Origin of the sequence: Proteus sp. G2673 (genome assembly GCF_009915125.1) — a bacterium.
GTDB lineage: Bacteria > Pseudomonadota > Gammaproteobacteria > Enterobacterales > Enterobacteriaceae > Proteus > Proteus penneri.
In genome coordinates, this window is sequence record NZ_JAABLT010000024.1 from 56,981 (window position 1) to 114,651 (window position 57,671).

Annotated in this window: 51 protein-coding genes and 1 other RNA gene (2 of these 52 running past the window's edge); 26 read left to right on the plus strand and 26 right to left on the minus strand. The window is 39.8% G+C overall.

All coding sequences use genetic code 11. The annotated features are described in order from the left end of the window. Positions 1-5: the 3' end of a DUF2157 domain-containing protein gene (locus GWI59_RS15370; RefSeq protein WP_161669215.1), read on the plus strand. Its footprint begins 1,057 nt before the window's first position; only the last 5 of its 1,062 coding nucleotides appear in the window; its start codon lies off the left edge, out of view; the stop codon is at positions 3-5. A gap of 37 nt (positions 6-42) precedes the next feature. Continuing rightward, positions 43-291, plus strand: a complete 249-nt coding sequence (locus tag GWI59_RS15375) for a CPCC family cysteine-rich protein (protein WP_072063767.1) — start codon at positions 43-45, stop codon at positions 289-291. Positions 292-321: 30 nt separating this feature from the next. Here GWI59_RS15375 and degS read toward each other — a convergent pair whose 3' ends face one another. From degS to zapG, 3 genes are all read right to left on the minus strand, one after another. Continuing rightward, the gene (degS, locus tag GWI59_RS15380; protein WP_109399357.1) at positions 322-1,389 is read right to left on the minus strand and encodes an outer membrane-stress sensor serine endopeptidase DegS; all 1,068 of its coding nucleotides are present in this window, start codon (positions 1,387-1,389) and stop codon (positions 322-324) included. Between the two features lie 207 nt (positions 1,390-1,596). After that, complete coding sequence (gene degQ / locus GWI59_RS15385) at positions 1,597-2,988, minus strand: serine endoprotease DegQ (protein WP_109399356.1); 1,392 nt, start codon at positions 2,986-2,988, stop codon at positions 1,597-1,599. A 229-nt stretch (positions 2,989-3,217) separates the two neighbouring features. Next, complete coding sequence (zapG, locus tag GWI59_RS15390) at positions 3,218-3,622, minus strand: Z-ring associated protein ZapG (RefSeq protein WP_072063764.1); 405 nt, start codon at positions 3,620-3,622, stop codon at positions 3,218-3,220. Positions 3,623-3,825: 203 nt separating this feature from the next. Here zapG and zapE point away from each other — a divergent pair, with 203 nt between their 5' ends. From zapE to sspB, 5 genes are all read left to right on the plus strand, one after another. Then, positions 3,826-4,941, plus strand: a complete 1,116-nt coding sequence (gene zapE / locus GWI59_RS15395; RefSeq protein WP_072063763.1) for a cell division protein ZapE — start codon at positions 3,826-3,828, stop codon at positions 4,939-4,941. Between the two features lie 434 nt (positions 4,942-5,375). Then, entirely contained in the window at positions 5,376-5,804 is a 429-nt protein-coding gene (gene rplM / locus GWI59_RS15400; RefSeq protein WP_006535327.1) for a 50S ribosomal protein L13, read from the plus strand. 15 nt (positions 5,805-5,819) lie between these two features. Continuing rightward, positions 5,820-6,212, plus strand: a complete 393-nt coding sequence (rpsI, locus tag GWI59_RS15405) for a 30S ribosomal protein S9 (RefSeq protein WP_004245284.1) — start codon at positions 5,820-5,822, stop codon at positions 6,210-6,212. 653 nt (positions 6,213-6,865) lie between these two features. After that, positions 6,866-7,507: a stringent starvation protein SspA gene (sspA, locus tag GWI59_RS15410; RefSeq protein WP_072063762.1), complete on the plus strand. Its 642-nt coding sequence runs from the start codon at positions 6,866-6,868 to the stop codon at positions 7,505-7,507. Between the two features lie 6 nt (positions 7,508-7,513). Beyond that, positions 7,514-8,023 (plus strand): ClpXP protease specificity-enhancing factor, encoded by a 510-nt coding sequence (sspB, locus tag GWI59_RS15415; RefSeq protein WP_006535323.1) that lies wholly within the window; start codon positions 7,514-7,516, stop codon positions 8,021-8,023. 117 nt (positions 8,024-8,140) lie between these two features. Here sspB and GWI59_RS15420 read toward each other — a convergent pair whose 3' ends face one another. From GWI59_RS15420 to gltB, 4 genes are all read right to left on the minus strand, one after another. Further along, positions 8,141-9,409, minus strand: a complete 1,269-nt coding sequence (locus GWI59_RS15420) for an amidohydrolase (protein ID WP_072063760.1) — start codon at positions 9,407-9,409, stop codon at positions 8,141-8,143. Between the two features lie 14 nt (positions 9,410-9,423). Next, entirely contained in the window at positions 9,424-10,698 is a 1,275-nt protein-coding gene (gene dcuC, locus GWI59_RS15425; protein WP_006535321.1) for a C4-dicarboxylate transporter DcuC, read from the minus strand. Positions 10,699-11,198: 500 nt separating this feature from the next. After that, complete coding sequence (locus tag GWI59_RS15430; protein WP_006535320.1) at positions 11,199-12,596, minus strand: FAD-dependent oxidoreductase; 1,398 nt, start codon at positions 12,594-12,596, stop codon at positions 11,199-11,201. Between the two features lie 9 nt (positions 12,597-12,605). Continuing rightward, positions 12,606-17,066, minus strand: a complete 4,461-nt coding sequence (gene gltB / locus GWI59_RS15435) for a glutamate synthase large subunit (RefSeq protein ID WP_161725061.1) — start codon at positions 17,064-17,066, stop codon at positions 12,606-12,608. 673 nt (positions 17,067-17,739) lie between these two features. Here gltB and arcB point away from each other — a divergent pair. The 3 genes from arcB (at position 17,740) to mtgA (ending at position 21,686) form a co-directional block, all read left to right on the plus strand. Continuing rightward, the gene (arcB, locus tag GWI59_RS15440; RefSeq protein ID WP_072063756.1) at positions 17,740-20,076 is read left to right on the plus strand and encodes an aerobic respiration two-component sensor histidine kinase ArcB; all 2,337 of its coding nucleotides are present in this window, start codon (positions 17,740-17,742) and stop codon (positions 20,074-20,076) included. A 237-nt stretch (positions 20,077-20,313) separates the two neighbouring features. Further along, the gene (gene elbB / locus GWI59_RS15445) at positions 20,314-20,964 is read left to right on the plus strand and encodes an isoprenoid biosynthesis glyoxalase ElbB (RefSeq protein WP_109399352.1); all 651 of its coding nucleotides are present in this window, start codon (positions 20,314-20,316) and stop codon (positions 20,962-20,964) included. A 20-nt stretch (positions 20,965-20,984) separates the two neighbouring features. Continuing rightward, entirely contained in the window at positions 20,985-21,686 is a 702-nt protein-coding gene (mtgA, locus tag GWI59_RS15450) for a monofunctional biosynthetic peptidoglycan transglycosylase (protein WP_072063754.1), read from the plus strand. Between the two features lie 2 nt (positions 21,687-21,688). Here mtgA and GWI59_RS15455 read toward each other — a convergent pair whose 3' ends face one another. Then, positions 21,689-22,579 carry an AraC family transcriptional regulator gene (locus GWI59_RS15455; protein WP_072063753.1) on the minus strand — a complete coding sequence of 297 codons (891 nt, stop codon included), beginning with the start codon at positions 22,577-22,579 and terminating at the stop codon, positions 21,689-21,691. A 493-nt stretch (positions 22,580-23,072) separates the two neighbouring features. On the opposite strand from GWI59_RS15455, the gene GWI59_RS15460 reads away from it, so the two are divergent. Genes GWI59_RS15460 through ureG form a run of 7 tightly spaced genes read left to right on the plus strand, consistent with a single transcriptional unit; the run spans position 23,073 to position 28,108 of the window. Then, the gene (locus GWI59_RS15460) at positions 23,073-23,909 is read left to right on the plus strand and encodes an urease accessory protein UreD (RefSeq protein WP_006535309.1); all 837 of its coding nucleotides are present in this window, start codon (positions 23,073-23,075) and stop codon (positions 23,907-23,909) included. Positions 23,910-23,930: 21 nt separating this feature from the next. Beyond that, positions 23,931-24,233: an urease subunit gamma gene (locus tag GWI59_RS15465; RefSeq protein WP_006535308.1), complete on the plus strand. Its 303-nt coding sequence runs from the start codon at positions 23,931-23,933 to the stop codon at positions 24,231-24,233. 8 nt (positions 24,234-24,241) lie between these two features. Next, entirely contained in the window at positions 24,242-24,568 is a 327-nt protein-coding gene (locus GWI59_RS15470; protein WP_006535307.1) for an urease subunit beta, read from the plus strand. Next, positions 24,565-26,268: an urease subunit alpha gene (gene ureC, locus GWI59_RS15475; protein ID WP_161725063.1), complete on the plus strand. Its 1,704-nt coding sequence runs from the start codon at positions 24,565-24,567 to the stop codon at positions 26,266-26,268. The genes GWI59_RS15470 and ureC overlap by 4 nt, the downstream gene beginning before the upstream one ends. A gap of 25 nt (positions 26,269-26,293) precedes the next feature. Further along, positions 26,294-26,791 carry an urease accessory protein UreE gene (gene ureE, locus GWI59_RS15480; RefSeq protein WP_006535305.1) on the plus strand — a complete coding sequence of 166 codons (498 nt, stop codon included), beginning with the start codon at positions 26,294-26,296 and terminating at the stop codon, positions 26,789-26,791. A gap of 24 nt (positions 26,792-26,815) precedes the next feature. Next, entirely contained in the window at positions 26,816-27,481 is a 666-nt protein-coding gene (locus GWI59_RS15485) for an urease accessory protein UreF (protein WP_006535304.1), read from the plus strand. A gap of 9 nt (positions 27,482-27,490) precedes the next feature. Continuing rightward, positions 27,491-28,108, plus strand: coding sequence for an urease accessory protein UreG (gene ureG, locus GWI59_RS15490; RefSeq protein ID WP_006535303.1), 618 nt, complete (start codon positions 27,491-27,493; stop codon positions 28,106-28,108). A gap of 112 nt (positions 28,109-28,220) precedes the next feature. On the opposite strand, the gene dolP is transcribed toward ureG, so the two are convergent. The 4 genes from dolP to GWI59_RS15510 all read right to left on the minus strand — a co-directional run bounded on the left by dolP (position 28,221) and on the right by GWI59_RS15510 (position 31,643). Next, positions 28,221-28,799, minus strand: a complete 579-nt coding sequence (gene dolP / locus GWI59_RS15495; RefSeq protein ID WP_036933029.1) for a division/outer membrane stress-associated lipid-binding lipoprotein — start codon at positions 28,797-28,799, stop codon at positions 28,221-28,223. A 9-nt stretch (positions 28,800-28,808) separates the two neighbouring features. Then, the gene (gene diaA / locus GWI59_RS15500; RefSeq protein ID WP_004245257.1) at positions 28,809-29,399 is read right to left on the minus strand and encodes a DnaA initiator-associating protein DiaA; all 591 of its coding nucleotides are present in this window, start codon (positions 29,397-29,399) and stop codon (positions 28,809-28,811) included. Positions 29,400-29,421: 22 nt separating this feature from the next. Next, a complete protein-coding gene (locus tag GWI59_RS15505; protein WP_109848412.1) occupies positions 29,422-29,799 on the minus strand; it encodes a YraN family protein in 378 nt (125 codons plus the stop codon). Positions 29,800-29,879: 80 nt separating this feature from the next. Then, the gene (locus GWI59_RS15510; protein WP_109848413.1) at positions 29,880-31,643 is read right to left on the minus strand and encodes a penicillin-binding protein activator; all 1,764 of its coding nucleotides are present in this window, start codon (positions 31,641-31,643) and stop codon (positions 29,880-29,882) included. A gap of 61 nt (positions 31,644-31,704) precedes the next feature. Between GWI59_RS15510 and rsmI the strand changes: the two genes are divergently transcribed. Further along, a complete protein-coding gene (gene rsmI / locus GWI59_RS15515; RefSeq protein ID WP_006535297.1) occupies positions 31,705-32,583 on the plus strand; it encodes a 16S rRNA (cytidine(1402)-2'-O)-methyltransferase in 879 nt (292 codons plus the stop codon). Between the two features lie 60 nt (positions 32,584-32,643). After that, an RNA gene (gene rnpB, locus GWI59_RS15520) (RNase P RNA component class A) lies at positions 32,644-33,019 on the plus strand. Between the two features lie 67 nt (positions 33,020-33,086). Here rnpB and GWI59_RS15525 read toward each other — a convergent pair. Next, positions 33,087-33,791 (minus strand): pirin family protein, encoded by a 705-nt coding sequence (locus GWI59_RS15525; RefSeq protein ID WP_115065074.1) that lies wholly within the window; start codon positions 33,789-33,791, stop codon positions 33,087-33,089. Between the two features lie 113 nt (positions 33,792-33,904). Between GWI59_RS15525 and GWI59_RS15530 the strand changes: the two genes are divergently transcribed. Then, positions 33,905-34,807: a LysR family transcriptional regulator gene (locus tag GWI59_RS15530; protein WP_006535295.1), complete on the plus strand. Its 903-nt coding sequence runs from the start codon at positions 33,905-33,907 to the stop codon at positions 34,805-34,807. Between the two features lie 185 nt (positions 34,808-34,992). Here GWI59_RS15530 and GWI59_RS15535 read toward each other — a convergent pair whose 3' ends face one another. The 5 genes from GWI59_RS15535 to GWI59_RS15555 all read right to left on the minus strand — a co-directional run bounded on the left by GWI59_RS15535 (position 34,993) and on the right by GWI59_RS15555 (position 37,500). Beyond that, on the minus strand, positions 34,993-35,385 hold the full coding sequence (locus tag GWI59_RS15535) for a DoxX family protein (protein ID WP_072063747.1): 393 nt from the start codon (positions 35,383-35,385) through the stop codon (positions 34,993-34,995). 184 nt (positions 35,386-35,569) lie between these two features. Further along, positions 35,570-35,875 carry a YqjK-like family protein gene (locus GWI59_RS15540; protein ID WP_229096478.1) on the minus strand — a complete coding sequence of 102 codons (306 nt, stop codon included), beginning with the start codon at positions 35,873-35,875 and terminating at the stop codon, positions 35,570-35,572. Next, complete coding sequence (locus tag GWI59_RS15545; RefSeq protein ID WP_006535291.1) at positions 35,856-36,266, minus strand: phage holin family protein; 411 nt, start codon at positions 36,264-36,266, stop codon at positions 35,856-35,858. The genes GWI59_RS15540 and GWI59_RS15545 overlap by 20 nt, the downstream gene beginning before the upstream one ends. A gap of 6 nt (positions 36,267-36,272) precedes the next feature. Continuing rightward, positions 36,273-36,578 carry a DUF883 family protein gene (locus GWI59_RS15550; RefSeq protein WP_006535290.1) on the minus strand — a complete coding sequence of 102 codons (306 nt, stop codon included), beginning with the start codon at positions 36,576-36,578 and terminating at the stop codon, positions 36,273-36,275. 262 nt (positions 36,579-36,840) lie between these two features. Further along, on the minus strand, positions 36,841-37,500 hold the full coding sequence (locus GWI59_RS15555; protein WP_006535289.1) for a DedA family protein: 660 nt from the start codon (positions 37,498-37,500) through the stop codon (positions 36,841-36,843). Between the two features lie 725 nt (positions 37,501-38,225). Between GWI59_RS15555 and sstT the strand changes: the two genes are divergently transcribed. Next, positions 38,226-39,479: a serine/threonine transporter SstT gene (gene sstT / locus GWI59_RS15560; protein WP_109399345.1), complete on the plus strand. Its 1,254-nt coding sequence runs from the start codon at positions 38,226-38,228 to the stop codon at positions 39,477-39,479. Positions 39,480-39,586: 107 nt separating this feature from the next. Here sstT and GWI59_RS15565 read toward each other — a convergent pair whose 3' ends face one another. Then, entirely contained in the window at positions 39,587-41,605 is a 2,019-nt protein-coding gene (locus tag GWI59_RS15565) for an NADPH-dependent 2,4-dienoyl-CoA reductase (RefSeq protein ID WP_161725065.1), read from the minus strand. A 270-nt stretch (positions 41,606-41,875) separates the two neighbouring features. Here GWI59_RS15565 and GWI59_RS15570 point away from each other — a divergent pair, with 270 nt between their 5' ends. After that, positions 41,876-42,292, plus strand: coding sequence for a DoxX family protein (locus GWI59_RS15570; RefSeq protein WP_109399343.1), 417 nt, complete (start codon positions 41,876-41,878; stop codon positions 42,290-42,292). A 113-nt stretch (positions 42,293-42,405) separates the two neighbouring features. On the opposite strand, the gene GWI59_RS15575 is transcribed toward GWI59_RS15570, so the two are convergent. The 5 genes from GWI59_RS15575 to GWI59_RS15595 all read right to left on the minus strand — a co-directional run bounded on the left by GWI59_RS15575 (position 42,406) and on the right by GWI59_RS15595 (position 51,399). Next, the gene (locus tag GWI59_RS15575) at positions 42,406-45,204 is read right to left on the minus strand and encodes a M16 family metallopeptidase (protein WP_161725067.1); all 2,799 of its coding nucleotides are present in this window, start codon (positions 45,202-45,204) and stop codon (positions 42,406-42,408) included. Beyond that, positions 45,194-46,903: an ABC transporter ATP-binding protein/permease gene (locus GWI59_RS15580; RefSeq protein WP_115065077.1), complete on the minus strand. Its 1,710-nt coding sequence runs from the start codon at positions 46,901-46,903 to the stop codon at positions 45,194-45,196. Before GWI59_RS15580 ends, GWI59_RS15575 begins: the two co-directional genes overlap by 11 nt. A 63-nt stretch (positions 46,904-46,966) precedes the next feature. Next, complete coding sequence (locus GWI59_RS15585) at positions 46,967-49,729, minus strand: TonB-dependent receptor (protein WP_161725069.1); 2,763 nt, start codon at positions 49,727-49,729, stop codon at positions 46,967-46,969. Positions 49,730-49,832: 103 nt separating this feature from the next. Then, positions 49,833-50,861, minus strand: a complete 1,029-nt coding sequence (locus GWI59_RS15590) for a FecR family protein (protein ID WP_229096476.1) — start codon at positions 50,859-50,861, stop codon at positions 49,833-49,835. Further along, positions 50,851-51,399: an RNA polymerase sigma factor gene (locus GWI59_RS15595; RefSeq protein ID WP_006535272.1), complete on the minus strand. Its 549-nt coding sequence runs from the start codon at positions 51,397-51,399 to the stop codon at positions 50,851-50,853. Before GWI59_RS15595 ends, GWI59_RS15590 begins: the two co-directional genes overlap by 11 nt. 171 nt (positions 51,400-51,570) lie before the next feature. Here GWI59_RS15595 and GWI59_RS15600 point away from each other — a divergent pair, with 171 nt between their 5' ends. Continuing rightward, complete coding sequence (locus tag GWI59_RS15600) at positions 51,571-52,368, plus strand: energy transducer TonB (RefSeq protein ID WP_006535271.1); 798 nt, start codon at positions 51,571-51,573, stop codon at positions 52,366-52,368. Positions 52,369-52,473: 105 nt separating this feature from the next. On the opposite strand, the gene ettA is transcribed toward GWI59_RS15600, so the two are convergent. Next, on the minus strand, positions 52,474-54,141 hold the full coding sequence (gene ettA, locus GWI59_RS15605; RefSeq protein WP_036932999.1) for an energy-dependent translational throttle protein EttA: 1,668 nt from the start codon (positions 54,139-54,141) through the stop codon (positions 52,474-52,476). Positions 54,142-54,483: 342 nt separating this feature from the next. Here ettA and sltY point away from each other — a divergent pair, with 342 nt between their 5' ends. Together sltY and trpR are read left to right on the plus strand one after the other, a co-directional pair. After that, entirely contained in the window at positions 54,484-56,403 is a 1,920-nt protein-coding gene (gene sltY, locus GWI59_RS15610) for a murein transglycosylase (protein ID WP_161725071.1), read from the plus strand. Between the two features lie 72 nt (positions 56,404-56,475). After that, entirely contained in the window at positions 56,476-56,814 is a 339-nt protein-coding gene (trpR, locus tag GWI59_RS15615) for a trp operon repressor (protein WP_229096474.1), read from the plus strand. Positions 56,815-56,920: 106 nt separating this feature from the next. Here trpR and yjjX read toward each other — a convergent pair whose 3' ends face one another. Then, the gene (gene yjjX / locus GWI59_RS15620; protein ID WP_023580954.1) at positions 56,921-57,457 is read right to left on the minus strand and encodes an inosine/xanthosine triphosphatase; all 537 of its coding nucleotides are present in this window, start codon (positions 57,455-57,457) and stop codon (positions 56,921-56,923) included. Positions 57,458-57,508: 51 nt separating this feature from the next. Between yjjX and gpmB the strand changes: the two genes are divergently transcribed. Then, a protein-coding gene (gpmB, locus tag GWI59_RS15625; RefSeq protein ID WP_006535266.1) for a 2,3-diphosphoglycerate-dependent phosphoglycerate mutase GpmB crosses the window boundary here: on the plus strand, positions 57,509-57,671 show its 5' portion. The gene runs 485 nt beyond the window's last position; the window shows 163 of its 648 coding nt (coding positions 1-163); the start codon lies at positions 57,509-57,511; the stop codon falls past the right edge of the window.

A 57,671-nucleotide genomic window follows, 5' to 3' on the forward strand; every position in this document is an offset into this window, starting at 1 on the left:
AATAAAATCTCGCTTTATTCGTTATTGTTGTAGGAGATTACTTTGATAGAGAAACGCAGTTGTCACCTTCCACTCGAAGTGAGTTGTGTCGCTTGTCATTATTTTGTCTTTAAAGACAAAGATGAGGCATTTTTTGAGATCTGTCCGGTTTGTGGCTGGCAAAATGATGGTACTAAAGAAGGACAATATAGTGGTTGTAATCACAGTACATTAGAGGACTATCGCAATACCGAAACCTTTAAAGAAAGTTGCTTACAAAGTGCGACGTTTTATATGAAATCTCCTTATTAACCAATAATTAAGAAGATTTTTTGTTAGTTATTATTCTGGCTGGTATTCAGAAATAGTCACATCAACATTGAGTTCATTACCCTCACGTAATAACGTAACGGGTAATACAGTGCCGGGGCGAGTCTCTGCAATGTAATCCATCATTTCCATTGCGGAAGTTGCTGGTGCATGATTAATGCTAAGGATGATATCACCAGTTTTTATTCCTGCTTTATCCGCTGGACCATTTGGTGTGATCCTAAAAATTCGCAATCCTTGAATTTGCTTAATATCTGTATTTGATGAGCGAATTCTTGGTAATTCTTTTGCTGTGATACCAATAAAACCACGGATAACACGACCATCACGAATTAGTTTATTCATAATTTTAACTGCAAGTTCTGTCGGGATAGCGAAGCCTAATCCTTCTGCTGTAGGGCGGTATCCGTTATAGGTCCCTGAATCAAATGTCATAGTATTAATACCGACTAGTTCACCTTCGGTATTAATTAGTGCGCCGCCAGAGTTACCTTCATTGATTGAGGCATCCGTTTGCAGGAAATTTTGGTAACGGGTTGGACTTAATCCAACACGTCCTGTAGCACTGATGATCCCTTGTGTAATAGTTTGCCCAATATTAAATGGATTACCGATAGCGAGTACGACATCACCAACATGAGAAATTCGTTTAGTATTAATCGGGATTGTAGGGAGTTTATCGGCATCAATTTTTAATACCGCAAGATCGGTTAAAGGATCCGATCCAACAAGTAAACCTTCATAAAGATCACCATTTTGGAGGGCGATAAGGATCTGATCAGCATTATTAATAACATGCTGATTCGTCAGAATATAACCACGACCATCCATAATGACGCCAGCACCTAAAGATGTTAGCTCACGCCCTTCTTGAGAAAAGCTCCCCATGGTACTGCTATAAACATTAACAACAGCAGGGGCTGCTCGTCGCACCGCAGTATTATAGCTAAAAGGCGCATTGAGAAAATCGCCATTAAGTAGGCGTTCAATAAAAATAGGGCGAATTGAAGGAACTGCAATCAAAAGAATTGCTGCTGTGAGAAGACCGATTAGAGTTGATCGCAGTAACTTAGTTAACATAAAAATCCTATATTTATGTCTGACTGTGAAATTATTCGCGTAGGAGCAGTGAGAATAACATAGTTTCACTTATGAAAGCATCGCTCAGCGCATAAAATCCCCTTTTAAGCCAATGACTCTTATCAAAAATAGCTATAAAAAAAGCCCTATAATGGAAATTATAGGGCTAAGGAAATCAATAAATTAGATAGTTTTAAAGCTTACTTCTTAGCGCGGTGCATTACGTAATAGCAGATAAATTTCTTCATTACCACGTTGAATATTCAGTGCAAGAACAGGCGGTTTAGCATCAATGGCTTTGCGTAAGTCGCCTAGTGATGTAATTGGTGTATTATTGATGCCAATAATAAGATCGCCTTTCTGTAAACCAAATGCGGCTGCTGCAGAATCTTTTTCTACCGAATCGACAGCAACAGCTTTCACTTGTTTATTCACATAGTTACTTAATGTGGCACCTTGTAGTGCAGGAGAGAAGTTATCTGCTCGTGTTGCATCAGCGGATTGTTTCTCTAATGTCACTTTAACATCCATTGGTTTACCTTGACGGATTAAGCCAATCAGAATTTCTTTACCCGGAGGTGTTGTACCCACTTTAGCTCTTAACTCAGCAAAGCTATTGATTCGTTTACCATCAACTGAAATTAAAACGTCACCCGGTTTAATGCCTGCTTTTGAGGCGGATGAATCAGGTAAAACTTCGCTGACAAAAGCACCGCGTTGTGCATCAATATTAAAGGATTTCGCCAGATCAGAATTCATTTCTGTGCCACGAATACCTAAGATGCCACGTTTAACTTCACCATGAGAAATCAGTTGTTGGCTAAGATCACGCGCCATATTACTTGGGATGGCGAAGCCGATACCGATGTTGCCACCACCCGGAGCTAAAATAGCGGTGTTAATTCCGATTAACTCACCATTTAAGTTCACGAGCGCACCACCAGAGTTACCACGGTTAATAGATGCATCGGTTTGGATAAAGTTCTCTAAACCTTCCAGATTTAAACCGCTACGGCCTAATGCGGAGATAATGCCAGACGTTGCTGTTTGGCCTAAACCAAATGGGTTACCCACTGCAACTGCAAAGTCACCAACACGTAGCTGGTCCGAGTCTGCCATTTTAATTGCAGTTAAATTAGTTGGTTTTTCAATTTGCAGTAATGCGATATCTGTTTGTGGATCGCTACCAATTAATTTTGCATTAAATTCACGCCCATCATTAATTTGTAGTTGGATTTTATCTGCACCATCAACAACGTGGTTGTTTGTTAATACGTAGCCTTTTTGTGCATCAATAATGACACCAGAACCTAAGCCTTCAAAAGGGCGAATACTTTGTTGTTGTGATGGAAAATTTGGACCAAAGAAGAATTTGAACTCTTCAGGGACTTGCTGGCTTTGCACTCGTGTTCCTGAAACGTGCACACTGACAACAGCAGGTAACACTTTTTCTAACATTGGTGCAAGGCTTGGTAGCTGTTCACCTGATGGCATAACTGCAGGCAACGCGGCCATACTGGTTGCTGGAATAGTAGAGAGTGAAAGTCCGATACTCATTGCTAATGCACTAAGTAATAATTTTCTTTTTTTAGTCAACATGAATTAGAGTCTCTTGATACAGTTATCAAAATAAAAGTTGTTGCTCAAAATGAGCACGATGTCACTAAGACCTGTACTGACAGAGGAAAGTTCATTAAGACATGATGTGCTTTTCTTCCTTTTACACGGATTTACAAGACAAAAGCTATCTTTAAAACCATAGCAAATAATTGTCATTTTGTGATGTTTATTAGAAAGAAAAAACGCCACAAAATGTGGCGTTTTAAGATTAACTGTCTTTTTTCTCTGTAGGTCTGAACAATCCAGATGCCCCTTCGGAGTAATCACGAGGTGGCATTTTTATTGGGGATTGATCATTTGCAGCTTCAGATTCACTTAATCGGTAGTTAAATGGATTTTCTTGCTCAGGCATATCAGGCATGAGCTCATTAGAGCTTTTTGCCATATGTTGATAAAGCTGACGGTAATCTTTCGCCATGTTATCTAATAGTTCAGCGCTTCTAGCAAAGTGGCTGACAAGCTCATTGCGATAAGTATCAAGTTCTTCTTTTTTTGTATCTAACTCTGCTTTTATAGCATCTTGTTGGCGAAGGGTGCTGTTACCGTAACGCATTGCGAGTGCGCCGATAATAAGACCTACAACTAATCCAATCAGTGCATAAACCCAAACCATGGCAACTCCTTTTCATCTAATAGTGAGGACGATGGATTTTTATAACATCATAACCGCTAAAAGGCATGGGTGGAATAATATCCTTAAGCTTAATATGAAATTCCTGTGTTACGTTGATGTTAAAACAATTCTTAATGCTTATAATAGAGCCATTCGACAGACACAAATCAGTATGTCAGAAAATTAAGGATAAGAGGGCATTCATGACTGTTAGTACGCCGTTATCACTTTATGAAGCCGCATTGAAGCAAGGTGATTATCAACCTGATGATGTTCAGCGAAAAACTGTTCTCCATCTTCAACAGATATACCATGCATTATTAAAAGAGACTCCACCAGAAAAAAATTCGCTAACACAACGATTATTCGGGCGAATTCGCAAAAAAAAACAGATTGTTGCACCAGAACGTGGGTTATATATGTGGGGCGGTGTAGGTCGAGGTAAAACATGGTTGATGGATATGTTTTATCAAAGTCTGCCGACAGAACGAAAGCTTCGCTTACACTTCCATCGCTTTATGTTACGTGTTCAAGAAGAGCTGAAAAACTTACAAGGTCATGAAAATCCGCTAGAAATTATTGCCGATGGATTTAAAGCGCAAACCGATGTGCTCTGTTTTGATGAGTTTTTCGTTTCTGATATTACTGATGCAATGATTTTAGGTACTTTGCTTGAAGCGTTATTTGCCAGAGGCATCACGTTAGTAGCAACATCAAATATTCCACCTGACGAGCTTTATCGTAATGGATTGCAACGTTCTCGTTTTTTACCTGCAATAGAACAGATCAAACACCATTGTGACATTTTAAATGTTGATGCAGGTATTGATTATCGTTTAAGAACGTTAACACAAGCGCATCTTTTTTTATCTCCACTTAACGATAAAAATCGTCAGGAAATGGAGAGGGTTTTTTCTCACCTCGTCACCAGTGAACCACAAACCGATGTGACTTTAACCATTAATCATCGGCCGATGAAAGTCAGAAAAGTCGCTAATGGTGTGCTGGCAGTTAATTTTGCAACCTTATGTGTGGAAGCGCGTAGTCAGCTCGATTACATCGAACTTTCTAAGCATTATCATACAGTTTTATTACATGAAATGACGCAAATGAACGCGTTAAATGAAGATGTTGCGCGCCGATTTTTAGCATTAGTTGATGAATTTTATGAACGTAGAGTGAAACTGATTATTAATGCCGATGTTGAAATGAATGTGATTTACCAAGGTGATTTTTTACAGTTTGAATATCAACGTTGCTTATCACGTTTACAAGAGATGCAAAGTGAAGAATATTTAGTACAACCTCATCTCGCTTAATTTTTAATTCTTGAAGAAAGTCATCTTTCGTTATGGTAGGATGACGCAGGTTAAGTTGCTTGATGTTTTTTTCTATGAAAATAGAAAGCATTAGGTAACTTACAAGCGCTCTGGAAAGGAACAATTCTTCTCTTCAGGTAGCAAGAATTTATCAGTCAAATCAGAAAAAAGTGCTAAATTCGTTTTTTTCGCTGAAATATTGAAAAAGAATTCAATTGTTTTTCAATTATGACTCGATTTTTTTTTCTGACTTCTCTATAATCTTGCGACCCCACGTTGCAGCAAGTTTTTTATTTCCCAAAAAACTCGCATTTTAGAGTCAGCAGTGCTACTCGAAGGGGTAGGTTTGCTGGACACAAGAGTCGTGTGAACCTCAATAGTATTTGAACCGAGCGTTCACCAACGTGTAACTAAACATTGGGTAATTTTCAATAATGAAAACTTTTACAGCTAAACCAGAAACCGTAAAACGCGACTGGTACGTTGTTGATGCAGACGGCAAAACTTTAGGCCGTTTAGCAACTGAAATTGCTAGCCGTTTACGCGGTAAGCACAAAGCGGAATACACTCCGCACGTTGATACTGGTGATTACATCATCGTTTTAAACGCTGAGAAAGTGGCGGTAACTGGTCATAAACGTACTGACAAAGTTTACTACCGTCATACTGGTCACGTAGGTGGTATCAAACAAGCGACTTTCGAAGAGATGATCGCCCGTAGTCCTGAGCGTGTAATCGAAATCGCGGTAAAAGGCATGCTGCCAAAAGGGCCTCTGGGTCGTGCGATGTACCGTAAACTGAAAGTTTACGCAGGATCTGAGCACAACCACGCGGCACAACAACCGCAAGTTCTGGACATTTAATCGGGATAATAGGCAATGGCTGATAATCAATACTACGGCACAGGTCGCCGCAAAAGTTCTTCCGCACGTGTCTTCATTAAGCCAGGTAGCGGTAATATCGTAATCAACAAACGTAGCCTAGAAGTTTACTTCGGCCGCGAAACAGCACGTATGGTTGTTCGTCAACCGCTGGAATTAGTTGATATGCTGGGTAAATTAGATTTATACATCACTGTTAAAGGTGGTGGTATTTCTGGTCAAGCTGGCGCGATCCGTCACGGTATCACTCGTGCACTGATGGAATATGATGAGACTCTACGTTCTGATCTGCGTAAAGCTGGTTTCGTAACCCGTGATGCGCGTTCTGTTGAACGTAAGAAAGTGGGTCTGCGTAAAGCACGTCGTCGTCCACAGTTCTCTAAACGTTAATTTGTTATCTTTAGATATCAATTTGATGTTGAAAACCCGTCTTCACAGGCGGGTTTTTTATTTTTGACTTATTTGTACTTATTAATAATAAAAACATCATGTTGCTAATACATGGTACTGTTTTTCATAAAACAAGCTTTATGTAAGATAACAATGGTATCAAAAAACCCATTTTTTAGATTTTGCCTCTAAATAATTTTATTTTTTGATATTATAATCTTACTTTTAGGGTAGTATAGCATATTGTATTGAATTATTTGTATTAGTCCCCCTAAGTAACATGAATTCTGGTAGAATAGTGGGCTTTGGTGTCTTTCTTTCCATAACTTCATCATGTTGCTAATGGGCATGTTGATTGTAATATCTGTGATGAGTTTGAAAGTCATACCAAAATTATTATGACAATAATGATTGTTGAATGATTATTTTGGTATTACTTGATAATGATATGTGCCGCAAAGACAGGTAAGTTTTTAACCCTGTAAAATATGATTATCCCACGATAACACTGTTACAGGTAGTTACCCAATGCAGTTAATCACTTAAATGTTTATTTAGGTCTACTGCGTTTGTGTGCTTGTCTTTTAGGAATGGGGAAATGGAAAAGGCATCGTGCTAATTCATTTCTTTAATTGATTAACTTGGAGGTTTTCATGGCTGTCGCTGCCAACAAACGTTCGGTAATGACTTTGTTTTCCGGTCCGACTGATATTTTCAGCCATCAGGTCAGAATTGTCCTAGCGGAGAAAGGTGTCAGTGTTGAAATTGAACAGGTTGAAGCTGGTAATCTTCCACAGGATCTTATCGATCTAAACCCTTACCAAAGTGTACCGACTTTGGTGGATCGTGAGCTGACTCTGTATGATTCACGTATCATCATGGAATATCTTGATGAGCGCTTCCCTCATCCTCCTTTAATGCCCGTCTATCCTGTTGCTCGTGGTAGCAGCCGTTTAATGATGCATCGTATTGAGCATGATTGGTATTCTTTAATGAATACCATTGAAAAAGGAACTGAACAGCAAGCAAATGCTGCTCGTAAACAGTTAGCTGAAGAGCTATTGGCTGTATCTCCTGTGTTTAAAGAATATCCTTACTTTATGAGTGAAGAGTTCAGTTTAGTAGATTGCTATCTTTCTCCTCTGTTATGGCGTTTACCAGTGCTCGGTGTGGATTTAAGCGGTGCTGGTGCTAAAGATGTACAAATTTATATGCAACGTGTTTTTGAGCGCGATTCATTCCTTGCCTCATTAACTGAAGCAGAGCGTGAGATGCGCTTACCTTCAAGAGGGTAATAGAATATGGAGATTATGGATATGTCTCCGCGTCGTCCGCATTTATTACGTGCGCATTATGATTGGATCATTGAAAACGATTTAACACCTCATCTTGTTGTTGATGTGAATGTTGTTGGTGTTCAAGTTCCGATGGAATATGCGCACGATGGTCAAATTGTACTAAATATTTCATCTCGTGCAGTAGATGACTTAGAGTTAACGCCGTATCAGGTTTTATTTAGTGCAAGCTTTGGTGGCATACCTCGTAAAGTACGAGTGCCTATAGCTGCTGTTATGGCTATTTATGCGAGAGAAAACGGTGCGGGAATGATGTTTGAGCCAGAGCCTGCTTATGAATCTGGTGCATCATTAGAGTTTGCTGAAGAGGAACATCAAGAGTCTTCAGAAGCACCTGTTGGTGAAGTTTTATCATTGGTGACTGAGAAATCTGTTTCTGATGATGCCACGTCACCTGATGATGATCCTGAGCCACCTCGCCCAACGGGTCGACCATCATTGCGTGTTGTGAAATAAGAAATTAACTTATTTGCATTAATGAAAAACCCAGTTCAAGTGAGCTGGGTTTTTTGTGCACAAAAAAAGCGCCCTATATTGCTATTGAGCGCTTTATTGGATTGTATTACTGAAAAACTATTTCAGCAGTTCTTCTAAACAGCCAGTATAAAGGTTAACAGCTGTCATCAATTGTTTTTCATCGAAATCAAAGCCTGCTTGATGGTGACCTGCGGTTCTATCGGCACCAACAACGAAGTACAGTGATTTACCACCACAACGTTGTACACGTTTTGCTAATACTGTTGCATCTTCACTGCCACCAAATGGGCGCGTTGCAACGGCTGTTAGTTCTGAGTGTTTACCCACAACTTTGGTCATTACATCAATCAATTCTTGGTCATTCGTTAAGTCAACGGCTTCACCCATAATTTCACTTTCCATTTCTAACTGGAAGCTATGTGCTGCACCTTCAGCCATACGTACAGCATTTGCTGCCATAAAGCTGTTGATCTCTTCGTTTTCACCACGAACTTCGATTTGCATTTCAGCATTAGCTGGGGTGACGTTACGACCTTCACCGGCTTTTAATACACCGATGTTGATACGTGACATTCCTTTACCGTGGCGAGAAATACCCAGCATTTGTGTTGCTGCATGGCAAGCGCCTGCTAATGCATTACGGCCTAATTCTGGTTCTGCACCTGCGTGAGATGGCGCACCTTTAAAACGGAAGTCATATTTAGTGGTACATAAGAAATGTGTTGGGTTAATAACAATTTCACCACTGTTTGCGATAAAGCCTAAGTGTGCACCTAAGAAGTAATCTGCATCATCTGCGATACCACTTTCAGCCATTGCTCGCGCGCCACGAACACCTTCTTCTGCTGGTTGGAATAAAATTTTAACTTTACCAACCACTTTATCTTTATTCTCAACTAACCAGTGAGCAACACCTAAACCGATAGAGATATGTCCATCGTGACCACAAGCGTGCATCTCACCCGCGTGACAAGAAGCAAAGTTTTCGGCATGAGGACGGTGTTCAGTTTCAGTTGCTTCGTTAACACCTACACAGTCGATATCAAAACGCAGTGCTACTGTTGGACCTGCTTTACCACTGTCAAAGATAGCCACACAGCCTGTGAGTTCTTTCATCTCATCAAGCAGTGCTTCATCAACATTGTGTTTTCTTGCGATAGCCAGCCCTTTCTCAACGACTTGGCGACGACGACCAAAAGCGAACTCTTGGTTGATAACTTCAGGGCCAACTTTAACTTCTAAACCTAAGCTACGTAATTCTTTAACGATCTTTGCTGTTGTAAGAAATTCAGACCAACCAATTTCTGGATATTGGTGAAATTCGCGACGCCATTTAATTAATTTTTCGAGATTAAGAGCTGACATATTCATTTCTCCACTTATAACATGAATAACGCAACAGCGATGACGCCAATAATCATACCTGGTGCAGTACGTTTTGCGATTTCCATAGGGTTAATATTTGCAAGGCCAGCACAAACAATCGCGGCGCCGGCTAGTGGTGACATAGTACGACCTAATGCGCCAGATAATGCAGCAGCCATACCCATATCAGGAATTTCATAACCAAATTGTGCAGCATGTGGTGTGACTGTTTCGTTGAATGCGAATGCTGCCGCGTCACCAGAACCAGTAATAATACCCATTAAGAATGGCCCTAAAGTACCACCCCAGCGAGCAAATTCAGGAGAATGCGTTAAGAAGTTGATGAACGCGTCGATTAAACCAGATGCTTTCAGACCTGCTGCGAATACGGCAGCTGCAATGATGATACCCAATACATCACCATAAGCATTACCCATACCTTTAAAGAACTCTTTCGTAATTTGAGCTGGGTTAGTTAACGTGATGAACAGCGCATAGATAGAACCGATTAACATTGCCGCGGGTACAGACAGTTTAAATGTACTGAAAGACTCGAAGAATGGCAGAATTAACAGGATTAATGGGACAAAAGGTGCTGTTGCATATAAGTAGTTAGGGCGAACAGCTTCTGGTGTTGCTTGTGCCGATGAAGATGATGCATCACCAGCAACAGAAGCCATTTTGAACTCTTTTTTCACTAGAGCAACAACAGCGAGCGAAACGGCAGCAATACCACCCGCCATTAAGCTGTATGGGCTATGGCGAGCGATTAAATCAACCACTTCCATATTTGCCATGTTTGCAACGAAGGCGTTATGTGACATACCTGGGCTTAGCATTGAGCCGATAGTACCACATAATACTGCACCACCAGCGATAGCTGGGTGAATACGAGCTGCGATTAATAATGGAATGAGTGTCGCACCAACCGCTGCTGCGCAACCTGCTGCTGATGGGATCGCGATATTAATAAAATACGTTACGACAACGGTAGCTGGAATAAGGAAGAAGCCAAGACGAGTCATTACTTTTGATAATACGTGCACCAGATGCATATCACATTTGGTGTATTTCATAACATAAGCAAAACCCATACTCGAACAGATTGCTTGAATTAATGATGAAGAAACCATGCGCTCGCTAAATGCGGTAAACGCATCTAATGGGCTCAGACTTAAAATACAGAGTAATAAGCCGGCACCAATTAGCACCATTCGGGTTTCATATTTTTTTATTAGCAAATAGACAGTTACGATAATAACGGCTACTGCGATAAGTTGCATCACCATAGTGATCCCCTAGTTAATTATGACAATTTTATGAAAACGAACCTAACATCAATAAATTATATTTTTCTGTAAAGTTATTAGGTGACTCCATTATGAAGTTGGTTGGTTGACAATATTTGATTGTTATCAAATTTAATAGCTGAAATAAAATCTATTTTTTTAGACTGTGATGTTATTAACAAATGCTGTAAAGCAATGACTATTAAAAGATGACGGAAAGGTTAAGCAAAAAGAGATAAAGTAAAAAATACGAAAATAAATTATATTTAATATAGATCCGGAGTGTTATTTTGATACAAAAAAGAATATCGATTTTTATCAAAATATTATTCTATACATTATATTAAATGCTAATGAGAATGATTTTTGTCTGATATTTGTATTATCCTTAAATACTATTTATTAATTTTACCGATAGTATTGAAAAATTATCCCACTTAAATTAAATGGGATAATAAACAGGAGAGATTGTTATTTTAAATAGCGAAAACAAAAAATGTTTAACATGATAAATATCGCAATATGCCTTCGGCAGCCTCTCTTCCTTCTGCTATTGCGGTTACCACAAGATCAGAGCCTCGTACAATATCACCTCCAGCAAACACTTTAGGGTTTGTTGTTTGATTTGGTATTTCTTTATTATCTAAAATAATAATTCTGCCTGAAGATGCATATTCAATATTATTTTCATCTAACCATGGATAATGTGCAGGTTTAAAGCCAAATGCCAGAATAACCGCATCGGCAGATAACAGGTGCTCACTTCCTTCAATCGGTGTTAATGTTTTATCGCTTTGAGTTTTAATAACACGAATACCGACCACTTTATTTTGATTATCGACTTCAATATCTATAGGTTGAAGATTAAATAAAAATTCTCCACCTTCTTCTTTAGCATTTTTTACTTCGCGTTTTGAACCCGGCATATTGCTTTCATCACGACGATAAACACAAGTCACTTTATTTGCACCTTGCCGAATTGCTGTACGCACACAGTCCATTGCCGTATCACCACCTCCTAATATCACAACATTTTTATCTTTAAGGTCAATATAAGGTGTTTGAGGATCTTCGTTATATCCCATTAAATAACGAGTATTACCAATTAAATAAGGTAGTGCGCTATAAACACCATGAGCATTTTCATTAGGAAAATGCCCGCTCAAACTGTGATAAGTGCCCAATCCTAGAAATACAGCGTCATATTGTGCGATTAGGGTATTAAGGGCGATATCTTTGCCTATTTCCGTATTAAGGCAGAACTCAATACCCATTTCACTGAATAATTCGCGACGTCGGATCATCAGTGATTTTTCGAGTTTAAAAGAGGGGATCCCAAACGTAAGTAATCCTCCAATTTCTGGATGCTTATCATAAACAACGGGTTTTACACCTTGTCGAATAAGAACATCTGCACAGGCAAGGCCCGCAGGGCCTGCGCCGATAATCGCGACCTTTTTATCGGTCATTGTGACGTGAGAAAGATCAGGGCGCCATCCTTGTGCTAAAGCGGTGTCATTGATGTAACGTTCAAGATTGCCAATTGTGACGGCACCAAAATCATCATTAAGTGTACAGGCTCCTTCACAAAGTCTATCTTGAGGGCAAACACGACCACAAATTTCAGGCAAACTGTTGGTTTGATGAGAAAGCTCAGCAGCTTCAATAATGCGCCCTTCATTTGCAAGCTTTAGCCAGTTAGGGATGTAATTATGAACAGGGCATTTCCATTCACAATATGGATTACCACAGCCTAAACAGCGATCAGCTTGCGCAGAGGCTTGCTGTGGTGAAAAAGCCTCATAGATTTCAACAAACTCAATCTTACGAATTGCTAATGGTTTTTTGGTCGGCTCAATACGATTTAAGTCGATAAACTGATACACATTCTGACTCATAATATTCTCCTATTGTGCCTGAACGCGTAATTCAGCGGATGAACGACGAGGGTGACCGAGTAACGCATTGACATCACTGGATTTGGGCTTAACTAATTTAAAGTGTTGTGACCAATATTCCCACTGTGAAAGTAACATTTCACCTTGCTGTGAGCTTGTTAATCTTACATGCTCTGCAATCATGCCACGTAGATGTTCAGCGAGAATGGCAAAGGATGCAACAGGAAGCAACTCAATAGATGAGGCATTGATCCGTTGTGATAATGTTGAATCTTCATCTAACAGATAGGCAAATCCACCCGTCATTCCCGCACCAAAGTTAATACCTGTTTTACCCAGAACGCAGACAATACCGCCAGTCATATATTCACAGCCGTTATCGCCAACACCTTCAACTACAGCTATCGCGCCGGAGTTTCTCACAGCAAAACGCTCTCCAGCCAAGCCAGAGGCATAGAGTTTTCCGCCAGTTGCACCATAAAGGCAGGTATTACCCATAATCGTGGCGTGGTGATTTTTAAAGGCGGAGCCAATAGGCGGGGAAATAACAATACGACCTCCTGCCATGCCTTTACCAACATAATCATTAGCATCACCCACTAAGGTTAATTCAACGCCCTGAGCATTCCAGACACCAAAACTTTGGCCGGCTGTTCCTGTAAAATGAAGTTTAATCGGGGTGGCAGATAAACCACTTTCGCCATATTTTTTAGCAATAATGCCAGATAACGTTGCGCCAACAGAACGGTCAGTATTACGAATATCAAAATAATAGGTTTGGCTTTTTTGCTGCTCAACGGCTTGAAGGGTTTGAGTAACAATGCGTTGGTTTAATTCGCCCTTATCATAAGTATTATTGTTTTCCTGACAATAAAGTGCATAACCTGATGGTGACGTTGCGGTTTCTAACAATCCACCTAAAGAGAGTTTTTGTTGTTTACTGCTAACGCCTTCTAGGCATGAAAGCAGGTCGGTTCGACCGATTAAATCGGTAATTTTTCTCACGCCAAGTAATGCCATTAACTCACGAGTTTCTTGCGCAATAAAACGGAAGTAGTTAATAACGCGTTCTGGTAATCCGTGATAATGGTTACGGCGGAGCGTTTCATCTTGGGTTGCTACACCCATTGCACAATTATTTAAATGACAAATACGCAAATATTTACAGCCTAGTGCCACCATTGGCCCAGTACCAAATCCAAAACTCTCTGCACCTAAAATAGCCGCTTTAATAATATCTAGACCTGTTTTTAATCCACCATCGACTTGTAAACGAATTTTATGGCGTAGGTCGTTTGCCACTAACGCTTGTTGAGTTTCAACTAAGCCAAGTTCCCACGGGCTACCTGCATATTTTACGGAAGTTAAAGGGCTTGCACCTGTACCTCCGTCATAACCTGCGATGGTGATCAAATCTGCATAAGCTTTGGCAACACCAGTCGCAATGGTGCCTACACCGGGCTCTGAAACCAATTTCACAGAAATCAGAGCAGTTGGATTGATCTGTTTTAAGTCGAAAATAAGTTGTGCTAAATCTTCAATGGAGTAGATGTCGTGATGAGGTGGCGGCGATATTAAGGTCACACCGGGTACGGCATAACGTAGTTGTGCAATATAAGGTGTCACTTTATCTCCGGGAAGTTGTCCGCCTTCACCGGGTTTTGCGCCTTGTGCGACTTTGATTTGTAAAACATCAGCACTCATTAAATAAGAGGGGGTCACGCCAAATCGACCAGAGGCGATCTGTTTAATACGTGAAACTTTATTAGTACTGTAACGAGCTGGATCTTCGCCTCCTTCACCTGAATTTGAAAATCCTCCTAAAGTATTCATTGCTTGCGCCAGCGCTTCATGAGCTTCTCGGCTTAATGCGCCAATTGATATCGCCGCAGTATCAAAGCGTTTAAATAATTCGGTTTCAGGTTCGACTTCTTCAATTGAGATGGCTGTTGTCTTGTTATTAAGCACTAACATATCGCGCAATGTTGTAATTGGGCGTTGTTGCACAAGGTTTGCATAGTGCTGATAGTCGGTATATTCCCCACTATTTACAGCTTTCTGTAATGCTTGAACGACATCAGGATTATAGGCATGGTATTCACCTTTATGTGCATATTTTAATAATCCACCTGCTTCTAAAGGATAACGAGTTAACCAGGCTCGTTTTGATAGATTAAATAAATCCTGTTCAAAATCACTAAAGTCAGCGCCATTAATCCGATTATCAACACCAGCAAAACAGAGGTTAACAACGTTATCGTTTAATCCGACCGCCTCAAAAAGCTGAGAGCAACGGTAAGAGGCAACGGTTGAAATGCCCATTTTGGACATGATCTTATACAATCCTTTATTTATGCCGTTGCGGTAATTCAGCATCACTTGAGCATAGCTTGCTTGCAGGATTTTTTTATCAACACGTTGCGCTAAAGATTCATAGGCAAGATAAGGATAAATAGCCGTAGCACCAAATCCGAGTAATACGGCGAAATGGTGGGGATCACGAGCGCTGGCCGTTTCAACAATAATATTAGCATCACAGCGTAAGTTATTATCGACCAACGCTTTTTGTACAGCGCCCACGGCCATAGGCGCAGGAATAGGTAGTCGCTCTTTAGTGATATTTCTATCTGATAAAACGAGTAATACTGCACCACGATGAACTTCCTGTTGTGCTGTTACGCATAATTGGCGTAATGCTGTTTCTAGGTTGTCTTCTGTGGGTTGATACGTGATATCAAGATGAACGGATTGGTAATAAGGATTTTCTTGATTAATAAGCTGTTGGAAATCGCTATAAAGCAAAATAGGTGATTTAAAACTCAGCCGATGTGCTTGACCTTCCGCTTCGCAAAACACATTCATCTCGCGTCCAATGCAGGTCGCTAAAGACATGACATGGGCTTCTCTTAATGAATCTATCGGAGGATTTGTGACTTGCGCAAATTTCTGTCTGAAATAGTCATAAATCAGGCGAGGGCGTTGAGAAAGTACAGCAAATGGGGTGTCATCGCCCATTGAACCTGTGGCTTCTTGCCCGTTCTCTGCAAGCACATGCAAAATGCTTTCAAGCTCTTCTTGGCTATAGGCAAATTGTTTTTGATAAGTGGCTAATAAAGTGTCATCAAAGGCGCGTTGCCCTGTGGCTTGTTGTTCTGGTAACTCTTCAAATGGCGTTAAGCGTTTGACATTGCGTTCTAGCCACAATTTATAAGGATGGCGTCTTTTTAAATCCTCATCAGTTTCGGCTGAGTGCAAAATGCGTCCTTGATGAGTATCAATGACCATCAGTTCACCGGGACCGACTCGTCCTTTTTCTCGCACTTCATCAGGCTGATAATCCCAAATACCAATTTCAGAAGCACAAGTGATGATGTTATCTGTGGTAATAACGTAACGAGCAGGACGTAAACCGTTTCTATCTAGCGTACATGCAGCATAACGACCATCTGATAATACAATGCCCGCAGGGCCATCCCAAGGCTCCATATGCATTGAGTTAAAATCAAAAAATGCCCGTAAATCATCATCCATTTGTGGATTATTTTGCCATGCAGGAGGAACGAGTAAACGCATAGCACGAACAATATCCATACCACCATTGAGAAAAAGCTCTAGCATATTGTCGAGTGAACTTGAATCTGAGCCACTCTCATTCACAAAAGGGGATGCACTTTGTAGATCAGGAATAAGTGGCGTATGGAATTTATAGGCACGCGCTCTCGCCCATTGGCGATTGCCTGTGATGGTATTAATTTCACCGTTATGCGCTAAATAACGAAAAGGTTGAGCAAGTGGCCATTTGGGAGTGGTATTCGTTGAGAAACGCTGGTGGAATAAACAAATTGAAGATTCCATGCGTAGATCAGCAAGATCGGTAAAAAAACGAGGTAGATCGATGGCCATACAGAGGCCTTTATAAACCGTCACCAAATTAGAAAGACTGCAAATATAAAAATCGCTGTCAGTAATGCGTTTTTCAATGCGTCTACGAGCAACAAAAAGTCGTCTCTCAATATCACTTATCCGCCAGCCTGCAGGTGCGTTAATAAAAACTTGTTCAATTAAAGGAAGAGAAGAAAGAGCAATACTGCCTAAAATCTCAGTGTTAATAGGAACTTTGCGCCAGCCAACAATGGAAAGCGTTTCACGTTGTAGCTCTTCTTCGACGATGAGACGGCACTGTTTGGCAATATTAGGATCTTGGCTTAAAAATAGCATGCCTACGGCGTAATTTTTTGCTAAACGCCAGCCTTTTTCTTGTGCAACTAATTGGAAAAAACGCTCTGGTTTTTGTAAGAGTAATCCGCAACCATCACCGGTTTTGCCATCAGAAAGAATAGCGCCACGATGTTGCATTCTGGCGAGACCATGTATGGCATTTCTGACAATCTTATGGCTGGCTTGTCCTTCAATATGCGCGATCAACCCAAATCCACAATTGTCTTTTTCCTGTGTCTTTTGATAGAGCATTTTTGCTTCCTACTTGGTTTACTGGGCACCTCAAAAAAAGAGCGCAAAAGGAACGTTTTGGCTCAAAGTATGTAGGTAAATTTATGGGTGTTCAGTTGGGTGATATTGTGTTTGCCTAGCTTGGTGTGTTTTTTATATTGCTCTGCTATGCCTTTTAAACTTATCGATAAATAAAAATCAGGTCAATGTGTAGAAAGATTTGACTGAGATAAAATAGGTAAGGAGTGTTTTATTCTAACATATTGATTAATAGGTAAATTATTCTATTTTAAAATGGTGTGGGAACGATTTTTTAATGTGAGCTATATCACTTTATTTGAGCTATTTAGCTTTATCTCATCCTTTAATGATAAAAACGAGTAGTGAGTTATTCTGACGAATGTATTAAATTTGGAATTTTATTGTTTTTATACATTTTGTATAAAAAAAGACAAATTGCATTTTTTATAATAAGGTCTACTTATCGAGGGTATAGCTATCGATTATGTTACTTGGTTTTGTATTATCCTTATGAATGTACATGTCCTAGATAGGCTTGTTGAGAGAAAATAGAGGATTAAATCAAACAAAGTAATGAGAAATAACGGTTCGTAGCAAGATTTCTGAATGTTCGCCACTGCGCCAATTCATTTTTGGGTTATCATTCCATAGATTCAATATATTGGAGTTTTCAATGAAATTGCTCAAAGGGCTTGCCCAATACTACGTTGACTTAATGATGAGGCTGGGGCTAATTCGCTTCTCATTGTTGTTAGCTTCTGCATTAGTTGTTTTAGCGATGGTTGTTCAAATGGCGGTGACATTCTTGCTTGCCGGTGATGTTACCAGTATTGACCTTGTTCGCTCTATTTTCTTTGGACTGATTATTACGCCTTGGGCTGTCTATTTTCTTTCGGTTGTCGTTGAACAACTGGAAGAATCACGACGTCGTTTATCTCGTATGGTGGATAAACTAGGCGTAATGCGCCAGCGAGACTTAGAGCTTAACTCTCAATTAAAAGAGAATATTGAGCAATTAAACTTGGAAATTCAAGAGCGTGAAAAAGTTGAAAAAGCGCACCTTGAACTACTAGAAAAACTAAAAAGTGAAATGAAGCGTCGTGAATTGACGCAAATCGAGCTTGAACAACAATCCTCACTTTTACGCTCATTTCTAGATGCTTCTCCTGATTTAGTTTATTACCGTAATGAAGATAATGAATTTTCAGGATGTAACCGCGCAACAGAATTACTGACAGGTAAAAGTGAGAAGCAGCTTATTGGTTTAACACCGCTTGATGTGTATGACGAAGATATTGCGATAAAAGTGATGGAAACCGATGAGAAAGTTTTTCGTCACAATGTCTCACTTACCTATGAGCAGTGGCTGGTTTACCCTGATGGGCGAAAAGCCTGTTTTGAATTACGTAAAGTGCCGTTTTATGACCGTATTGGTAAGCGTCATGGCTTAATGGGTTTTGGACGTGACATTACAGAGCGTAAGCGCTATCAAGACGCGTTAGAGAATGCGAGTCGTGATAAAACCACCTTTATCTCAACCATCAGCCATGAATTGCGTACACCGCTAAATGGTATTGTTGGATTAAGCCGTATCTTATTGGATACCGAACTTTCACCAGAACAACTCAATTACTTAAAAACTATCCATGTGAGTGCGATTACGTTGGGTAATATTTTTAATGACGTGATTGAGATGGATAAAATTGAGCGTAGAAAAATTCAGTTAGATAACCAGCCAATTGACTTCACTGAATTTATTTCTGATTTAGAAAATCTGTCTGGACTGTTAGTACAGCCAAAAGGATTGAAATTTACGCTTGAAGCAGAAGAAACGCTACCGCATAAGATAACTTCTGATGGGACTCGATTACGTCAGATTTTATGGAATCTCATTGGTAACGCGGTGAAGTTTACTCAAGAAGGTGAAATCAAAGTGCGTATTTGGCAAGAAGCGCCAGATAAGTTGTTCTTTGAAGTGAAAGATAGCGGGATTGGTATTCCTAAAAGTGAGCTTGAGAAGATCTTTGCCATGTACTATCAAGTCAATGATAGTCAAGGTGGTCGTTCTGCAACGGGAACGGGTATCGGACTTGCTGTCTCAAAACGCCTAGCACAGCATATGGGCGGTGATATTCGTGTTGAGAGTGAGTTAGGTGAGGGGTCTACCTTTACCCTCTCTATCGTCGCTCCTGCTATTGAAGAACATCACAATATCGATAGTGATGATGAGCTCTTATTACCTGCTTTAAATATTCTGCTTGTTGAAGATATTGAACTTAACGTGATCGTGGCCTGTTCTGTTTTAGAAAAACTGGGTAATACCGTTGATGTAGCAATGACAGGGCAAGAAGCGTTATCGATGTTTAAGCCTGATGAATATGACTTAGTGCTATTAGACATTCAATTACCTGATATGACAGGGTTCGATATTTCAAGAAAATTACGTCAAGAATTCGACAGCAATGAACTTCCTCCTCTTATCGCTTTAACAGCAAATGTTTTGAAAGACAAAAAAGAGTATTTGGATGCGGGAATGAATGATGTGCTAAGCAAACCACTTTCTGTGGATGCACTTACCGCGATTATCAATAAATTCTGGGGAGATGGTGCGGTTTCTATGCCATGTAATGAGTCATCGGAATTGTTGAATAAAAATGAAGAATTATTAGATATAGACATGCTGAATCAGTACATCGAACTCGTAGGACCTCAATTAATCACTGATGGTCTAGATGTTTTTGAAAAGATGATGCCAAGTTATATGTCAGTTCTTGAATCTAATCTGACCGCGCGCGATCAGAAAGGCATCACTGAGGAAGGACATAAAATCAAAGGTGCAGCAGGTTCTATTGGTTTAAAACATTTACAGCAACTCGCTAAACAGATCCAATCACCGGAATTACCTGCTTGGTGGGACAATGTGCAAGAGTGGGTAGATGAGCTAGGAAAGGATTGGAGAAAGGATGTGGAAAGTTTAAGAAACTGGTTAGCAGGGGCTAGAAAAAAATAACCCCAACCGAAGGTTGGGGTGCGCGAATACTGCGCCAACACCAGGGAAACTTTTCTATCCGCTTTTTTTGATTCTCATTACATAGGCGAATAGGATGAAACTATTCCATACATCATACATGCAACAAAATAGCAAAGATAAGTTTTTTTGTTACAAGAAACATTTAAATATGTGATGCCGATTGGTGTTTACACCTATAAATGGGTAACTAGTAATCTACTACAAACGGAGAAAGATATGAAATCAATTGCGGTAATTTTAAGTGGTTGTGGTGTATTCGATGGGAGTGAAATCCATGAATCAGTGCTCACAATGCTTGCTTTGAGCCAAAATAATGCTGAAGTTCATTATTTTTCACCTAATGAATTACAACCAACTGTAATTAATCATATTACAGGTGAAGAAAAATCAGAAAAAAGGAATATGATGGAAGAATCTTCTCGTATTTCTCGTGGTAAAATATCCCCTTTATCAGAGGCAAAGGCTGAAAACTTTGATGCTGTTATTATTCCTGGTGGTTTTGGTGCTGCTAAGAATTTGTGTAATTTCGCAACAAAAGGAAGTGACTGTGAAATTAACAAAGATCTCTTAAGATTTGTACAAGCGATACATCAGCAAAATAAACCATTAGGGCTAATGTGTATTGCGCCTGTAATGTTACCAAAAATGTTAAATTCTCCAGTGAAATTAACAATTGGAAATGACGTGGAGACTGCTCGTACAATTGAAAAGATGGGGGGTGTCCATATAGATTGTCCTGTTGATGATATCGTTGTTGATGAAAAATATCGTGTTGTCACTACGCCTGCGTATATGCTTGCACAATCTATAGCACAAGCACAGGTGGGGATTGAGAAACTGGTTAAGAAAGTCCTTGAGATGGCATAAAGAGTAGGTAAAAACAGCAGATGGTACTGGTGAGAAAGTTAAAGAAACTATTAATTATTTTAATTGCTTTATGGTTGTTAACAGTTGTGCTGTTTTCTTTTTTACCTGTGCCTTTTTCTGCTGTTATGGCTCAAAGACAAATTTCTGCTTGGAGTGAGTTTGATTTTTCTTATGTATCACATTCCACTTGGGTCAGTGAGAAAGAGATAGCTCCTGTGATGTATTTAGCCGTTATTGCATCTGAAGATCAAAATTTCCCCAAACATTGGGGATTTGATTTTGATGCTATTGAGAAAGTTTTCAAAAAAAATTATAACAATGGTAAAACATTACGTGGAGCATCGACTATTTCTCAGCAAACGGTCAAAAATCTTTTTTTATGGGATGGTCGTAGTTGGATTAGAAAAGGTCTCGAGACCGGAATGACGCCAGTTGTCGAGCTTATTTGGTCAAAAAAACGTATTTTAACGGTATATCTAAATATTGTTGAGTTTGGTGATGGGATCTTTGGCGTAGAGCAGGCTTCTCAACACTATTTTAGAAAGCCCGCAAAACAACTTACAAGTTATGAAGCTGCATTATTAGCCGCAGTATTACCTAATCCGCATATTTATCATGTAAATAAACCTTCTGCTTACACCCTAAAACGACAACAGTGGATCTTAAATCAGATGCGACTAATGGGTGGAATTAGTTTTTTAAAGAAAAATAATTTGTCATAACTCTATAAGGTTTGAAATATTTTTCTATTAGGTTCAGCAATCTTTTCTGATAGTTTCGTTATTGCAGAAGGATCGTTAGATTGGCGAGACTGCACGCGAAATTGTGAAGGTGTCATGCCGTATTTGCGCTTAAAAGCATCGCAAAAATAGGCATTACTGCCAAAACCACAGCGATGACTTATTTGAAAAACAGTGTAATTAGAAAACGTGAGGTAATTTAATGCAATCCCCATTCTGACATCGAGTAATAACTGGCAGAATGAAACGCCTTCTTTACTTAAATGTCGGCGTAACGTTGATGGCGTTGTGAAAAGCGTTTTAGCGACATCTTCTAAATGCCATTTTTTTTGCGGATCTTGCGTAATTAAATGCGTAATTGCCTGATTTTTAGGCTCATCATAGTTAAATCGGAAGATATTTAAAATATCGATACCTTCTTGATATACCGCCATCAAAATAAAAAATAAACATTGCTGCATAAACATGGTTTCTTGAGATGGAGAGCCATGTGGTAGTGGTAAGCATTGTTTTAAAATTCCAAAATTACTTTTTATCACTTCAGGCGTCGATAAATGGTAAGCAGGAAGATGGCTTGTCAGTGGTGAGCTAGATTTTATTAAAGGTTTTAGTAAAGAGAAAACAGATTGAAGTTCTGTTTCACATAATACAAGAGTGTGTAGTTCAATCGATTTATGCGTAAATTGATTCACTATATCGCAAGACACTTGACTGTATTTCGGAATAATAAGCGTTAAATGACTAGATACATCAATAGATTGCCCATTGATGCAAATCGTACCTTTTGCGCCACTAACCATCGCTATCATCGGGTTTTCGATGTAAAACGTTTTTAAAGACATTTGGTTAGAGGACAGGATGTGTTTGTATTCCATGATCTTCGATATACCGTAGGCAAGTTAAGCATTCATCTTGCTTAAATGAACAATACTCAAAATTAGCTCATTAGTTGTATAAACTGATAAGCCACGTCTAGAATAATAAATAGAAAGATTATTCTAGTTTAAATTAGTGTTGTCATGCAAAGCAGAATAAGAGTGAAACAGAATATAATCTTGTTGATAAAACAAGACAATATAGATATTTGTTCATTTTTTACATTTATTTTAAACAGTGTTATTTTTTCTAAATAAATTGTTATTTATTCAAAACGCATTTTTCTTAATAAGGTGTAGAATCGCGCGTCACAGACAAAGGCGATTATTCTGTTCTTAGGATATCACTGTTTGTCTTTTATCCACACCCTATCCAACATTCATTAGCTTATTTTCTATTTGTTTTTGAATGACTCAATCTTATGGATAGCGCTGTATTATTCACACATTTTCCTGATTTATTGATAATTTTGCCGAGTTGGCAGGAGTGAGTATGTCTGACTTTTCAGGGAAGGGTTGGCTTGCTGAAATCGCTTTACGCTATGAAGTGAAACGCGGAGTCACGCGTCTTACAGAAAAGCGTCATATCGGCCCATTAATGGTTCAGCGTCCTTTTTATCCTGAGCAAGGTATTGCACACACTTATTTACTTCATCCCCCAGGCGGTGTGGTTGGTGGCGATAACCTATTGATTAATATTGATGTGCAATCCCAAGCGCACGCATTGCTCACAACACCTGGGGCGACTAAGTTTTACCGTAGTGCTGGTGGGGTGGCTCATCAGATTCAAACATTAAAGGTCGCACCGAATGGTTTTTTAGAGTGGCTTCCTCAGGAGAATATCTTTTTTCCTGAAGCCCAAGTTCGCCTAGAAACGCATATTCATATTGCAACTACGTCGAGATTTATTGGCTGGGAAATCCAATGCTTTGGCCGCCCTGTTTTAAATGAATGGTTCGAAAATGGCAGTGTTAAAGGACGTTTTAATTTCTATATTGATGAAAAGCTGACATTAACAGAATCGCTTTTTGTTGATGGTTTACAAAAAAGATCGGCCGCAATGCGTGAATTTCCCATGTTGGGGTCGCTTTATATTTATCCCGCAACGGACGAATTAAAAAACAGTATTCAACAAAGTATCGAGGCTTTCTCAGCTTCTTACGATCATGCCATTGAATATGGCTTAACAGATATAGACGGTATTTTAGTTTTACGGTTATTAGGCTCTCAAACAGAGCCGATGATGGCGTGTTTTGTTCAAGTTTGGCAAACCGTCAGACAACACTGGTTAGGGTATTGCCCTGAGCCGCCTCGTATATGGGCGACATAATCGTTAATTTTAGGAGCAGAAATGGAATTAACACCAAGAGAAAAAGATAAATTACTGCTTTTTACAGCGGGCCTTGTTGCTGAAAGACGTTTAGCGAAAGGGCTCAAGCTTAATTATCCTGAAGCGGTTGCACTTATCAGTTGCGCCATTATGGAAGGGGCGAGAGAAGGTAAAACGGTTGCCCAATTAATGAGTGAAGGACGCTCAGTTTTGGCAGCAGAACAAGTCATGGAAGGTGTACCAGAAATGATAAAAGACATTCAAGTGGAATGTACATTCCCTGATGGTACAAAACTTGTTTCTATCCATGATCCTATTGTGTAGGTAACAACATGATACCCGGTGAAATTAGAGTTAACCAAACGTTAGGCGATATTGAGCTTAATGCTGGCCGAGAGACAAAAACAATACAAGTTGCTAATCACGGTGATAGACCCGTGCAGGTGGGTTCTCATTATCATTTCTATGAAGTAAATGATGCGCTGAGATTTGAGCGAGAAGGTACATTGGGTTTTCGTTTAAATATTCCAGCAGGTATGGCGGTTCGTTTTGAACCCGGTCAAAGCCGTACCGTTGAATTAGTGGCTTTTGCAGGAAAACGTGAAATTTATGGTTTTCACGGCAAAGTGATGGGTAAATTGGAGAGTGAGAAAAAATGAAAACTATCTCACGTCAAGCTTATGCAGATATGTTCGGGCCAACAACAGGTGATCGTCTGCGATTAGCTGATACTGAGCTCTTTCTTGAAATTGAAAAAGACTTCACCACTTATGGCGAAGAGGTCAAGTTTGGTGGTGGTAAAGTTATTCGCGATGGTATGGGGCAGAGCCAAGTCGTTAATGCTGAATGTGTCGATGTACTTATCACTAACGCCATTATTTTAGACCATTGGGGGATCGTAAAAGCCGATATCGGTATTAAAGATGGTCGTATTGTGGGGATTGGTAAAGCGGGTAATCCGGATGTACAACCTAATGTGGATATTGTTGTAGGGCCGGCCACAGAAGTGGTTGCGGGCGAAGGTAAAATAGTTACCGCTGGTGGCGTTGATACACATATTCACTTTATCTGCCCTCAACAAGCACAAGAAGGTTTAGTCTCTGGTGTCACCACATTTATTGGTGGTGGTACAGGGCCTGTGGCTGGAACGAATGCAACGACAGTAACGCCAGGTATTTGGAACATGCACCGCATGTTAGAAGCCGTTGATGAATTGCCTATTAATGTGGGGTTATTCGGCAAAGGTTGTGTCAGTCAACCAGAAGCGGTTCGCGAGCAAATTGAGGCGGGTGCTATTGGTCTAAAAATTCATGAAGATTGGGGTGCAACGCCGATGGCAATTCATAACTGCCTTAATGTTGCCGATGAAATGGATGTGCAAGTTGCTATTCATTCTGACACCTTAAATGAAGGTGGTTTTTATGAAGAAACTGTAAAAGCGATAGCGGGCCGTGTGATCCACGTTTTCCACACAGAAGGGGCGGGTGGTGGGCACGCACCCGATGTAATTAAATCAGTCGGTGAGCCGAATATTTTACCTGCTTCAACAAATCCAACAATGCCTTATACCATTAACACGGTAGATGAACATCTCGACATGTTAATGGTTTGCCATCACCTTGATCCTTCTATTCCTGAAGATGTGGCCTTTGCTGAATCTCGTATTCGTCGCGAAACTATTGCTACGGAAGATATCTTACATGATATGGGTGCTATTTCTGTTATGTCGTCAGACTCACAGGCAATGGGGCGCGTAGGTGAAGTTATTCTTCGTACTTGGCAATGTGCGCACAAAATGAAATTACAACGCGGCATATTAGAAGGTGACACTGCTGAAAGTGATAACTGTCGCATTAAACGCTATGTGGCGAAATACACTATCAATCCTGCTTTAGCGCATGGTATTGCACATGAAGTGGGGTCTATTGAAAAAGGGAAGTTGGCTGATCTGGTTTTATGGGATCCTGCTTTCTTTGGTGTGAAACCCGCATTGATCATGAAAGGTGGCATGGTGGCTTATGCCCCAATGGGGGATATTAATGCGGCTATTCCAACGCCTCAGCCTGTGCATTATCGCCCAATGTATGCGTGTTTAGGTAAAGCGAAATACCAAACGTCAATGATCTTTATGTCAAAAGCGGGCATTGAAGCCGGTGTGCCAGAAAAGCTGGGCTTGAAGAGCTTGATTGGCCGTGTCCAAGGTTGTCGTAGCGTGACAAAAGCATCGATGATCCACAATAGCTATGTGCCACATATTGAGCTAGATCCACAAACCTATATTGTGAAAGCAGATGGTGTGCCATTAGTGTGTGAACCCGCAACACAATTACCGATGGCACAACGCTATTTCCTCTTTTGATGCAGATTTATTGAGAATATAGAGAATGAAAAGATTTACTCAACTTATTGATCAACAAAAAGCAGTTGAAATAGCAACACCTGAACAACCGCCTCTTATTCTGTGCTTAACGATGGATGAAAGAACCAAAAGTCGTTTAAAAGTGACATTAAGTGATGGGCAAGAAGCAGGGTTATTTTTACCCCGTGGTACGGTGCTAAAAGAGGGCGATATTTTACTGTCAGAAGATAATACGCTAGTCACAATTGAAGCCGCAAAAGAGCAAGTTTCAACCGTGTATAGTGACGATCCGCTGCTATTGGCTCGAGTTTGTTACCACTTAGGCAATCGTCATGTTCCATTACAAATTGAAGCGGGTTGGTGTCGTTATTTTCACGATCATGTTTTAGATGATATGGCGAGAGGCTTGGGCGCCAATGTGGTTGTGGGGTTGGAAAAATATCAACCTGAGCCGGGTGCTTATGGTGGATCGTCTGGTGGACATCATCATCACGCTCATGACGATCACCATCATCATCACTAATTATTTGAATAAGGGAGCCTATTGATGCTTGCAGATCTACGCTTATATCAATTAGTCAGTCCTTCTTTACCGGTGGGATCGTTTACTTATTCTCAAGGGTTAGAATGGGCAATTGAAAAAGGTTGGGTTTGTTGTCCTCAAACGTTAACGGCTTGGTTAAGTACTCAAATGACAGGTACTTTAGCGACGTTAGAGCTCCCTATCTTACGGCGATTACAAGAAAATTTAGCACAAGCCAAAATGAGTGAAGTGAAGTATTGGTGTGATTTTATTATCGCAAGTCGTGAAACTAAAGAATTACGGCAAGAAGAGCGCCAACGCGGTATTGCTTTCGCTCGTTTACTTCCTCAATTAGATATTGAGTTAGATGAAACCTTACAAGCCTGTGTAAAACAGACACAACTGATGGCATTTGCGTTAGCGGCTGTGAAATGGAATATTTCCGTTGAAAAGTTATGTTGTGCTTACGCTTGGGGGTGGCTTGAAAACACGGTGATGTCAGGCGTGAAATTGATCCCATTAGGGCAAAGTGCGGGGCAGAAAATACTGTTTACATTAACAGAACAGATCCCTGAGATTGTTGAGCAGTCTGCATATTGGCCCACTGAAGATATTGGGAGCTTTACACCCGCGCAAATCATTGCCAGTAGTCGTCATGAAACACAATACACTCGACTTTTTCGTTCATGAGAAATCTATATGCAAGAATATAATCAACCACTACGTATTGGTGTTGGTGGCCCTGTTGGATCAGGAAAAACAGCACTGTTAGAAGTTCTTTGTAAAGCAATGCGCGACACTTATGAAATCGCGGTTGTAACTAACGATATTTATACCCAAGAAGATGCCAAGATCTTAACGCGTGCTGAAGCATTAGATGCCGACCGTATTATTGGTGTCGAAACAGGAGGTTGTCCTCATACTGCTATCCGTGAAGATGCCTCAATGAACCTTGCTGCGGTTGAAGAGTTAGCAATGCGCCACAAAAATCTTGATATCGTTTTTGTGGAAAGTGGCGGTGATAACTTAAGTGCGACATTTAGTCCAGAGCTTGCTGATTTAACCATTTACGTGATTGATGTGGCCGAAGGGGAAAAAATTCCACGTAAAGGAGGCCCTGGTATTACTCATTCTGATCTGCTGGTGATCAACAAGATCGATTTAGCACCTTATGTTGGCGCCTCATTAGAAGTGATGGAAGCTGATACTGCTAGAATGCGTCCTGTGAAACCTTATGTTTTCACCAACTTAAAAGAAAAAGTAGGCTTGGAAACTATTATCGATTTTATCATCGATAAAGGGATGTTAAGACGCTAACAGCTTGTTGAGTAAAGGCGAGTTTTAGTCGAGAAAGAAACTGACAGTGTCGGTCATTATTCACAAAGACCGATACTGTCAGAATAATACAAAAACGAGATTAGTAATGTGATCAGTTAAGGTAAGTAAATGCGGTGGTAACTTTAACAACCCCTTTGGTTTCACTGGCTATTTTCGCAACAGCCGCTCCTTCTTGGCGAGTTAAAATACCAAATAAGAACACTTCACCATTTTCAGTGATCACTTTTACTGACGATGATTTGACTGAATCACTGCCTAAAATTTGAGAGCGAACTTTGGTTGTTAACCATGTGTCTGAAGACGCAGTGCCTAATGTCACAGGCTCGCCTTGGCGAACTTCGTTATAGACGTTATTCACCCCTTCAACCTTACTTGCGACTTGTTTAGCCGTATTGGCAACAGACATATCAGGGCTTTGACCTGTTAACAGAATATTGCCTTGATAAGCGGTAGCCACAATACGTGAATTGCTTTTCTTGATCTGTTCGTTTTTGTTTAGAGCACCAGAAACACGTGCTTCCAAGGTACCATCGTCAACTTGTTGCCCTAATGAGCGAGGATCGGTTGCAGTTTTACCCGCAACTGCGGCAGTGCCGACAACAGCTGCGCCGATACAACCTTGCAGTAAAAGTGCAGAACACAGCACTGCAGTGATAGGAAGCAATTTCATAGTAACTCCTTAGTCATCCTGATGTGGGAATAATGTATTATCAATTAAATCGCAGAGACAATTGACTGTTAGCATCTGAACTTCCTGTATTCTGACGGTACGTTGAGATGGAATACGAATTTCAACGTCTTGAGGGCCTAATAATCCGGCAAGCTCTCCGCCATCATAACCTGTTAATGCAACAATGGTCATATCTCGTGTAACAGCGGCTTCAACGGCTTTAATAATGCTTCGACTGTTACCGTGTGTCGAAATAGCAAGCAGTACATCTCCAGCTTGTCCTAATGCGCGCACTTGTTTAGCGTAGATTTCATCGTGTTGCTGATTCCCCATAATTGCAGTCATCACAACGCTATCTGTGTTTAACGATAATGCGGGCAAGCTAGGGCGCTCTGTTTCAAAACGATGGATCATGCTTGCGGCAAATCGCTGTGCTGTTGCTGCTGAGCTACCGTTTCCACAGCTTAATATTTTATGGCCGTTTAATAACGATTGAACCATCATCATGGCGGCTCTGGAAATGGCATCTGGTAATGCTTCTGCTGCTGCAATTTGAGTTTGGATACTCTCTGTAAAGCAGACTTTGATTCTATCAAGCACGTTAAGACCTATATAATCTAATTTAACGAATAAATTCCGTATAATCGAGAATGTTTTTTAACCATATTAACTGGCGTTGATTAAATGCACAAACATCAAATCGACAGTCTGAAGTCTCGATACTTTCTTGGCGTTGTGCTAACCAACACGTTGCTGTCCGCCATAAACGACGCCGTTTTGAGGTAGTAATAGAGCTTATTGCATCACCAAATGAGGTGTTATATCTAAAGCGAACCTCAACAAATACCCATGTCTTGTTTTCTTGCATAATAAGATCAATTTCGCCACAGGGATATCGGACATTACGCGCAATTAATATTAATCCTTGTTGGCGTAAATATTTTAGCGCTTTTTGCTCATAGTATAGTCCTAAAAAATAAGGACTTTTAGAAAAAATCATCCATGATTTCCTTCTTTCTCTTACTCATAAAATAAACCGCCTTTATGGCGGTTTATTTTAATGATAATTAAATACTTTTATTACTGTGTAACAGGTTCAATCTTACCTTGTTTAAATTGCATCCAAGGAAGTTGTCTATAAACAGTACAGTTGTTTTCAACATGTAATGAACCTGAAATACCATTAAAATGTAATGTGCCTTTTGTTAGATCATTGTAATTGTTTGCTAATGACCATGCATCAATTCCCATCGCGTAAAGACGCATTAATGAGTAATCGTTCGCAAATTTACTGGATGCTTTTTGCATTAACGGCAAATTAGCGCCAGTCATCAATGGAATATCACTAAATTGAATGCCATCCATCTCCATACGGAAATCAGGACCAGTTCCACCTTGGTTACTGCGTGAGCTAACATAAATGGGTGGACGCTTTTGGGTACTGATCGCCATATCAATCATTGGCTTAATTAAGGTTAATTCATCGCTAGTCGCAATGATGTAAACCGAATCAATCGCACCACCCGCAGATGGAATAGATTGAGTCTCTAATGGTAAAGGTGCATTAGCAGTTGGTAAAACCGGTGTGCCTGTCATGCGAATACCGACACCGCGATTAATCGATGCTTTTAAGCTTTCAACAGAACTAAAGGTTTGTTGTAAAACAGTACCGCCACCTGTACGTTGCCATTCATCAGCAAAAGTTTGTGCCATTCTTTGACCAAATTTATTATCTGGAACAATAATTAATGGATTTGCTTTTTGTTGCTGACGCAAATGCTGTGCCGCATTACGAGTTTCATCTTCTGGCGAAAGAGAGAAGAAACAGACAGTAGTTGCAGAAGGGATCGTATCTAACTCATTTAATGCTAATACGGGTAAGCCACTTTGAAGCTCAATGGTTTTCATGACTTCAGGTTTTAGTAGTGGACCGACAATTAAGTTGGCACCATCTTGTTGTGCTTTTTTCAGTAACACATCAATAGGCTGACTATTGGTATCATAAACAATCACTTGGCGAGAGTTTTGAGCAATAGGGTCAAGCTGAACGCTCATATTACTTGAAAAAGTATCCGTTCCTTTTTCTTCTTTTACTTGATTGGTTTCACTATTGTCAGTGGATTCTTTCGTTGTATCTGAATTTGTTGCAGAAGTTTCAGTATTGCTAATGCCTAATTCTTCTAAAATTGAAGCTAGGCTATCATCGTTTTTAGGTGTTTGAGATTCAGGCATCGCTTGTGGTTGTGGTAAGCCACTTTGCGCATCAAGGAAGCCTTGACGAATGGCTTCACCAAAGACTTTCGCTTGCCCTGTTAAAGGTAATAATAATGCGATTTGGCTATTCGTACTTACAGAAGGTTGTGAAAGACGTAATAATGAAGCTGGAAGTGTTAATGCAGCTGGATTACGAGGATAGCGAGTCTGCCATTCTCTGACTGCTGTTGATAATTTATCAGCATCATCTTTGTTGTATTCATAGGTATTGAGTAAATCTAACCAACCTTGCAGCGTATTTTCATCTGCTTTGATAACCACACTACGGCGTTGCTCTGGTGTGAGTTTGGTTAGTGTGAGCCATGTATCATCAATATTTTTTTGACGCAGTTGAGGATCAGTAATTAATGTTTCTAACCCAATATAGGCTCTAATAACATCTAAAGATGCTAGCCCTTGAGCATCATCAATTACTTTTTGATATTGTTTCATCTCCATTTCTGCTTTTGCAGCTGGAGTGAGAGGTTGTTCTTGTTGCCCCGTCAGGGTACAACCTGACATAATCAGCGCAGAGAGTATCGCAGTATAGGATAAACCTGTTTTAAAACGCACAAAAATTGAGGAAAGCATACTGTACCCAGTGATGTTTTATAATTATGCTCAATTTTAAATCGGTCATTCGGAATAAACAATGAATCAACCTAATCGAGCAGCGGTAACGACATCCACACTGTACATAGTACCCACACCTATTGGTAATCTGGGCGATATCACCCAGCGGGCACTTGATGTGCTGTCTCATGTCGATTTAATTGCTGCAGAAGATACCCGTCATACAGGGCTTCTATTACAGCACTTTGCCATTAACGCACGTTTGTATGCGTTACATGATCATAATGAACAGCAAAAAGCAGATCAATTAATTAGCAAATTACAACAGGGGCTAAGTATCGCATTAGTCTCTGATGCAGGTACACCATTAATTAACGATCCTGGTTATCATTTAGTCAATCAATGCCGTAAAAATGGCATAGATGTAGTGCCACTGCCTGGCGCTTGTGCTGCTATTACGGCACTTTCTGCCGCAGGGCTTCCTTCTGATCGTTTTTGTTATGAAGGTTTTTTACCAGCCAAAACAAAAAGCCGCCAAGATTGCCTACGTGAATTGTTAGAAGAACCTCGCACATTGATTTTTTATGAATCAACACATCGATTGCTAGATAGTTTAGCTGATATGGTGACAGTTTGGGGTGAAGATCGCTATGTAGTATTAGCGAGAGAACTCACAAAAACGTGGGAAACTATTCAAGGTATGCCTGTAGGGGAATTACTGAAATGGGTGCTTGAAGATGAAAACCGCCGTAAAGGTGAAATGGTATTAATTGTTGAAGGGTATGAAAAACCGGTTGATGATAATTTTTCACCAGAAGTGTTACGAACACTCGCGATTTTACAAAAAGAGCTACCACTGAAAAAAGCGGCGGCAGTCACTGCTGAGATTTATGGTGTGAAGAAAAATGCACTCTATAAACATGTCATTGAGCAAAATGGTGAAGCTCAAGACGAGTAAAGTGATTTTTTAGCTTCTTTCGCTATACATTTTCTCCCAAAATCCCTATAATCCGCACCCTGAGTTGACTAGACAACCGCTGCTTTATCGTTGTCCCTTCGGGGGAGACGGATAGAGGGGAGGAAAGTCCGGGCTCCACAGGGCAGGGTGCCAGATAACGTCTGGGAGGCGCGAGCCTACGACAAGTGCAGCAGAGAGTAAACCGCCGATGGCCTGTTTACAGGATCAGGTAAGGGTGAAAGGGTGCGGTAAGAGCGCACCGCGCAACTGGTAACAGTTTGTGGCATGGTAAACTCCACCCGGAGCAAGACCAAATAGGGGTTCTTATGGTGCGGCCCGCATTGAACCCGGGTAGGTTGCTTGAGCCAGCGCGCAAGTTCTGGCCTAGATGAATGGTTGTCCACGACAGAACCCGGCTTAACGGTCAACTCACCTCATAAAAAACCCTCGATTCACATTGTGTTTCGAGGGTTTTCTGTTTTTAAGCCAATCTAAATCAACTATCACGAAATAATATCAATAAACAAGCCACGAAATTCAGCCGAGCTTTTTAACGTGATGCTGTGGCTATCTTGAATAAAAGCTCCATCGCCACACTGGATTTGCCCATTCTCTTGTGTTGACGTTTGCAAATAGGTACCACCTTTTATGGATTGTAAAAAGCCTTTCTGTCCTTTTATTGGCAGTGTGATTTCATCGCCTGTTTGCAAATGAATATGATAAAGCCAAATGGTTTGCCTTAACATTAACGAGCCATCATCACCGGTTGGTGAAGCTAATAATTGATATTTTAATTTTTCATCTAATACCAATTTTTGTGAGGCTAAACTTTCTTGTTGTGGACAAGCATTTAACCACAACTGAATACGGGTTAATGGCGTATCAGGACTACTGTTTTTCTCTATATATGTATCAGTATTATGCGGTGAAATAAGTAAGCACTCATTTTCTTTTGCCGTCACAGTACGTCCCATATTATCAAGGTATGTTGCTTCCCCTTGAAGAATAAGATTAACGACATCAACATGAGGGTAAGTCTTTGCTTTAAACTCAGAATTTGGTGCAAGCACCTCTTGGTTGAGAACTCTTAGCGTGCCATAGTCTAAAAAATGAGGGTCAAAGTAGTGGCCAAAGGAAAATGTGTAGCGAGCTTGTAGCCAACCATAATCCGCTTTACCACACTGTTGTGCTGTTCTGTATTTTATCATAGCGGTATTTTTCGAGTAGGTTATCAATATATTTATCATAGAGGTATGGACTGTCTATTGTTAGCAAGTTAATCTGGTGCCTATAATCAAATTATTTGATAGAGATAAGTATAATGAGTAAAGACAAAGCCATTACGTTGGAATCTTTACGAGTGATGGATGCCATTGATCGTAGAGGGAGTTTTGCAGCGGCTGCTGATGAACTAAATCGAGTTCCATCGGCGCTCAGTTATACCATGCAAAAATTAGAAGAAGATTTAGATGTTGTTCTTTTCGACCGTTCTGGCCATAGAACAAAATTTACTAATGTCGGTAGAATGCTACTTGATAGAGGGCGTATATTACTTGAGGCTGCTGACAAATTAACCTCAGACGCTGAAGCCTTAGCAAGGGGTTGGGAGCCTCATATCACTATTGTTTGTGAAGCGCTTACTCCAGCATCTAGACTCTTTCCTTTGGTTGATAAACTGGCTGAAAAATCAAATACGCAACTTTCCTTAGTTACTGAAGTATTAGCGGGCGCTTGGGAAAGCTTAGAAAGTGGTAAATGTGATATTGTGATTTCGCCCGATATGCATTTTCGTACTTCATCAGAAATTAATTTCCGCCCTTTATACAATACCACTAGCGTTTACGTTGCCAGCCCAGATCATCCCATCCATAACGAACCTGAGCCATTAGCCGAAGAAACTCGCTTGAAATATCGAGGCATTGCGATTGCAGATACAGCAAGAGAACGCCCTGTATTGACAGTATTGTTGTTAGATAAACAGCGCCGTTTAACGGTCAGTTCGATTGAAGATAAACGCCGAGCATTAATTGCAGGTTTAGGTGTCGCGACAATGCCGATTGATTTAATTGAAGATGACATCAAAGAAGGGCGCTTACGTGTTGTTGGCCCTGAATATCATCATGAAAATAATATTATTATGGCATGGCGTAGAGACAGCATGGGCGAAGCTAAATCGTGGTGTCTACGTGAAATACCTAAACTCTTTGCGAATGATAAAAAATAGTTTTGTTATTAGATAATTTTTATGTTTAGAGATAATCGCTCACAGAGTAATTGTGGGGATAACAGAAAAGAAGTTAATGAAAAATTATACTAATATCGTTAAAAAAGAACCCTATGCTTAAAACATAGGGTTCCTTATTGAGTTTAAGATCCCCTAAGGGATCTTTTTTATTTCTAAACTTTTTATTACCAGTTTTTATTGAGAATACGATCTAAGCTCCATTTACCTGGGCCTGTGATAACGAGTAATAAATATCCGCCGGCAATGGTCATATTTTTCATAAACATTAATTGGTTCATGCCTTCAGCAAAATTACTGTGGAACAATAATGCGGTTAAGAGAGTAAAGACCGCGGTAAAAATTGCTGTGGTGCGAGTTAAGAAACCAAATAAGATGGCTAATCCACCACCTAACTCTAATAGAATAGTCAGTGGTAATAAGAAACCGGGAACGCCCATTGCTTGCATATATTGTTGTGTACCTTCGTAACCACCAATTTTTCCGTAGCCTGCGCTGATAAATAAAATCGGCATTAAAATACGGGCAATCAATAACGCAATGTCTTCAAATTTTTTCATGATGTTTATTCCTAATCAAACTCTATTATCTGCAATGTATATCTGTTTATATTTGTATTTTCGTTGGTTAATTTTCTATTTTTAGAATTAATAACCACGGCTACGGTGTGAGATATACAATAATGTGAATTGAGCGGAGAGGATATTAAGAAGAATTAACATTCTTAGACAAAAAAATTGAAGATTAATCAGAGGTTTTTTTGAAGGACTTTTGGATCGTACGAATTAAGCCAATTGCACCGATCGCGCGTTGCCCTAATCGTATGATTTTTTTAGGATGCTTAATGCTGTAAAGAGAAATAAAACTAGCTCCCACTAAAAGCGCCGGTTTTAAGGAAACTAAAATTCGCCATGCTTTATCATAAGGCTCTGTTACATCAAGCCAAGTTTGTGTGCTTTGTCCTAAGTCAGAGCGCTGTTGCTGAATTTTATTCAACAACAGCTTTTTACGTCTTGCGAGGATCGCCTGTTTATTTTGTCTGTTCATCATGATATTGCTCCAAAAGGCGTTTATCTAATTCTAATTGCTGGCGAGTATCGCCTAACAAGGTAGAATTTCGCGCTTTTCTTAATGTCATGATGCCGCCAATGAGCGCACAGAGAAGTAAAGTCGCCGTTGTGATGGCTAAAGCATAGACTCGATATTCAGGTGGAATAATCCAAAAAATCAGAATAAGTAGGCTCATTAAGCCAAAGGCGGTGAGCAACAAAGTAACACCAGCCATTAAAATAAGCTGGATCAGAGTGGTTTTTTCTTCTTCCAGTTCTATGGCGATTAATCGTAGGCGAGTTTCAACCATGCCTATCATGATAGCGCCAATCTTACTGAGAGAATTCAGAACCCCGGATGCGGGGCCCTGTGGTCTTTGTGTATCACTCATTATAAATTAGCGTTTTGCTAGTAAAACACCAAGAACAACACCAACAGCCGCACCAATACCGATACCTGTCCATGGATTTTCACGAACATAGTTATCTGCTTTTCCGGCGATTTCTTTGGTGTTATCGACAATCTCTCTACCAGCATCACTGAGTTTTGCACGAGAACCTTTTATTGCCGATTCTGCTTTGGCTCGTAGACTTTGGAGCTCTTCTTTGGATTTATCTGCAGAGGAGTTCAGTACTTCTTCTAGAGTATCAGCAAGAGATTTCAATTCACTGCGCAGATCTTCATTCGAATGTTGATGAGACATAAGTAACTCCTTTAATAGATATCGATGTGATACTTATAACAATAGACCAATTTTACCGCTTAATGAAATTAAATAACGACTTATTGGTAAAAAAAAGAGATAAATCTTAATGGATATCCACAGTTAAAGGGATGAGACGATGTTAAGGCGAGTATATAGCAAAATGAAGTAAAGGCCTGTTCAAATAAATGAAGTAGGCCTTTGTCATTTTTCTTACTGTTTTTTATGTCAGTAGGAAAATCTTTATATTATTTGATAGATCTTATGCTTTCACTTTTTTCTTTTTGATGACAACCCAGATGCTACCAATTAATCCTATTACTAATAGGCAAACAGGTAATAGCATAAGGATATTCATTAAATGATGTTCATACTGACGAAATAGTGGGCTATTACCTAACATATAACCCAATGTGGTCAGTATGCCGACCCATAAAAGTCCACTTAACCAGTTGAAAATTTGAAAGCGAGTATTGTTCAATCCAGCAAGGCCTGCAATTGTTGGCAACAATGTCCTAACGAACGCTAAAAAGCGACCAATAAGTAATGCGGCTAAGCCATGACGATGAAAAAGTCCATGTGCACGCTGGTGGTAATGTTCTGGTAGATGTGATAGCCAACTGCGTACTAATTTAGTATTTCCAAGCCATCGACCTTGAAGATAGCCCAACCAACACCCTAGGCTCGCTCCTGCCGTCAAAATGAGTAAGGTCAATGGAAAATCCATTGTACCTTTAGCAATTAACACGCCCACTAAAATTAGCAAACTATCTCCAGGCAAGAAAGCTGCAGGCAATACTCCGTTTTCTAGGAATAGTATGGTGAATAATAAAATGTAGATAATCCATATTAATGAAGGATTAGCTAAGGTTTCGTAATCTTGGTGCCATAGCGCCAAGAATAGCTCTCTTACGATTTCCATATAAAAGGCTTCCTAAAACTGAGTCATTTGGGGGTAAATATAAAATCAATAGGTGTTGTAATCTACTTACCCATTTTCTACTTCATAGGGTCTATTTTTCATTGTTTAAAACAGCAACACTCTAACAAAATCAGGAAAAACTAGACAGAAAATTTTTTAACTCAATAACGATATTACTTACACATGGATATTGGATCTCGAAAAATAGACATTAAATCTCTTTTTGAGTTCAGAATAGGGCGTTTTTAAAAAGAAAAACTCAAGAGGATGGATAATACAATGGGGTGTTTTCTATTTTATAGCGATCATAAAAGATAAATTTTTAATATTAATTGAGAGAAATAAAACGTTATCTTGTTTGACTTTCTTGTTTATTATTTATTCAATTCAAAGATGAGCACGGTAGATAATTGTTAGTGATAATGTTAATAAAAAAGAGGGATGGTTGATTAAGAAAATCAAAAAACAGAGAAATAAAATAAAAAACAAGTAAGATGATTAGGTATAACTTACTGATAATAATAATTTCTTTCATTTCCGATCGGTATACTAAAAAGAACAAAATCCTATTATGATCACAGATATGTTATTTATTTGTTAACAATAACGGTTAATGCTGTATATTTTGCATAATCAGCTTTTCAGCGCGATTCAATTCCTTATACTGGCATTGCAAACACTCAAAAATGCCTTTTTTAAATATTATTTTAAGTAATGGAATAGCTATGGATAAACAACAATCCAGAGTCTTCAGCCTGTTCTTTAAGGGAAGTCTCGTTAAACAAATACTCGTTGGTTTAGTTGCAGGGATCTTACTGGCTTGGTTAGCACCAGAAGTTGCCAAGATGATGAGTTTATTAGGTACTCTGTTTATTAGCGCACTGAAAGCTGTAGCGCCTATCTTAGTATGGGTACTCGTTATGGCTTCGATAGCTAATCATCGTCAAGGGCAAAAATCGAATATTCGCCCCGTATTAGTTTTATATCTGTTAGCAACATTCTTTGCTGCATTAACCGCAGTTGTTGCTAGTTTTGTGTTCCCATCAGTTTTAACGTTAGTTGTTAGTGAATCACAATTGTCACCACCTGAGAATATTGCTGAAGTGCTTAAAGGCGTATTAATTAATGTGGTCGCAAACCCTGTTGATGCGCTTATCAATGGTAACTATATGGGCATTTTAGCGTGGTCTATCGGTTTAGGTCTGGCATTACGCCACGCAAGTGATACCACTAAAGCCTTAACGCAAGATTTAGCGGATGCAGTGACAAACTTAGTCCGTGTTGTTATTCGTTTAGCACCTATCGGTATTTTTGGTTTAGTGTCATCAACTATCGCAACGACAGGCTTTGAAGCTTTAGCAGGTTACTTGCATGTCCTTGCTGTTCTGATTGGTTGTATGCTGTTTGTCGCTTTAGTTGTGAATCCAATAATTGTATTTTGGAAAATTCGTAGTAACCCATATCCATTAGTATGGGCATGTCTGCGTGAAAGCGGTGTAACGGCTTTCTTTACACGCAGCTCTGCGGCAAATATTCCTGTGAATATGGCAATGTGTCGCCGTATGAATTTAAACGAAGATACTTATTCTGTTTCAATTCCATTAGGTGCGACCATCAATATGGGTGGCGCGGCAATTACTATCACTATTTTGACATTAGCCGCAGTAAATACATTGGGTATGCCTGTTGATGTGCCAACCGCATTGTTATTAAGCCTTGTTGCTGCGATTTGTGCTTGTGGTGCATCGGGTGTTGCGGGCGGCTCTTTACTGTTAATTCCACTGGCTTGCGGCATGTTTGGTATTAGCAATGATATCGCTATGCAAGTGGTTGCAGTGGGGGTAATGATTGGTGTGTTACAAGATTCAGCAGAAACAGCATTGAATTCAGCAACGGATGTTCTCTTTACTGCAACAGTCTGTATTGCTGAAGATAATCGTATTTCAGATAATCCATTAACTGAAAAAAATAATGGGTAAAAAGGGTAAGTAGTAAGACAGGAAGAGCTGTAAAAATAATAATCAATAATAAAAAATAGAACCCCACATTTATGTGGGGTTTCTTTTTGCTCAAGCACTGGAAAGGATTAAATATTGAGAGCTAATTCTGTACCTTGCCTAATAGCGCGTTTTGCATCTAATGCGCGTGCATCTTTTGCTCCGCCAATAAGATGAACAATTTTGTTTTCTTTTTCTAAAGGTGCGAATAGAGGGTGATAAGCGCGTTGCCCCGTACACAATATAATATTATCAGCCATAAGAAGCTGTTGTTTTCCATCTTGTTCAATCACAAGACCTTCTGGTGTGATTTTTTGATAATGACAATGTGTTAAGAATTTAACGCCTTTTTTCTCTAATGTTAGCCGATGTATCCAACCCGTTGTTTTACCTAAATTCAACCCTATCTTTCCGGCTTTACGCTGAGTCATAACAATCTGTTTATTATCATCTTTTAAGTGATTTTCTGGTTTTATACCACCACGATATGAAAGCGTTGGATCAATGCCCCATTCTTTGTTAAAAGCACAAGGACTTAGGCTACTGCATTGCCCTTTTTGAGTAAGATAGAGGCCCGTATCAAAGCCAATACCTCCGCTACCAATGATCACTACATTTTTACCCACTGGTTGATGGTGTTTTAAAACATCAAGGTAAGTTTTAACTATCTCATTATCTTGTCCTTCAATGTCAGGGCTGTGGGGCGTAACACCACTGGCTAAAATAACTTCGTCAAAGTGCTCAAGATGATGAGGAGTCGCTTCGGTATTATTTTTAACAATCACACCAGTGAGTTGTAGCTGTCGTTTAAAGTAGCGTAAGGTTTCCTTAAATTCTTCTTTTCCGGGAATTTGGCTAGCAATATTCAACTGCCCACCAATAACGTCTTCTTTTTCAAACAGTGTTACATGGTGACCACGTTTAGCCGCTGTTATAGCAAAAGATAATCCCGCAGGCCCTGCGCCAACAACAGCTAACTTTTTGGGTTGTTGAGTTGGAGTAACCAGAAGTTCGGTTTCTCGACACGCAAAAGGGTTAACAAGACAAGATGCTGTTTGCCCTGAAAATATTTCATCAAGGCACGCTTGATTGCAAGCAATGCAAGTATTGATTTCATCTTCGCGCTCCTGTTGTGCTTTAAGTACAAACTCAGGATCAGCAAGAAAAGGGCGAGCCATTGAAACCATATCGGCACAACCTTCTGCTAAAATAGCTTCTGCGGTTTGTGGTGTGTTAATTCGGTTGGATGTAATCAGCGGAATATTCACTTTACCCATTAATTCACGCGTTACATTCGCAAATTGGCCTCTCGGTACCATGGTCGCTATTGTTGGAATTCGCGCCTCATGCCAACCGATCCCTGTATTGATCATTGTGGCGCCGGCTTTTTCAACAGCTTTGGCAAGATAAAGTACCTCTGATGCATCTGACCCATTTTTAATTAAATCCAACATAGAAAGACGATAAATAATAATAAAGTGATCACCAACAGCTTTTTTTATGCCTTCAAGAATGCGTAAAGCGAAGCGACAACGATTTTCAATATTTCCACCCCATTGATCGTCTCGCTGATTGGTGTGGCTGACTAAAAACTGATTAATTAAATAGCCTTCAGAGCCCATTATTTCAACACCATCATAGCCCGCCTTTTGGGCTAATTGAGCACAGCGAATGTAGTCATTAATAGTTTGTTCAATTTGTTCATGACTCATTTCTGTTGGCATAAAAGGGGTTATTGGCGATTGAATAGCCGAAGGGGCAACTAAGTTAGGTTGGTAACTATAACGACCTGTATGCAAGATCTGTAAAGCAATTTTGCCTCCTTGCTGATGAACGGCATCAGTAACAAGCTGATGAGTCGCTAGTTGGTTTTCAGACATTAATGTTGCAGCGTGTGGTAATAACACGCCTTGTTTATTAGGAGAGATCCCTCCAGTCACTATTAATGCAACACCAGCAGCTGCGCGTTGGGCATAAAACTGTGCAAGTTTTGGGGCATCATTCGGATTTTCTTCGAGTCCAGTATGCATAGAGCCCATAAGAATGCGGTTTTTAAGTACAGTAAACCCTAAATCAAGAGGCGAAAATAGATGAGAATAATGTGCCATCAGATACCCTTTTCAGACTGGTCAGATGAGATATCTATTAGCATAACGAGAAGTGAGTGATTAAGAGTTTATTATGTTAACAAGTTGTGATCTTAATCATGGAAAAGGTGAGTAGAGGGCGATAAAGCAATAATAATCTAAGTGATTACTTAATGAGAACAAATAGTGATAATAAAAATCACACTCATTCATAATATTTCATCATATAATATAGTGTACCTACAAATACGTATTAAAAACACACATCACTATTTTGAATTTGGAGACGTTATGATTAATAAATTTAATCAACTTGTTGACTGTTCTGACTTAGGTAAATTGGTATTACGTGTTTCTCTTGGAGTTTTAATGTTATTACATGGGCTTCATAAAATGGAACCGGGTGGGTTAGCAGGTATTCAGGGGATGTTAGCTAATTTTAATCTACCCGCCTTTATTGCCTACGGTACGGTGATTGGGGAAGTCGTTGCACCTATCTTACTGATCATTGGCTTATTTACTCGTGTTTCAGCATTTGTTTTAGCTGGTACGATGTTTGTTGCTATTTTGATGGTTCATTCTGGTGATCTATTTGCATTAAACCCTAAAACAGGGGGATGGGCTCCTGAAAGTGCAGGCTTTTATCTCTTTGCCGCGATTGCGGTGATGTTTTTAGGTAGTGGTCGTTTTGCAGTTAAAAAAGATTAACAAATCTGATAGTCAATAAATTTGAATATAATAGCTGTAGCTTGATTGAAATTGATGAATAAACGCCCAGTTGGTTATTTAAACTGGGCGTTCTCTTTTTAACGAGATAAGACTTATTTTTTGTTAGCAGGGGTTAATTTAAATACCTTTTCATTCTCACCTAACCATTGGCGAGCCACTTGATTTATATCGTTAACAGTTAATGTTTTTATCATGGCAGGATCAGTGAGTAAACGCTGATACTGTTGGTCATCAGTTGCAACTTGTGCAAGAGCTTCTGTCCAATAACTTGCACTGTCATTTACCTGTGAATTTTCAGTTAGCCAGATATTTTTAGCCTCTTGTAACTCTTTATCTGTAATGCCTGACTGTTTTACTTCATTCACGACTTTACGAGCAAGAGTAATTAATTCATCAGCGCGCTCAGGTGATGCCGTAAAGTTTAAACGACCAGTATAGTAGCTTGTCGGCACTTTCGTTAACATTTCAGAGAACCCAAGTGAATAAATACCACCAGCTTTTTCACGTAGGTTGAGTCTTAAACGTTGACTGATCACGGTATCGAGTAAATTTAGCGCTAATACGCGTTGTTGTGACCATTGAGCAGGTGCTGCATATTGAATGCTAATCATGCTCTTATCACTACTTGCAATAGGATATGTTTTGCTAAACGAGGTAAGTTTAGGGTTAATCGCAGGATCTGCCCAAAATAAGCGTTGCTCTGAACGTATTGGCAAACTCGCAATCCAACGTTCAACAAGCGGTTTAACTTGATTTAGATTGACAGGGCCACTGATAACTAAAGTCATATCAGCAGGTTGTCCTAAGATCATTTGGTTTGTTTGTTGTAATTGTTGGGCTGTAAATTGTTTCCAAGTACCTTGAGGTGAAACGACAAGGCGTTCACCATTTTGATAACTTTCTTTATTGATATTATCTAAGAATGTGCGTTCAACGGGGGTTTTTGAAAGACCTAATGCCATTGCTTGCTTTTGTTGCTCTAACTTCTCGCCATTAAACTGTGGAGAAGTCACTTTTAGATGCATTAATGTGAGTAAGGTTTCAAGTTCATCAATTGGCGCTTCGCCACGAAAACCATGGAATAACAGTTCGCTATAAGGGCGCAAGCTAATTTGGTGTTGCTTGGTAAATAATGCTAATTCACGCGCATTATAATTTCCATATCCACTGACTTCAGGTAGTTTTAACGCCCATTGCACCATCCCTAAGCTTTGATTGGTTTCAAGTGAAGAACCGCCCGGAATACGCAGTGAAACTTGAATATTATCTTTGAGATAACTGTCATTCTTCACAATCACTTTTACGTTATTGCTCAGTGTCCACTGTTGTGTTTTTTCAATAGGGAGTGATTGCGTGGAAACAATTGAACCTGTGAGTTTAGGTTTAATATCTAATACAACAGCTTGCGTTTTTAGGGTAAATGCGCCTGGATTTGACTGTCTAATTTCTTGCCAACGTTGTGCTGTTTTAGTTGCATTAAACAAACTAGCATCATTATCCGGACCAATCACAGCAACGCGTGGCGAAGATTGTTTTAGATATTGAGAAAAATAAGCTGACAATGTTTCAGGGGTCACTTTATTGATTAATTGATAGCTTAAATTGAGTGCCTGTTTTTTAGTTTGAATTGGCATTTCCAATTCAATGGCTGTGGTGATTTGGTTGGCTAAATAATCGTGCTCATAACGCTCTTCCCCCGCAGCTTGTTGGCTTAGGCGTTTTAGCATTGCGTTGCGAGCATTATCTAATTCTTCTTGAGTAACGGGTACAGAGGCGAGGCGTTGAACTTCTGTAAATAAGATATCTAATGCGCCTTGGTAATCATTACCTTTAGGATGTGCAATCATCAATTGTTGTGAACGACGAGCATCTAACATTGCACCTTGAGTATTGGCGCTAATAGACGCAATTAATCCATTATCAACGATAGTGGAGAAACGTTGATTTAAAATTGATAGCCATAATGAATCCATTAAATCTTCATATTGACCTTGGCGGCTATTTAAAGGTGCTGGCAAAGTCCGTTGCAAGGTGAACTGTAAAATACGTGAACCTTGTTCTTTGTCGAAAATTGTTTTAACCAGTAGATCTTTATGGTCGATAAAATTGTGCCAAGCAGGATCATCAATTCCTTTGTTTTCGCTATTTTTCGCATTAAACAGTTGCTTAATATCGGCAATGGCATCGCCCTGATTGAAGTTACCGACCAGTACTAACGCCATTCTTTCTGGTTGATACCAAGTATCGTAATAGCGTTTTGCATCTTTCACATCGCCATGTTTAACAATTTCTAAATCGCCAATAGGATCACGATCTAGATAACGGCTACCGTAGTAACGCAATTCTTCTAACTGGCGGTTAATACGAAAACCAATACCTTGGCGTAAACGCCACTCTTCAACAATAACAGGGCGCTCTTTATCAAACTCAATAGGGTCAAATGTCATTTCAAATGCCCAATCTGATAAGATTTTTAACCCCGTCTTAATTTGGATCGGGTTTGCATTCGGTAATGACAGTTTATAAGTCGTTGCATTTAAACTTGTTACGGCATTGACATGACTACCTAATTTCATGCCTAGGCTTTCAAGTTGTTTAAAGCCCGTTGTTCCTGGAAAATGTGTTGTACCTTTAAATGCCATATGTTCAGTAAAGTGTGAAAAACCAAGCTGTTTTTCATCTTCTTGAACAGAGCCACTTTTTACCAAAAGACGCATTTCAACACCGGGTTGTGGGCGTTGCAGTAAGTAGACGTCTAAACCATTATCTAGGGTAAAATGGCGAACATCAGGACGCAGTAATAACGTACTTTTGTCATTTTGATTAGGAGTGCTTGCCGCACACCCTAAAAGTGAAAGGCTGACTGAAACAATCAGTAATTTACGATACATATTCGGTAACTCCAACAGGTTGAGAGGAGGACACGGTAGGGGATTTGAGTGAAATCACATTATCTGCAATTAGATGTGTAAAACGCTGGTGGCTCACTAAAGCAATACCTGCGGTTGGCAGATGTTGTTTTAGCAACTGCAACATGTTCAATGCATTTTGTTCATCAAGTGCAGAGGTGGTTTCATCTAATAAAATAAGTGCTGGTTTATTGAGTAATAAACGGGCAAAAATAAGACGTTGTTGCTCACCGCCTGATAGACGTGTTGTCCAATCTGTTTCCAGTGAAAGTTGATTTTTTATTTTGTCTAAGCCCACCAAATGAAGGGCTTCTTCATACTCTTTAGCGGAGAATTGATTAGGCTGACAAGGATAAGCGAGCAAGCTGTCTAAACGTGCAAAAGGCAGGTACATACGTTGTGGGATCCAACACACATTTGGCGAGCGTTGAATTTCCCCTTTGAAATAAGGCCAATGCCCACTTAATGCTCTAAGCAGTGTTGATTTACCTAAACCAGAGCAACCTTCAATAACGGTTAACTCACCTGCTTTTACCGAGAAATTAATATCTTGGATTAACAGGCTGTCATCTTGCATAAACAGAGAAAGATTAGCCTTCAATTTAATCAGTTTATCATTTAAATCTGCGACTTCTGGCTCATGATCGTGCTCTAAAAGCACCACAAAATTATAAAGACGGGTCACCGTTGCTTGCCATGCAGCAATCTCTTTATATGAGAAGATAAACCAACTTAATGCACCTGCAACACTAGAGAAGGCTTGTCTTAATTGCATTAATCCCCCTAGCATTAACTCGCCAGCAAGGAATTTAGGTAAGGCAAAAATAATCGGTGCCATCGCAGTGGCTTGTTGATAGCCGACAGTGAAGAAGGCCAGGTTTCTTTCGTAGCGAATAAGGTTGTTCCAGTTACGAATGACACCTAAAAAACGCCCCATTAATTCATTACGATCACTTATTTCACCACGCTGACCGGCAATCGCATCACCATGTTGTTTACGGGTGATGAGTGCTGTACGGTAATCAGCTTCTTTGCGTTGCTTATCCATATTAATTTTACGCAATGGTGAGCCAATAAACTGCGTAATGGTTATCCCGATAATGGTATAGATAATACAAGCCCAGAACATATAGCCGGGAATTGTCCACTCACTACCACCTAATGTGAAAGAGATAGCGCCAGACAGTGACCAAAGAATGGTGGCAAAAGAGATAAGTGTGAGTAACGAGTGCAAGAATGTGACAGTTAAACGCATTGTTGATTCGATCAGTAAACGAATATCTTCTGCAATACGCTGATCTGGGTTATCAGGCTCTTGAGAAGTCAGTCTTAACATATAGTGTTTACTGTTTTTTGATAACCAGCGATCAAGCACTTGTTCAGTCATGCCTTCGCGCCAGCGAATAACCATTTTTTGGCGTAAGAAATCGCCCATGACTACGACAGTAATTAATCCTGCAATAATAATGACAAATTGTTGAAGAAGCTTGTAGAGTGCTTGTCCATCAAGTTGTTGTAATGCGTTATAGAAACTACCATTCCATTCATTCATTTTGACGTTAAACCAGACGGATGACAGGGTTAAGGTCAAAGAGACAATCAATAGAAACCAGCAGTAAAGGGCGGCACGCCGCCCCCAAAAAGGTGAAACTAAATAGAAAAATTGTTTTATTGTTTTCATTGCTTATTGGTCATATTTTTATTGTGTATCGACTTGGTTGCTCACATTAACTTCGTCAATTTATTAATAGTCGTAGCTGACTTGTAACCAGAACTGACGACCTGGTTCATACGATTTGTATTCTTTGTCTTTGTAAGTGAAGTGATCAGCAACGTTTCGAGTATTAAGAACGTTATTCACTTCAACAGAGATACCCACACCATAAGCAAACTCAGGTTGCCAGCTTAGTTTGGTATTCCATGTAAAGCGGCTGCTGTAATTTTGTTTTTTATAGGCGTAAATATAACCAGCATCATCTGTTTTGATCGGGTTACCGTTATTGGTTTTTTCTGCTTGAGAGCGCCAGCTATTCCATTGCAATTGGTTAAACCACGTCACATTCCATTCATCCCAAACGCTAGTGAGATCGGCTGTGATTTTTAATGGCGAGTTGAAATTACCAGAGGGTAGATCTTTGGCATCAATGATTTTTCCATCATAGAACACTTTGTTTCGGTTAACGTTTTGAGTGTTTGGACTAAAATCGGCATAACCTGAATCTTTAGGGGTATTCGTTTTGCTTTGTTGCCAACTGATTGAAGCATTGAAAACATGATCTGCTTGCGCCAATTCCCACGGCTGGCTATTTTTCACCGATAAAGTCACGGAATCGTGTGAACTACGACCATTGTTATTAAATGCACGAATATTCATTTTTTCGTAATCGGTGCTATCAGGATATTTTGTATCACTACGCACTTCATCACGACCGTTACGATGAACGTATTGTAAACGCCAAGTGGTTGAGGCGATTTCTTGTTGTAAACCTAAAGTAAATTCATCGTTGTACGGTGTTTTTAACGAATCTAGGCCGTCAAAATCAGTACGGTTATACCAGCTGGCATCAGAGGATTCACAATCAAAGTAACAGTGTTGCAAACCTGCATTTTGTGCCCCATACAATGCATACGTTAACATGGAGCGACCGTAGTAACGGTTTACACCACCAATCAAGAGGGTATTGCCTGTGCCCCAAATATCATAGGTACCACTTAAACGAGGTGAAATATTGTTTCTTTGAACAAAATCATCTCTATCTAAACGAATACCAGGACGCAGGGTTAAGCGTTTATATTGAATATTGTCATCAAGATAGATTGCATAATTTGTATAGGTTGCACTATGGCTCCCTGATTGGAAGCGTGTTGTATTTGAACGTCCGCCACTCCACTCGTTTGTATCAGGATCAGTCATTCCCGTATAGAAGTAACTATAAAAATCTTTATCTCTGATATAAGAGCCTTTAGTTCTTGCAACTTCAAAACCGGTTGTAGGTTGGTGTATGGTTGAACCTAAGTCATAAGAGTTAAAACGCATTATCGCTTTAGTACTTACAGTTTCTTGATTACTCTTTAGATCACCCTGACCACCACTGTTATAACTTGTTGGTGTTGACCAACCAGTAATTGCATCATCTAAACGAATAAAGTAATTTTGATCATTCGTTCGTTTATCTTCTAATTTTTGATAACCCGTTGTTAATTCTAAAGTACCAAGATCTAATTTATGTTTATAAAGTGCAGTAAAACTTAAACCATTATGCTCATTATCATAGCCTGAGTTATAGACTGAACCTGAGAATAGATAGCTTTTATAACGCGCAATATTACTTGATAAATCAAGAGATTGAGTATCTGAAATATCCCAAGAGTATTTAATAAAATAGTTATCTGAGGTACGAGTTTGGTCGCGATAACCTGCGGTTTGTTCAACTTGTTCTAATTGATAGTCAGGTGTATGGATAAAGCCACCAGCACTACTGATCATCATAGGAATGGTTGATTCACGGCGAGATGCAGAGAATATTAAACCGGTATGCTCAGTTAATCCTGTTTCAAACCAACCACCAAAGTTTTGTTTATCGTATTTTTTCTGGAATCGGGCTGGATTACTGACATCATTATTGGCGGTATCAAAATTTAGTTTTGGATCGGTGAAAATATTGTTCCAGCTTGAACGTGTTGTACGGTAATAGGCATTAGCATGGGTTTCGCCAGACCAACGACGACTCTGTACATCAACGGTACCGCCTGTAAATCCACCAAATTCCACCGGAATATTGTTATCGTAAACAGTAACACTATCAATTAAGCGACTATCAAGGTACATCCCTTGTTCATCACTACTAACACGCGTGTTGGTTTCACCATTACCTGAGTTGGCTGGGTCAAAGTCATTGTTAAAACTGACACCATCAAGTTTGTAAGAGTTTTGATAACTACTAGAGCCGTGAATAGAAATTCGTGAAGGTTTAATTTCACCCTGATTCATTGATGTGCTGTCATTATTGGAAAATTGAACAGCAGGGTTACTTTTGAGTAAATCAGTGATGTTACCATCACCCGTATTACGCTGTTTTATCTCTTCTGAAGTAATGTATTGTGGGGCTGAAACCACATCAGTAGCTGGGTGATAACTGCTACCAATACCCGTGACTTTAACTTCAGGAATAACAATCGCGTTAGTCGTGGCGAGAGGACGAATAACAAATCCACTGCCTTGCGGAATAATTTCTAACCCACTCCCAATTAAGACTTTTTGTAATGCAATGTGGGTTTCAAATTGACCCGAAAGTGCTGGAGCACGTAGGTTTTTGACCGAACTTGCATCAAATAAAATTTGGACTTGTCCCTGTTTTGCAATAGCGCTCAATGAATCAGCCAAAGACTGTTCTGGTAAAGCCACAGAAATGGTAGATGCATAAGCACAAGGTGCAGCAATAGTGGTACTTATTAGCAATGCTAGCAGAGACCTCTTAAGGGCCCCTTTTTTGTTATTCATTTTCATTTCACCAATCCCATTCACTAACTTAATAATTGTTGTTACTAAGGAAGAGGGTGAAATGAGAATTATCCTCACCTGTAAAAAAGAATATTTTTCATATTTCTTTTTACTTATTGATAATTAACGCATTATTTTTATCGGTAAAAACAACATTAACCGGCAATATAAGTGGAATTGCGGTAATAAACTCTTCGGCATCATTAATGTTAGCGATCCCTGAGATTTTCATTTTGGCAATTTCGGGGGAGGAAATGTGAACATTGATATCAAGATAAGGTTTGAGTTTGGTTATTACTTCATTCAATGGGCGTTCAAAGAAATGCAGTTGACCAAAACGCCAACTTCCCACGGAATCAATATTGACCGAAGAGATAACCAAACTGTCACTGGCTAATGTGCTGGTGGCTTGAGAGCCTGCATACAAATAGGCTGGAGAAGATTTGGGTGTGGCTTTTACTTCGACAATCCCTTCATGGACAGCAACGTTAACTTGATTGTTATCATAGTGACTCACTTCAAATTCAGTGCCAACAACTTTAATTAATTGGCTATCAGCATGAACATAAAAAGGACGATACGGATTTGATTTGACTTTGAAATAGGCTTGTCCTTTATCTAGCCATAATCGTCTTTCTTTTTGTACGTAAGCCACTCTGACCTGTGTATTTCTATCTAAATAGACTTTAGAGCCATCAGCTAAGGTCATTTCTTTTGGTGAATTGCTGGTTGCAAGCGTCATATTATCCATCAGTAATGCGGGTAAATGACTATAAGGGAGATATAAAACGGTGAGTAAACAAAGCGCAGCCGTGGTGTGGATCATCGGGCGCCAAGGAGAGTGTTTTTTCTTTTCAACCGTGGTTATTGTTGGTCGTGGTAATGTATCGCATTGACGCCAGATACCTGCAATGTCCTGATATGCTTGCCGGTTTACATCATTTTCTATCCACACTTTAAACGCTTGGCGTTGTTTTGGGGTTATCCTTTGACTGTGTTGTCGGGTAAACCAAAGAGCTGCTTGCTCATCAGGTGATCCACTGAGTAATTCATCATCCGTTTCTAAAAAAAGAAGATCTGCTCCCTCATCTGTGTGAGGTTTAGTTTCCGGTATATTTTTTTCCGGCTTACTCATCATTCGTGCATTTCTCCTGTCCTGCATCGACATATCTTTTGCAATATAATAGGGCTGCTGCAATATGTTTTTCCACCATACTGATTGAAATATCCATCTGCTCTGCAATTTCGCTTTGTGATAAACCATCAAAACGATAAAGAACAAACGCTTCTCGGCGGCGTGGGGGCAACGTGGCAATTGCTTCACTAAGTAGATCTAAACGTTGTTGATGCTCAAGGACGTATCCCGGATCAAGCTCAGTAGTATAATTCTGAGCGGCATCATCTAATTCATAATCATCCTGGTAGATATCTTTCTGCTTTTGATTTTTTCTCCAATGGTCAATCAAAACGTGGTTCGCTATTTTAAACAGAAAAGCACGCTGTTCTTGTACAGGTGTTTGTTCTTTTCTGTTTAGCCATAGTGTAAACACATCTTGAGACAAATCATCTGCATCATGGTAATTACCCGTACGTTTGTGGAAAAAACGCACAAGTTGTCCATAGGTTGATTGATAGGCACAACTAATTTTTTGTGCCAATGATTTATTGCTAGCCATAATCTCTGGTGTTTAAAAAAGAGTGAAATAATAAGCTCTTACTGCTTCTCAAGCGAACAAGTTATGATAATTATCAAGCTAATTTTTTATTGTATTATTAATAATAAGCAATATCATTTGTGTTTGTATTATGCCTATAATTCATCAGAAAGAAAATCAGAGGCAAGAATTATGAGTAGTATGTCGGCGACTTTCCCACGCCGTTGGTCGTTTTCTATTGGTGGATTAACTGCCAGTATTTTATTTCATGTAACGCTAGTTGTTGTTGCTATTGGCTGGATAACTTCTAAAGAGGAACGTTATGGTGTTTTACCACCCGCAATGACAATGGATCTTGGTATCTATCAATTGGCTCAGACAGAAACAAAAGACGTTCCGGTTGGGCCTGAAAAAGTGATGTCTGTTCCTGAGCCAGCAGAAACCGAACCAGAGCCAATTAAAGAAGTATTGGATCTGCCAAAAATGCCTGTGGTTGAACAAGGTACTTATGAACGCCTTCCTGAAAAGCCAAAAGTAAAGCCAGTGGTTAAACCAAAACCTGTTGCGGTAAAAGTACCTGATGATCTTCCTGTCTCAGAAGCTCCATCAGATATAACGAGTGCACCAGCTTCTGGCTCTAATACAAGCAGTAGTGCTCAATTTAATAGTTTATCTTCCTCTTCTGTGAGTGGACAAATAGGGTGGGAAAGTTTGGTTCATAGCCATATTAATACCTATAAACGCTATCCACGAACAGCATTGCGTTTTAAAGCAACAGGCGTGACACAAGTTTCTATTATGTTAAATGCAAAAGGTGAGTTATTGGATGCGAAAGTGGAAACATCCTCAGGTAATCGTATTCTTGATAAAGAGGCTTTAAATACAATTAAACGCGCTTCGCCATTTCCAGCACCTGAAAGCTATCGTTTGGTCAATGGAAATATTTCGTTTACCGTACCTTTAGGTTTTGATTATAGGCAAGAGAGTTAATTATTACTGTTTTACAATTAGTTATTAAATTTTAAACTAATAAAATAGAAAAAAGCAGAGAATAATCTCTGCTTTTTTGTTATCGAATGGAGTAAATAAATGCGATTATTTGCTCATACGTTTGTACTTCATGCGACGAGGCTGAATAGCATCGTTACCTAATGTACGCTTTTTATATTCTTCATATTCGGTAAAGTTACCTTCGAAGAATTCCACTTTACCTTCATCTTGGTAATCGATGATATGTGTGGCAATACGGTCAAGGAACCAACGGTCATGGGAAATAACCATGGCACAACCTGGGAACTCTAACAGGGCATTTTCTAATGCACGTAAAGTTTCAACATCGAGGTCGTTGGTTGGTTCATCGAGCAGTAACATGTTACCGCCAACTTGTAGCAGTTTAGCTAGGTGTAAACGACCACGCTCACCACCAGAAAGTTCGCCAACACGTTTACCTTGGTCAACGCCTTTAAAGTTAAAGCGACCCACATAGGCACGGCTTGGAATTTCAAAGTTACCAATACGCATAATATCTTGGCCACCGGAAACTTCTTCCCAAACGGTTTTACTGTCATCCATGCTGTCGCGGAACTGATCAACAGAGGCTAACTTAACAGTATCACCTAGCACTAAAGTACCTGAATCGGGTTGTTCTTGGCCGGAGATCATCCGAAATAGTGTTGATTTACCTGCACCGTTAGGGCCGATAATACCAACAATAGCCCCTTTAGGAATAGAGAAGCTTAAATCATCAATCAGAACGCGATCACCATAAGATTTTGTTAGATTATTAATTTCTAACACTTTATCCCCTAAACGCGGTCCAGGTGGAATAAAGAGTTCACTGGTCTCATTACGTTTTTGATAATCAACGCTATTAAGTTCTTCAAAGCGAGCCAGACGAGCCTTACCTTTTGCTTGGCGGCCTTTAGGATTTTGGCGGATCCACTCAAGTTCTTTTTGGATTGATTTATGGCGAGCTGCTTCAGTTGCGGCTTCTTGTTCCAGACGTGCGTCTTTTTGCTCTAACCATGAAGAGTAGTTACCTTCCCATGGAATACCTTCACCACGGTCAAGTTCTAAGATCCAACCCGCTACGTTATCTAGGAAGTAACGGTCGTGCGTGATTGCCACAACAGTACCTTCATAATCGTGTAAGAAGCGTTCTAACCACGCTACAGATTCTGCGTCTAAGTGGTTAGTAGGTTCATCTAATAACAGCATATCTGGTTTTTCTAACAGAAGACGACAGATAGCGACACGGCGGCGTTCACCCCCTGAAAGTTTCTCAATTTTAGCGTCCCACTCAGGTAAACGCAGCGCTTCTGCAGCACGCTCTAATTGGTTTTCAAGGTTATGACCATCATGAGATTGAATAATCGCTTCTAACTGACCTTGTTCTTTTGCTAATTTATCGAAATCAGCATCAGGATCGGCATAAGCCGCATAAACTTCATCAAGGCGGTTTAATGCGTTTTTCAGTTCGCTAACGGCTTCTTCAACGGCTTCACGTACGGTATGTTCAGGGTTTAATTTTGGTTCTTGTGGTAAGTAACCAATTTTAATGCCTGGTTGTGGACGTGCTTCACCTTCGATATCAGTATCAATACCTGCCATGATGCGTAGTAATGTTGATTTACCGGCACCATTTAGACCAAGCACACCAATTTTCGCGCCCGGGAAGAAGCTGAGTGAAATGTTTTTAAGGATATGTCGCTTTGGTGGGACAATTTTCCCGACACGCAACATACTATAAACGTATTGAGCCACTATAATTACCCTTTGATTATAAAAGAGATTTTCTCTGAGGTGCCATTTTTCGCGATAAAAACAAATTTTTTGTAATTAAGCTGCGTTTTTAGAGCACCTAAATGAACAATAGCAAAGTCAATGTCAGTAATTTGCCAAAGACCCGAAAATGATGAAAGTCGCCAGTATACCCGATTTATAAAAGAAAACCTTAGTCAAAAGAGAGGTTTTTCTCAACCTTTCGTGCTTCTTCTGAAAGTGAAGAAAATTTCTGTTAAAGAGGGGAACTTACATTGTTAATGATTATCATATTAGCTAATGTATTCACTCTTTGGTGGTTTTATTTGAGGTGGGAGAAATAACGTGGTGAAGCAAAAGTGGTCGTTAACATTCGCAATAGGGGCATTGTGCTTTTCTGCATGGGCACATGCTGACTCATTAAGTGAACAACGTGCTCGTTATCAAGAAATTAAAGCAGCGTGGGATCTAAAAAAAACAGATGAAGTCGAAAAACTACTGCCTACATTGCAAGATTACCCACTTTACCCCTATTTAGAATATTGTCAAATCACAGATAATCTTGATATTGTGGCACCGGCGGTTGTTTCTGAATTTGCTGAAAAATACCCGACACTCCCTCCTGCAAGAGCGCTTCCATCGCTGTTTGTGAATGAATTAGCGAAGCGCCAAGAATGGCAAAATTTACTGACTTTTAGTCCAAATCCACCTAATCCTAAAGCAGCAAGATGTAATTACTATTATGCAAAATGGGCAACAGGTGATATTCAAACAGCATGGATTGGGGCTAAAGAAGCATGGCTAAATGGTACTTCAATGCCATCAAGTTGCGATCCTCTTTTTGATGAATGGCAAAAAGCGAATCAATTAACACCAGAATTAGTATTAGAAAGAATTCATTTAGCGATTAAAAATGGTAATACAGGGCTGGCGGCTTATTTAGCAAGACGCCTTCCAGAAAATTATCAAACCATTAACGATGCCTTGGTTGAATTACAAGACTATCCAAACTTAGTTGGGCGCTATGCAACCGCGCTTTCACCAACCGATTTCACTCGTTCTATCATACAATCGGCATTTTCACGTTGGGCAAGAAAAGATGCAGATGCGGCTAGAGCGCAACTGGATAATATTGCACATGCCCAAAAAATGACGGCGAGTGAACGCCAGTTAATGCGTGATACTGTGGCATGGCAATATATGCCTTATGCCACACCTGAGCAGGTGAAATGGCGTGATAGCGTTATTCAAGATACTGCATCAGATACACTGCGTGAACGTCGTGTACGCCTAGCATTAAGCCAAAACCAACCAGCTGAATTGGCATTGTGGTTAGAAAGACTTTCTCCTGAAAGTAAAAATAAGGAAGAGTGGCGTTATTGGCGTGCAATGGTATTGCAATCTCAAGGTAAAAATAGCGAAGCTCAAGCTATTTTAGAAGCGCTGACGCAAAATCGTGGTTTTTACCCAATGGTTGCCGCGACCAAATTAGGTAAGCCTTATGTGATGGTGATAGATAAGGCACCAAGTGTTTCATCAAGTATCTCTAATCAGCCAGAAGTACAACGTGTTCGTGAATTAATGTATTGGCAAATGGACAACTTAGCGCGCTCAGAGTGGGCAAACTATGTTGCTTCGCAACCCGCACAAATACAGTCTGAATTAGCACGTTATGCATTTGAACAAAAATGGGCTGATTTAGCCGTGCAAGCCACCATTACAGGAAAAATGTGGGATCACTTAGAAGAACGTTTTCCTCTTGCCTGGAAAAATGAGTTTGAGCAATACACGAAAGATAAATCGATAGACCGTAATTATGCGATGGCGATAGCCCGTCAAGAAAGTGCGTGGAACCCACAAGCACGCTCTTCAGCGGGTGCAACAGGTTTAATGCAGGTAATGCCAAAAACAGCAGAATTTACGGTAAAACAAGCAGGTATTACGGGGTATGTAAGTAGCGCACAGTTAACCAATCCTGTGAAAAATATTGAGATTGGTACGGCTTACCTTGATTCTGTTTATCAACGTTTTAACCAAAATCGTATTTTAGCAAGTGCTGCGTATAATGCAGGACCTGCACGTGTTGATCGTTGGTTATCTGATGCAAATGGCCAACTAGATGCGATTGCGTTTGTTGAAAGTATTCCTTTTGCTGAAACACGAGGCTATGTCAAAAATGTGCTCTCTTTTGCTGTTTTCTATAGCTATTTTGCCGGTGAACAGCAGCCGGTTTTGACTGAAAATGAGTGGAATAGTCGTTATTAAGGGATAAAAAGGCGATTTGTCGTGGGAGCCTCTTGGTACATTAGCAAAGTATGATATAGTTTGTACTAGTTAATGAGTGTGGCAAAAGAGGTTTTCACGATGCAAGATCCTGCATTATCACCTGAAGAGAATGAGCACTGGCTAAGATTTGTTGAGTTATTACAACATGCATTTGAGCAAGATGTGCACTTTCCTATTTTACAACTTTTAATGACACCTGATGAACGTAGTGCTTTGGCAACACGAGTTCGCATTGTGCAAGAGTTAATGCGAGGGGATTTAAGTCAGCGTGAGTTAAAAGAAGAGTTAGGCGTTGGTATTGCCACCATCACTAGAGGCTCTAATAGCTTAAAAACAGCACCACATGAAGTGAAGTTATGGCTTGAAAAAGAGCTAATGACGAAAAAATAGTTGCATTATAATAATGTGAGCTAGAAAGATAAAAAGCCATTTAATCAAATAATTAAATGGCTTTTTGCTTTCTTTTCTACCTAAAAAAAACACATCAGATTAATAATTAATCTTCTTTTTGATTGAGTTCTTTATAAATATCGTGAGTGACAGGTACTAATGCCAGAACTAATGCTTGTTGATACACAGAGGTGCGACTGAGTAAGCCATCGGTAAAATAACCAATCGCACCGCCACGCTGTTTAATATTGTCAATTTTTGTTAAGAAAGCCATTTCATCGCCAAGCTCACGACCTTCACGGATCCCCTTTAAGATCTGTTCGGGTAACATAAGACTTGCTGAGCGTGATTCCCCACGAATTTGTCCATGTTCGACAACAATCCAAGCAAAGGTCATATCATCTTCAATACCGGCTTCGACGCCAACCCAAAAATCAGCTTCAGGGCGAACTTGACGAGCAGCCATCACACGTTGGCGTGCGCCAGTTCTCGTTTCTGTATTTCCGATAGGTTGCTGTGGAACACGACTATCGACATTAATATCTTCAATATCAAAGGTATCTTTACCGAACACTTGCTCAAAAGCGAGTTTTATCGCGTTGATTTTTGCTGGATTCGTAGTGGCTGCAATGACATGATACATAATGAATTAATCATCCTTTGAAAAATTAGAGCAGTATAACGGAAAAAATGTATGTTACAGGTCTATCTTGTTCGCCACGGTGAAACTGAATGGAACGTGGCGAGACGTATTCAAGGGCAATCTGATAGCCCGCTAACAGCGAATGGTGTGCGTCAAGCACAGCAAGTTGCTGAAAAAGTAAAATCAGCAGGCATTACCCACATTATCTCAAGCG

What these genes read in the sequence shown, in the direction of transcription:
- degS (WP_109399357.1), bottom strand. Translation starts at nt 1,389, where the DNA reads ATGTTAACTAAGTTACTGCGATCAACTCTAATCGGTCTTCTCACAGCA.
- degQ (WP_109399356.1), bottom strand. Translation starts at nt 2,988, where the DNA reads ATGTTGACTAAAAAAAGAAAATTATTACTTAGTGCATTAGCAATGAGT.
- zapG (WP_072063764.1), bottom strand. Translation starts at nt 3,622, where the DNA reads ATGGTTTGGGTTTATGCACTGATTGGATTAGTTGTAGGTCTTATTATC.
- zapE (WP_072063763.1), top strand. Translation starts at nt 3,826, where the DNA reads ATGACTGTTAGTACGCCGTTATCACTTTATGAAGCCGCATTGAAGCAA.
- rplM (WP_006535327.1), top strand. Translation starts at nt 5,376, where the DNA reads ATGAAAACTTTTACAGCTAAACCAGAAACCGTAAAACGCGACTGGTAC.
- rpsI (WP_004245284.1), top strand. Translation starts at nt 5,820, where the DNA reads ATGGCTGATAATCAATACTACGGCACAGGTCGCCGCAAAAGTTCTTCC.
- sspA (WP_072063762.1), top strand. Translation starts at nt 6,866, where the DNA reads ATGGCTGTCGCTGCCAACAAACGTTCGGTAATGACTTTGTTTTCCGGT.
- sspB (WP_006535323.1), top strand. Translation starts at nt 7,514, where the DNA reads ATGGAGATTATGGATATGTCTCCGCGTCGTCCGCATTTATTACGTGCG.
- GWI59_RS15420 (WP_072063760.1), bottom strand. Translation starts at nt 9,409, where the DNA reads ATGTCAGCTCTTAATCTCGAAAAATTAATTAAATGGCGTCGCGAATTT.
- dcuC (WP_006535321.1), bottom strand. Translation starts at nt 10,698, where the DNA reads ATGGTGATGCAACTTATCGCAGTAGCCGTTATTATCGTAACTGTCTAT.
- GWI59_RS15430 (WP_006535320.1), bottom strand. Translation starts at nt 12,596, where the DNA reads ATGAGTCAGAATGTGTATCAGTTTATCGACTTAAATCGTATTGAGCCG.
- gltB (WP_161725061.1), bottom strand. Translation starts at nt 17,066, where the DNA reads ATGCTCTATCAAAAGACACAGGAAAAAGACAATTGTGGATTTGGGTTG.
- arcB (WP_072063756.1), top strand. Translation starts at nt 17,740, where the DNA reads ATGAAATTGCTCAAAGGGCTTGCCCAATACTACGTTGACTTAATGATG.
- elbB (WP_109399352.1), top strand. Translation starts at nt 20,314, where the DNA reads ATGAAATCAATTGCGGTAATTTTAAGTGGTTGTGGTGTATTCGATGGG.
- mtgA (WP_072063754.1), top strand. Translation starts at nt 20,985, where the DNA reads ATGGTACTGGTGAGAAAGTTAAAGAAACTATTAATTATTTTAATTGCT.
- GWI59_RS15455 (WP_072063753.1), bottom strand. Translation starts at nt 22,579, where the DNA reads ATGGAATACAAACACATCCTGTCCTCTAACCAAATGTCTTTAAAAACG.
- GWI59_RS15460 (WP_006535309.1), top strand. Translation starts at nt 23,073, where the DNA reads ATGTCTGACTTTTCAGGGAAGGGTTGGCTTGCTGAAATCGCTTTACGC.
- GWI59_RS15465 (WP_006535308.1), top strand. Translation starts at nt 23,931, where the DNA reads ATGGAATTAACACCAAGAGAAAAAGATAAATTACTGCTTTTTACAGCG.
- GWI59_RS15470 (WP_006535307.1), top strand. Translation starts at nt 24,242, where the DNA reads ATGATACCCGGTGAAATTAGAGTTAACCAAACGTTAGGCGATATTGAG.
- ureC (WP_161725063.1), top strand. Translation starts at nt 24,565, where the DNA reads ATGAAAACTATCTCACGTCAAGCTTATGCAGATATGTTCGGGCCAACA.
- ureE (WP_006535305.1), top strand. Translation starts at nt 26,294, where the DNA reads ATGAAAAGATTTACTCAACTTATTGATCAACAAAAAGCAGTTGAAATA.
- GWI59_RS15485 (WP_006535304.1), top strand. Translation starts at nt 26,816, where the DNA reads ATGCTTGCAGATCTACGCTTATATCAATTAGTCAGTCCTTCTTTACCG.
- ureG (WP_006535303.1), top strand. Translation starts at nt 27,491, where the DNA reads ATGCAAGAATATAATCAACCACTACGTATTGGTGTTGGTGGCCCTGTT.
- dolP (WP_036933029.1), bottom strand. Translation starts at nt 28,799, where the DNA reads ATGAAATTGCTTCCTATCACTGCAGTGCTGTGTTCTGCACTTTTACTG.
- GWI59_RS15505 (WP_109848412.1), bottom strand. Translation starts at nt 29,799, where the DNA reads ATGATTTTTTCTAAAAGTCCTTATTTTTTAGGACTATACTATGAGCAA.
- GWI59_RS15510 (WP_109848413.1), bottom strand. Translation starts at nt 31,643, where the DNA reads ATGCTTTCCTCAATTTTTGTGCGTTTTAAAACAGGTTTATCCTATACT.
- rsmI (WP_006535297.1), top strand. Translation starts at nt 31,705, where the DNA reads ATGAATCAACCTAATCGAGCAGCGGTAACGACATCCACACTGTACATA.
- GWI59_RS15525 (WP_115065074.1), bottom strand. Translation starts at nt 33,791, where the DNA reads ATGATAAAATACAGAACAGCACAACAGTGTGGTAAAGCGGATTATGGT.
- GWI59_RS15530 (WP_006535295.1), top strand. Translation starts at nt 33,905, where the DNA reads ATGAGTAAAGACAAAGCCATTACGTTGGAATCTTTACGAGTGATGGAT.
- GWI59_RS15535 (WP_072063747.1), bottom strand. Translation starts at nt 35,385, where the DNA reads ATGAAAAAATTTGAAGACATTGCGTTATTGATTGCCCGTATTTTAATG.
- GWI59_RS15540 (WP_229096478.1), bottom strand. Translation starts at nt 35,875, where the DNA reads ATGATGAACAGACAAAATAAACAGGCGATCCTCGCAAGACGTAAAAAG.
- GWI59_RS15545 (WP_006535291.1), bottom strand. Translation starts at nt 36,266, where the DNA reads ATGAGTGATACACAAAGACCACAGGGCCCCGCATCCGGGGTTCTGAAT.
- GWI59_RS15550 (WP_006535290.1), bottom strand. Translation starts at nt 36,578, where the DNA reads ATGTCTCATCAACATTCGAATGAAGATCTGCGCAGTGAATTGAAATCT.
- GWI59_RS15555 (WP_006535289.1), bottom strand. Translation starts at nt 37,500, where the DNA reads ATGGAAATCGTAAGAGAGCTATTCTTGGCGCTATGGCACCAAGATTAC.
- sstT (WP_109399345.1), top strand. Translation starts at nt 38,226, where the DNA reads ATGGATAAACAACAATCCAGAGTCTTCAGCCTGTTCTTTAAGGGAAGT.
- GWI59_RS15565 (WP_161725065.1), bottom strand. Translation starts at nt 41,605, where the DNA reads ATGGCACATTATTCTCATCTATTTTCGCCTCTTGATTTAGGGTTTACT.
- GWI59_RS15570 (WP_109399343.1), top strand. Translation starts at nt 41,876, where the DNA reads ATGATTAATAAATTTAATCAACTTGTTGACTGTTCTGACTTAGGTAAA.
- GWI59_RS15575 (WP_161725067.1), bottom strand. Translation starts at nt 45,204, where the DNA reads ATGTATCGTAAATTACTGATTGTTTCAGTCAGCCTTTCACTTTTAGGG.
- GWI59_RS15580 (WP_115065077.1), bottom strand. Translation starts at nt 46,903, where the DNA reads ATGAAAACAATAAAACAATTTTTCTATTTAGTTTCACCTTTTTGGGGG.
- GWI59_RS15585 (WP_161725069.1), bottom strand. Translation starts at nt 49,729, where the DNA reads ATGAAAATGAATAACAAAAAAGGGGCCCTTAAGAGGTCTCTGCTAGCA.
- GWI59_RS15590 (WP_229096476.1), bottom strand. Translation starts at nt 50,861, where the DNA reads ATGATGAGTAAGCCGGAAAAAAATATACCGGAAACTAAACCTCACACA.
- GWI59_RS15595 (WP_006535272.1), bottom strand. Translation starts at nt 51,399, where the DNA reads ATGGCTAGCAATAAATCATTGGCACAAAAAATTAGTTGTGCCTATCAA.
- GWI59_RS15600 (WP_006535271.1), top strand. Translation starts at nt 51,571, where the DNA reads ATGAGTAGTATGTCGGCGACTTTCCCACGCCGTTGGTCGTTTTCTATT.
- trpR (WP_229096474.1), top strand. Translation starts at nt 56,476, where the DNA reads ATGAGTGTGGCAAAAGAGGTTTTCACGATGCAAGATCCTGCATTATCA.
- yjjX (WP_023580954.1), bottom strand. Translation starts at nt 57,457, where the DNA reads ATGTATCATGTCATTGCAGCCACTACGAATCCAGCAAAAATCAACGCG.